This window comes from Xenorhabdus vietnamensis, from assembly GCF_002127535.1.
Classification (GTDB): Bacteria; Pseudomonadota; Gammaproteobacteria; order Enterobacterales; family Enterobacteriaceae; genus Xenorhabdus; species Xenorhabdus vietnamensis.
Window position 1 is genome coordinate 1 of record NZ_MUBJ01000026.1, and the last position, 46,961, is coordinate 46,961.

Consider the following 46,961-nt stretch of genomic DNA (forward strand, 5'->3'; position numbering starts at 1 on the left):
GGGGCGGAGCAAAAGCGATAAGGAGGCAAAAAAGATGTTCAGTTGATGAGTTGTTTACGGAGCATATTGAATATGTCAGGTTATGTTGATTCTGCTATATAACCCGCTGCCTGATAGCTCCCTTTCGGTTGAAAACGAGTATCCGATTCTTCTTTACTGTAGCCATAGCCTGCTGGCGTGTAATTTCCCAAAGGTTGGAAACGTTGATTGGACTCTTCTTTGCTATAGGCACCCACCTCATCAGCAGTCAGATCAGCTTTCAGTTCGATCCAGCTATTACTTGCTGCGGGTTCTTCCTTGTTATTTTCAATGCGGGATTGCCAGATTTTTTTGCTTATGATAGACCAACGCCCGCAGAGGATAGGGCTGTGCCTCAGCATTCCATTGCGCCGCACCGAAAGTCTGCATTTCTCCCACCGCTTCGGTGATATCGTGAAAAATGCCGTTCATCTTTTCACGTTCAATATTCATTGCGGTGGGATCTTCGTTTGGATCAAGTCCATATCCACTACCATAACCTTGTGCATAGGAAACAGCACCATCAGCTTGAACTTCATCAGGAATAGAAAATCTATCTCCCTGAGCTGCAAAGGGCATTTTAAATGTTTTTGTCATGGTATTAGGCTCCGAAGTGGCTGTTGAAAAAATTGGCATGTGAGTAACCAAAGCCAAAGATATTACTGACACCATTTTCGGCTTGGTGTAGCGTGACAGTTTGTTTTTCCCTGATTGGAGTATCAGGAAGCACATTATCTTTTTCCGTCGTCTTATCTGGTTTATTATCTTGAGTATTCATGTAGGTCCCTCATCTAATCAACAAAATACATTGCTAAATAATATGAAAGCGGTAGATACATCTCCGCCGGTAAACATCAAATTAGGTTTATCAATACGGAAAAGTCTATTTAAGTGTATTTCAATCAGTGCTTGAGGAATTTATTACATTGTATCTTTATACATAAGAATGTCACATAAGGTAGTAATAAAATTTATTGCATAAATAATGTTCAATGAAACATTGATTAATACTTTGAGGTAATGAACACGGTTAAGAGGAATTGTTGTGATCGGTTTGGAGCTAATATTAACGTTGGCATAAAAAACATGGCCTGAATAAACAAGCCATCATTAAAATGTCCATATAGACAAAGCACTACTAATCCCAAATATCTATACGATATAGTCGAGTATCTTTTCTCGTATAAATAACTTTGACAGTTCTACCGCCATTAATTAGCGTTAGATCAATCGAACCTTGATAACCAAAATGCACGCTTACTATATAATTATCTGTGGGTATAATAGTCTGAGCTGGCGCTATTTGATTGGATTCCGTACACCATACCCACATAATTTTCCCTCTACAATCCTGAGAGAGATTTGCGGTATCATTATCATTCAAACTAACATTAAATAAAACCGTTTTTGGCTGTCTATTTTGAAATGACAGATATCTGCTATCAGATTCCCTTCTGGTATAACATTCCCCTCTCACCGCATAGTTCCCCGCAGGCTGATAATCCCCGGCAGGTTGGTAGTTTCCACGGGATTGATATCTGCTATCAGACTCCCCTCTCGTATAACTTTCTCCTTGCGGGGCGTAGCTGCCTGCAGGGGCATAGTTGCCTCTCGGTTGGTATTTGCCATCACTTTCATTCTTTGAATAACTATAGCCCGATTCTAAATAGCTCCCCTTGGGTTGATATTTATCATCTGATTCCGATTTAATGTAGCTCTCCCCCTTAAGCGCATAATTCCCTGCGGGCTGGTAGTTCCCTTTCGGCTGAAAACGATTATCCGACTCTTCCTTACTGTAACTGTGCCCCGCAGGCGTATAATTCCCCAACGGTTGGAATCGCTGATTGGCTTCTTCTTTGTTATAAGCTCCCACATCAGCGGCAGTCAGGTCAGCTTTTAACTCCACCCATGCATGACTAGCCTTTGGCTCTTCCTTGTTATTTTCAATGCGAGACTGCCAGAGTTTTTGATTGTGGTAGACCAGTGCACGCAGGGGATAAGGCCGGGCCTCGACTGTCCACTGCGCTGCACCAAAGGTCTGCATTTCCCCTACCGCTTCCGTGATATCGTGAAAAATCCCGTTCATCTTTTCACGTTCAATATCCCTTGCCGTCGGATCGACATTCTGATCACGCTCGTAATCATAGCCGTAGCCCTGAGTATACGAGACAGCACCGTCTGGCTGGACTTCATTAGGAATAGACACCCTGTCCCCTTGCGCCGCAAAGGGAACTTTAAAGATTTTTGTCATGACATTAAGCTCCGAAATGACTGTTTGAGAAATTAGCGCGGTAGTAACCGAAGCCAAAGACATTGCTCCCGCTATTCGCCGTATTGTTCAGCGTATCAGTCTGTTCTTCCCTGAAGGTTGTTTTAGGAAGCGCATCGTCTTTAGCCGTGGTTTTATCTGGCTTATTATTTTGAGTATTCATCTATAACCCCTCATTTCATCAACAACGTACATTGCTAATTAATATGAAGGCGGTAGGACTTCTCCGCCCGTAAACATCAAAAATCGGGTTTATCAACACGGAAAAAGAGTTTTCTGGTCTGTCGTGGTGAGTGGTTTATTAATACATCTTGTTGCATTTTTGTACCCTGAGAATGGCATGTAACAAGATGTCTTGCAGTAATAAAATTTATTTTGTCAGTGGGCAATAATGAAACACAAACTCAGGGAGTTAAGCGCCGAAGTTACTGCTTAAGTAGTTGGTGTGTTTTTTGCCAAAGCCAAAGGCTTTTTTGGTGACAACGCGGTATTTCACGCCCACGCCAGAGGGACGCGGCATCAGGTCAAAGTTTTCGAGTAACACCCGGAGATGCTCATCAGGGTTGAAGTTGAAAACGTAATACAGGTAGGTCATGTCGAGCGGGTCGAGCACAAACACCTTGCTGCCATCACGCCAGAAGAAGCGTTCTAAAAAGGTGTTGATGTTAACCACCGTCGGGCTTTGAGTCAGATTGAAATAGCGCATACGGATAATCAAGCGCTTCTGTTCAGCGGTGAGCATCAGGGTATAATCGGCATTGCGCCGGAAGTTACCCTTGAAGTTGCGTTTCTTGCTGAAGCCAAAACCCATTTTGGTTTTGTCACTGGGGGCAACATCAATGCCCAAAGACACATCCAGAATCCGCGCCCAGACCGCCAGCCCGAAATCGTTGGCGGTATCGATATTGAACACATCGCGATGCCAGTTCTGCCAGAACGCCACCGTGCTGCGGTTAAAATAATCCGCCTTACGATGGGCCAGTGTGTTCAGCTTCGGGGCGTTCTCATACTGCCAGAGAATGGCCCGCAGCAGGTCAGAATGAAAAGCCAGCGTCTGTATTTTCATACCATCACCACCTGCACCGAGCCCCGGTGTAACCGGGCCACTTCATTGAGTTTGACCGGAATAGTCCCTATTTCCCACGACTGACCATCCAAAGACAGTTCGACTTTGGTGATAAAAAGCCGGGGTTCAAGGCTGTTGATCGCCGCAGAAATTTCAAACGGCGAAACTTCACGCCCGACCACCAGCCCGTTATCGCCTTCCTACTCACCCCGTACCCATTGCTCAATCGCCGCCGGAATGAGGCTTTGTGCATCCATCGTGGACTTTTTCACCGTGACCCGGCAGAAGGTGATTTTTTCCGTGGGGCGGTCAAAGCGGATCTCATATTCCTGCCCGCTCACCCGCTCCGTCACGGTCACCACTTCTTTCCCGTTATACGCTGCCCCGATGGTTTTGGTACGAAGAAGCGCACGGGCGATTTCCTCGCGGTCGCCGCCTTCCACGCAAACATAGACGCTATGGGGCAGCAGTTTAATGCCATCAACCGTGATAATCTGCGTGCATAGTTCTCACGGAACGACAGCGAATTCACCCCTTCCAGTGCATATAACGAAGACGTGATCGCTTCACCCACGCTGACGGTGTTCTTGGCCAGCGTCTGCTTGCGTCTTCGCCGGGCGCTGATATCCGATTCCGATTCACGCCCGACAACCGCATGCGTGGGATTATTCACCGTTTCCCAGCCCAGCACGGAACTGGCTACCCGCTCAAGGTGTCCGGCCTTGCATTCCACCGCACCGAACAGTACCGCCCGCATGTCCCCCGTAGTTTTACCGTTCTTGCCGATAATCAGGGTGCTGATAGTTTCAAACAGCGCTCCGGTGACCGATTCCGCCTGTGCGCCTTTGGGAATAATCGTCTCCGGCACGCCGCCGAATTCGACATTGGACAGGTAAGAACGGGTGGCCACAAAACGGCTGCCGCCCATCAGCGCCCAAATCGCATCCAGAAACACCCCACCCGCGATATCGGGATTAATCTGGTTCGCCAGTTCGGCATTGTTACGCACCATCGCGTCGCGGTTTTCGGTTTCCATCGTCACCAGTACGCCTTGCGGGGTCTCCGGTGACAAGTCGATGTCCTGCCCGAATGCGGCGTAAAAGTCATTTTCCACCTCACGACGCAAATCGGCCGTGTCCGGCACCATCACACCCTGCCGGGTTATATAGTGATAATCAGCCATTGAGGGTAAAACTCCCGTAAATAGAGCGGATCACCGCGATATAGTGCAGTGTGTTATCCGCAATCGTGGCCTCAAACGAAACCACCTCTTCGATCCCCGCCACTTCACGCATGCGTTCGCGGAACGCCGCTTCAAACATCGGAGTATCAGCCTGGCGACCAAACACGGTTTTCCAGTACGGCAGACCCTTATCCACTTTGTGCAGCATTTCACCCCTTAAGGCACGGGCATAATGGACGCACAGGTTTCTGACTGCCTGCACGTTTTTGCACAGTGACAGGTTGCCATCATCGCCCAGCACCAAATCGTTATTGGTATCGACGGCAAAGCTGATCATAATGGTTCTCCTGTGTGGCCATCGCCCGTGTGAACACCGCTGTGTTGATGGGTATCACCGATATTGCGCCCGTTATGGCGCATCGTGCCGCCATGGGAGTCACTGTTACCATTCACCGCATGATTGCCATTGATGGTGACATTGCCCGTGAAAACAGTCTCAGGAGCGTTCACCTCAAAACGGGGCGTTTCCAGCACGGCTTTGTTGTTGTGTAACGACAAACAGACTGAGCCCTCCATCGACTGGATAACCAAGGCATCCAGATTGTTGCCGTCAATCGCCCAACCCTTAATCGTGTCGGGAAAGAACATCGCATCACTGAACGAATGCAGCCGTGCGGTGTTGGGCTGATCTTCCTGTCCGCCACGCTGGAATATCAGACTGATATCGCGATCATTGGCTTTCAGCCAGCCAAAATCACCGGGCTTGACAGGCACACGCAGAAAGAAGCCCCCGCCGCCAAAACGAAACACCGGGATGTTATGCACCGGTGCACGGGAAATGGTCTGCCCCTCGGTAGAAGCCATCATCACCAGCGGCTTGATGACCGCGCGGTTGGTCTGGTCGTCATAACTCACTACAGTAGCGGGTAACATGTCTTCGACGTTTAACATCAGATTGCGAAAGGCCGCCATAAACTGCCCCGCGAGGCTGCCCTCGCTGGCAATATCACTATTGGGTTGATTCATGGTTACGCTCGCTTACAGGTTGCCGTATAGAAAAAGGCGTCATCGTGGGAGGCAATATCAAACTTGAGTTGCTCAATGATGTAATCGCCGTTGAGGGATTGATTCAGTTTGCTGTCCAGCCGCAGCATGCCGCCGAGGAAAGATTCGCCGTCAATCAGGAAGCTGACGTCAAGACCCTTTTCAGTCGCTTTGGGAATGCCGGCCATGCCCGATTTCATATTCAGGATACGCAGGCGGTTTTTGAGCGATTTATCACTGTCTTTAACATACAGCACTTCGTCATCAATAAAGGCTTTCACGCCACCGGATTCCTGTAAACGGGCAATTTGTGACAGCGCCGCGCCGCAGTAGTACCAGTTGGCAATGTTTTTATCCGTGGCCTGAAAGTCCAGTTTAACCTTACAGTCATTGGCAATGCCCTGTGCAATCTCAGACAGTTTTTTGATGGCCCCGCCAGACGAAGAAACAATGGCACCGCTGCTGCTGTTCCCCGTCTTCGCTTTCAGGGTTAAGGTCACATCGGGCGGTGAGGCAATTTCTGCACTGACAATATCGCCGACAAACACCCGGAACAACCCCGTATTCACCCGGCCCGCTTCCAGTATCAGGCGGCGGGGCTGTTTGTTTTTGGTGTACGGGCTGGTTTGGGTCAGAAGAAAATCGCAGGTGTCACTGCTCAGGCCATCAATATTGACGGAACATTCATTTTGCAGGGGATTGGCATACTTGGTGCCGGAGGCCGTAATACGCATGCCTTCATACCAGTTCAGCCGCCCGCTGACCTCAATCCCCAGCCGGATACGTCGCAGATCGATCATCATGATTCCAGTAAATTAACGTTTGGGTCGATTCGAACTGTTCCCACCAGGGCAGTTCGTGATTTTCGGTCAACAAGGCAAAATTGCCGGTGCTGAGGTACGTATAAGGAATTAGCGGCGTATTGGGGATTAAGCGGCTGCCCTGAACCACTATCACATCATCGCGCTGGATATCGCATACCATCATGGTACGTGCAGCTTTAATCGTGAGTACCCAGTTGGCCTCGTCCAATGTCACTGACAACCGCTGGTTAGGAATGGCGCGTAACGAGATTTCGTGCATCATTTGCCTCCGCTATGACTTTTTCCGAATAGACTTTCACCATCCATGATTTTGGTGGCAACGGATTTTTTCTTGCCCTCAACGCCCTTGGTCTGGACATTGCCCCGGTTGACCGTGCCGGACTGGTTTTTTTTCGCCACTTTCCGGGGCGGCAGTTCACCGTATTCCGGCTCGACCGTGCGCCACTCTCTGAACCGTAAAGATAGCTTGATCGCGTCCGCCATCTCCGAGATTTCATCATGGTAGAAGTTGACGAGGATCATCGGCTGGTAGGTTTTGACCCGTGTCTGGATACCCACCAGTTGATGCGTATCGTAGGCTTGCTGCATGGCCGAAAAACTGTTTTTCAGTTCGCCGGTGAGCAACAGTTCCATGCCAATTTCTACCGCCTCCACCACAATGTGGTCACTGCGGGTTTCGCCGTTCTCCACCTGAAACTTCGTCACCTTATGCTCATCCCGCACACTGATTTGTATCGGGCTGGCACTGTCGAACACGGTGGCGAAGCTGTCCACGTTAAAGATTTTCACTTCGGTGATCATTTTTCCACTCCCGTGGCAGTTTGCTGACCCAAGTCTTTTAACTGATTATTCAGCTCGCCTTTCATGTCTTTGGCAATGCCCTGTGCGTCAGTCGCTTCCGTTTTAATGTTAACTTCCCCAATTTGGTTGTATGTCTCATTGGTCTGGTGCGACTGGTTGCTGATGGCCTGACTGGTTATCGGATTAAGCGGGTTCTGGGCAGCGATAGCCAGCTGTCGGTTGAGTTTTTCTACATCGGCGCGAACAGCCTGTTTATCGTCTTCCTTATGAGCCAACTTCGGCGGCTTCGCGTCTATCTGTCCGTCTTCATTGACTGAGCGCTGCACCACTTCCACTTTGCTATCGTCGCCAAAACCGAACCAGCCTTTCACTGTGCTAATGCCTTTGGAAACGGCATCCAACCCGTTGCTGATCCAACCGATGACTTTCTTGACCTGTTCCCACATCCATTTAAACGCGCCCACCATCGCATCCGAGACCGTGTCAAAGACCCCGCTGAACTGACTGCCCCATTCGGTCAGGGAAGCCACCGAACCCAGCAGCCAGTTGATAAATGCCGTGATCTTCTGATCCATGTAACTGAACGCCCCTACCACCCCATCAGCAACAAATTTTACCGCCGTCTTAAGGTAGCCAAACAGCACCTTCCATGCTTCCCATAGCATCATGATGACTTTCTTCACCATCGGGTGCTTGTCCATGATGCGCCCGATCATCGAATCATTGCCGTCGATAAAGTTCATAATATCGTCGTAAACAATAGCGAACGCGGCAGCCAGTAATGCAATGATGGCGATAATAGCCAGTATTGGCCATGTCGCGGCAAGGGTTGCGGCCGCGGCGGCCAGCATGGGCGGCACATAAAACGTGGCCACTGCAATTCCAACCGCCAAAAAGAAGCCGATAATCAGGTTCTTATTATCCTTACAAAAGTCGATGAATTGGGACAACCATTCCATGCCTTTGGCGAGAACGGGGATCACCATCTCCAGAAAGCTGTTTTTGAGCAAGCCCGATGACTGATTGAACTTATTCATGGCCGCATTGAACTTGATGGACTTTTCGATGCTCTCCTTGGTGATGCCGGCATATTCTTTCTGGATACCCATCACCCGTTCCAACTCCTTACGGCCTTTCATCATCAGCTCGACAGTTTTCTCATCCGAAACCCCCATTCCCGCTAAGGTGGTTTTGGCCTTATCGAATTTCATGCCCTTCACTTTATCGGCGGTGGCCAGAATTTTTTCCATCTTATTGGTGATCTTGCCGAATGCCTGCGACATGGCTTCAAGGTCAGCTTGCGCGGCATCACGCGAGCCGCCCAGTTCCGCCATTGCCCCACCAAACGCATCCACATCGTCGGTGGCCATGCCGATTTTTTTGCTGAGTTTATCCAGTGCCTCGATTTCCTGCGAACGGGACACCGCATCCGCAAAAATCCCGCCGATACTCATGACAATGCCAACCGCACCAAGCGCCTTGGTGGCAAATCCTGCCACCGATTCCCCCGCCGCGTTGTATTTATCCTCTGTCTCGGTCAGCATTCGCTGTAAATGGCTTTGCGCCTTAGCCTCATCAATGGCGGCCTGAATGCCCTTGGTGCGCATAGTTTCAATAAACTGCGCATAGTCAGCATGCAGGGATTCCATAATGGCTTCAACCGACTCTTTCACCTTGGCGTTCTTTTTTTCGGCCTCCGTGAGGTTATTGAGTTCACCATTCAGGAAGGTTAATTCCCCCTGCAACTGTTCATACTGCGCATTCAGTTACGTCACCGTATCTCCGCTGTCCTGCATGCCCTGACTGGCTTGTTCACGCTGGCTATCAAGGGTAGCAATAGCGCTTTCCAGTTCGCTGATTTGGGTACGAACCGACGTGAGTTTTTCATGTGTGTCATGGATATTGACGTCAATGTCAAACGACTCGCCGCCCGATACGTCCTGCAATGTTGCAGCCAGCTCCTGAACAAAATGCCCAAATCCCCCCGCCCCGGCTTCCGCAGCATGTTGCACCCGCCGCATATCCGCAATGATGTCATCGGTTGAGCGGCGGAACTGGTTAAACGCCTCATCCGCCTGACGGGTATCAAATTCAAATACCTACACAAAGGTATCTAACAGAGACATGACTACCTCTCACATTGGAGAAATAAAAAAGCCGCATTTCTGCGGCTTTGGTATGGAGATAATTGTCGTCTTGGATCAAGGCAAGAACAGACTATTTTCTAGCCTATTGAGGAAAATCGAAATATTCATGTGTGACAAGGATAGGAGCGAATTCTCCTTGAGCTAATGCTGCATTGGAAACATCTGACAATCTGAATTTCAATTCCTTCGTAGCAAACCCCATCCACCCTGCTAACATCGGCTCATCTTTAGCTTTTGCACCTGTCAGGAAAGATCCCATATTAATCAGTGGTGGTACAGGTTTCTTCCCTCTTTCGAGAATAACACTCATTCTGATATCAAATTTCTCCATCGCTTCTTTTTGTGCTTTTCTGACTTTGTTAAGTGTATCAGCCGAAATCATTACCCCCGCATAAACATCTTTTGTCGATGCGATATAAATATCTGCATTACCTAATTTAGTGTTATCCGCATGGAACCCCACATCAACAGGGACAGTGAAATGCGCATAGGAATCAAATTTCTTTCGATAACATTCCACGTATTCGGCATTTCTAAAAATAGTGGGAACTTTCTGTTTTAATTCGATTAGTTTTTTTGATTCTTTACGTGAATCTTCATAATCGTTACAGGATGACACTTCAATATCAATATCACCCCTGACCATTTTATGCTCAGGCGACGTCAAATCATCCGTATTCACTTTCGTTTCAATATCAACCTTACAACCAGAAAGAATCAGCGCTGCACTAGCAATAGCTAACCATTTTTTCATTTGAATACCTTTATAAAATTAAAGTATGTCCATATCGTCATCGCATTTAATCATAAATGTTGTATGACTTTCACTATGACTTACACTATTTTTGTGACACCGCCAGCGCTTCGTTATAGCGATTGGTGATGACGATCTCCCACAGGTCAAACGCCTCTTCCAAATCTATTGACGTTTTGAGTTCGGTGAGGGTGGCGTAGCCTGCGCTGACAATGACGGCAATGAACCCATCAGCGTTTTGATAATCGACAGGAGTGAACCGCTGATTTTGTCCAGCAGGAATTGGAGGAAACCGCGGCTCCCGTCGGCCCTGAAAAAACTGGTGTTATACCGCAGCATTTCCAGCTCCAGCCAGATCAACGCTTCGCCGTCCGGGACATGGTTATCAATCAGGGTCTGGGTTTTCAGCAGAATTTCCTGCCCGTCCACTCCGACCGCCACATAGCGCAGCATTTTCAGCATCGCCTCATGGCTGATAGCGCCGCCCGGCAACCACCAGAAAATCGGCTGATCTGCCCCGTTGGATATGGCGGATATAGTGCGAGGTATAAAACTTGCGGTACACTTTCGTGGTATCCAGCCCCATTTCTTTCACATCCTGTGTATCTATGGCCTGCCAGCTACCGCGAATTGTAATAGGATCATGGTAATGACTTTGTTTCTGACCTAACTCGTCTGATTCATTGGACTGAAAGCGATACCACTGCACGGATTGCTGCGGAATATAGCGCGACGCGATGCGCTGTAAATTGCCGAACATGATTATTTATCCTCCACACTGAACGTCACGGCTTGCAGCATCAGCCCGCTGTCCACCAGTGGCTTATTGGTCGCTTTGCCTTTGCTGTGACGCCTTGCCCGTGCTGCCACGGTGCTGTCTTTCAGTGATGGTGCGGTCACAGCTCGAATCGCCATTTGAATATCTCCCGCTGCCACATCGCCAATTTGGGCCAGGCCATCAGATACGGAAATAGTGCCATTAATCGCCGCCTTAGCCGCGCGAATCATCAAATCAGCATACCTGGCCTGATTATCCTGCATGGCCGGACGCATAAAGGGGCGTGGGGGAATATTGCCTGCCGGATGGCCCAGTTCCTGAATCGCGGCCACATACGCAATGGGTGTGCCATCGGGATATTTGCTGTGTTCAAAGAAACCGACCTTAATTTGTTTCTTTCCCAGCTCGTTATACACCCGCTTGAAGTGAGCCAGTTTCGGATTCATCGCCATGTTCGCCCCCCATTGGGGAAACGCCCCCCGACACTGCGAAAGGCCGACCGTTCGCCTCTACCACCGACATACATCGGTGCGCGACCACAACGGTTGAGCAGCGCCAGATATTGCTGGCCAAACGGCGTTAAGTTAAACCAGTGCGAGGTATTCGAGCCGACAGGCGGCGCGGTAAAGCTAACATTGACGCTGCCGATGGTTGCAGCCGTGACAACGCCTGTTGGCGATTCGCCCTGTGCCATTAACCGGCGCAAGTCCAGCATATGGGCCACTACCAATTGCCACAGTTCATGGGTGCAGACACCGCGACAAGGGGAAAAGTAATTCAAGGCGGATTGGGCGATAATTAATACGTCATCATCGGGCACCGCATTGAATTGTGGGCGGAGCACACGGAATGATTTGAGAGGAAATGTGCTCGTATCCATGATTATTTGCCCTTACTATTATTGATTTTCGGTGCGTCGTTACCTTCCGCTTCCAGTGATTCTGGTGTATCTGGCGCAGACTGATCGCTGGCTTCCATATTGGTGGCCACTTTTTCCGGTTCGGTTTTGCGGCTCTCGACTGAGATAAAGCCGTTTTCTTTATGCAGCTTAAAGACATGATTATCTTTGAGCTGAGCGTATTGTTTAGCACTGACTTCGGTCACGCGCCCACGCGGGGTATGCATGGCTTTGGTCATGATATTAGCCCGTCCGTGAATAAACACTGCACCATCACGCACGGCGTAGTTCTGGTCGTTGGACAGGGTGCAATAGATATAGAGTGATTGAGACATGAAGAGACTCCTGCCTTAAATAAACAAATCGGATACCCCCTTACGAGGGCAGAAATTAAATCCCAGTCAGACGGGTGATCGCCCACGGACGGGTCACGAAAATACCGGCAGTCGCGTTGGTGGCATCTTCCAGATAGCCTTTGATGCCATTTTCCGAACCCAACAATTGATATTTGACGGGCACCACCTGCAAGAGTGTGGCATTGGTGGCGGTTGAACCATCATCCACGCTGTCCGCAAACAGGTAGGTGATGTCCGCCCCGCCGTTCGCGACCACAAATTCCGGCGAGAAAATAAACCGCAGGTTCGGGTAGTTTTCCTTCGCCCACTGCCTGACCGTTTCCCCCTGCGCCACCGGGTTAGCCCTGCTCAGTACCTAACGAAAGCCCAGCGGCAAAACCATCGTCATCGGATCGCTGTCCTTGATGCGCCCCCGGACGATTTTTCGAGCCGGTCGAACAGGGTGTTCATATCACCCGTAACCTCAGCAAAGGTTGACTGCAACCACGGTTTTTTCGCCGTCTCATACGCGGGCAGGTTAGGGTCATTCAGCAAACCAAACACCCGCGTTTCTGCACTGTTAAAACCAAAGTAACCGGTGCGCTCACGGGACATTTCCAGCGATTCGGTGGCGGCATTACATTTTTCTGCTGCCGCTTCAAACCCAGCGGCACTCTGGCGGGCTTCTTCCAGCTTACCCACCTGAAAACCCTGCTCGTAACGCACAATGCCCCGGCGTTCGATATCATTTTCATAGCTGGCCAGCGGGATATTGGTATGGTCGCCATACAGCTCCACTTTCGCTGATGGCGTGGCCACATTGAGCACAATCTCTTCGTGATGCCACTCGCCTGCCGTCATCACGCCGGTGATCTCATCCAGAATACGGATGCGGGTCGCAGTACGGATCAGCCCCGGTAACACATGTTGCAGCATATGACGCTGGATAAAGCCGCCCGCTGCTGCCGGGCCGGTTAACGCCGAGTCCATGGCATGCAGGCCACCAAAGCCGATTTGCGCCATTTCGCTATACGTCCACTTCTGGTCAGCCGTCACATTCAACGGGCCACGTTGACGGATCTCTCTTCCTGACAGATAAAATTTCTCTTGACTGACAGCCATGTTATTCACCTTTTGCTGTGATTGGGTACGGAATTTCAGTCAGGCGAATGACACACAAATGTGGGTCTTCCGCTGACTCCAGATGACGGGACACAAAGCCGATAACCCGGTCTTCTGCCGCAATATTCTCTTTGGCGGACAATTCCCCCTCTGCATTGAATATCACCGGGGCATTAATGCGCTTGATACCGGATTTCAGCCGCACGTTGACTTCCCCCATGGTGAGAAACTCGCCTGTCGTGCCGTTCAGGGCATAGTTTTCCCCGATACGGTAGGCTTTCGGGTTGATCATAATCCCCGCAAAAGGCCCCGTTCCCCCCACCTGCACCGACTCCACCTCAAAATCCTTGTAGGTATAGGCCAGCCCGAACAGGTTCTTTTTCTCATCCACTGAGGACAGCACCGCGCTGATTGCACGAATAGGGCCAGTGTGAGAGGTTTCCCCCACGACACCGCTGACCAGACCGCTGAGAATATTTTTCGGTATTGCCATTATTGCTTACTCCACTTGTCTTTAATGGATTGTTGGCTGGTTGTGCCATCCATTGTAGTTGTTGGTTTTTGTGCATCCGGTACACGCCCGTGCATCCACGCGTCCAGTGCAACAGTTTCCTGTCCCTTCTGGCAAGGAATACCGAGCTGTTTCACCCCGTATTCCGCGACTCCCTGTTTAGTCATGCTGCTGTGGTCAAAGACGCCGACAAACGGGGTCAGCTTCTGCGCCAGCGTGTCACGGCCTGCCAGTTGCTTAATCATTTCGCCCGTATCTAGTGTGGGCTTGGATTTCTCCAGCCGGTTAACCTTGCGTTTCAGGCTGGAAATATCATCCATTGCCTGAATGCCCCGACGAATGCGTTTGATGCGACGGTTCAGGCTGTCAGTGGTGGCCTGATCCAGATGTTTCTTGGCTTCTTCAATCGCCTGCTCTGCGGCTTCAATCGCAATCTCAGCATTTTCCACCGCTTCAGGTTCACCCGTTTCGGCGGCTTCGGCGGCGGTTTCCGCTTCCTCTACCGCGTCTTCGGCTTTCTCCTCGGCCTCGTCCTGTTGCTTCTGTTCAGGATCACCGTTATTGGTCTCTTTCTTCTCCGAGTCTTCGTCACTGGCAGGAGGCTGCCCCAAACCCGCTATTGCAGCCGCAATCATTGCCTGCAATGCCTCGGTCTGTTCTGGCGTGAAACCGTTGTCGGTGGTGTTCCCTTTGTCTTTCTCTTCAGTAGGCATGCTGACTAACTCCTTAGTATCGATGGTAATAATGCGTTGATCTTGCACGGCGACATCCGGGCCAGTTCGCCCCTCTTCCACCAGTGCAAGATGATTGGCGCGGATATCGCGCTGAATGGCGTCATAGTGCTCGCCGTCAAACGTGCCCGGCGTGAAATCGTAGCGGCAGCTATAACCCGGTGAGAGTTCAATCTTGCCGCTGTGGATTTGGTTTAAGGCTGAGTTGGATAAGATCTTGATATTGCCCTTGAGGTAGGGATAGTCGAAATAGACGCTCTCCCCAATGACACCCTCAATGCCTTTTTTCTCGGCAGGGGTGGCCTCTTTGCCTAACATCTCGTGTTCATCCACAAACGGCATCAGTTTGAATGAGTTGATCGTGGCGATATTTTCCAACTCTTCCTGTGGTCGCAGTACCTTGTAAATCTGATCGGCCACCGGTGCGCCAATTTCTGACCCCAGATAATCAAACACCCCCACTTTAGTGATGGGGTTATCTTTGACTTCCAGCCAGCCGTTGAGGTCGTAAGTGCGTTTACTCATGTCATGGGTTCTCTCCAAAATCGACGACAGGCGTCCAGAAACATTTGCAGTTCGGCAATTCACCCGGTAACCCGCGCTGACCTGTCCGGTCATCAATAATCGGCGGGTTATCCAGTTCGAACACCTGACCGTCGAGTTTTTGATGTAAGGCTCGCGGTTCAGCACTGCCGCCGGAATGATGCCAGACCGCCTTGCGAATGCCCGCCGACTTCATCCGCTCATAGTTCGCCGCCGTGGTGATCTTGCGGGTCTGGTCTACGGCAATAAACTGCGCCCGTTTTTCGGTGACACCGCCAATGTGTTTAATTTCCTCCAGCAGTGTTTTCGCCCCCTCACCCGCCTGACTGATCGAACGCAGTGCCGCCCCTTCAATACGAAAGTGGAACTGTTCAGGTAGGGATTTAATCAAGCCGACATTTTCCGCTGTGGCGGCCGTGATGCGGTCCTTCATGGCCTCCGGCATAGCGGGGGTTTTGATGGTCAGCCCGCCGGAGAGTTGTTTAAGGGAATCATCCAGATTGCGTTTGGCGTTTAAATCGACCTGACTGACAAATTTATCCGCCATCTCATTGGCTCGCTGATTAAAGATACTGTCCCAGCGGCGCTTTAATTTGTTGAGCCAGATACGGGTCTGGCTGGCAAAACTGGCATCCATCGCCACGGGGCCTAAGTCATCCTGTAAGTGGGTTAATGCCTGCTGGTATTCCCTTATCATCCGTTTTATCAGTTGTGACAGGTCACGCTGATAACGGTCGGTTGAAGCCGCCGAGTAATGCAGCGGTTTGCCCTTCATGACCGCCTGTCGTTGTACCGCCCAGCGTTCCCGCTTCGCTCGCAAGCGGATCTGCTTCTCCATAGTCTTCCTCATTCACTTTTAAGCCGAAATACGATGACTCTTTGTCAGCCGCCAGCTTCTTACGGATATCCAGCCCGTCCACCGCCCCGACGTTGGCGTAGTTCACTGCCGTCTGGGAGTCTTTCAGTTCAATGTCGGCATATTCAGCCGCAGTCGGGCTGTCGAGAGGTCGCCATGAGATACTGATATCCACAATTGGCAGTCCTTCGCTGCGCAACAGAATGTCATAATGACGCTGTAGCAAATCTTCTAAATCATTGGCCTGAATGCTCTCCAGTTCTTCACGGTAGGCGGCTTCTTCATACTCGCCACTGGAATTAAAGCCTTTGGGCGTGGTACCCAATAATTTAGTGGCAGGCACATTAGCCGCCGCGGCGACCAGTTGATATTGCGTCATAATGGTGGCGTCCAAATCGGCGAGCGACGTATCAAACTGCTGGACGGTATCTTCATTGCTCGTCATCTGAACACCGTAGTTATCGCGCATGGAAACAAAATACTCGATGTTTTCCGCGATCACTTTCTTGTCAGCGTTTTCCCCGTCCGCCATGCCAATGGTCAATAATCGCTTGGTCATCGCCAGTTGCGGGGCTTCATTGGCGGTACGCTCGGAGGCATAGACCCGTTCATACACCCGCTCGGGTACAGAAACGCCAAAATAGTTGTACATCGGCTTGAGCACATTCGGCACCGGGAACGGCACAAACTTCACCAGATGCGATTTGTGATAACGCCGTCCGCCTATCCGGTAATAGGTTGGCTCGTAGAAGTTCAGCGACGCCGGATCTTGCACATTATCGACGGTCAGTTCGGGTGTCACCCATTGTGGGTCGATTTGTTTGATGCCCTTATACGAACCCGGGGGAATGCCATCAGGATTGAACGGGTTTTCGTAGAATTCCTTCGGATTAGGCGTTTCCACCACAAACAACGCAATCCTGCCCCCGTACACACGCCCGAAATGCACCAGCTCTTTCATGGCATTGTTGATACGGTATTTCTTATCGCGCTTCTTGAGACGGTCGATAACGGCGCTATCTTCACAGTCGATTTCATACCCCTGCCGGATAGCATCACGGGCGGGCATGTTACACGCCTTGTCCACCAGCCAGTGTTTGGCAATCACCGCACACAAATTGTTGCCGATAAACATCTGATTGGCGTACCACGCCGCTTGCGCTTCGGGAACACCGTAGACGCTCCCCGCTTTGAATTGAGGGACTGAGCCATCAATCGAATCCATCGCCACGCCGGAAATGGCAGGTTGGGGTAAATCCAGCCCCTTAAAGCCGTTCTCTTTTGCCAGTGCCGGATACAAATCAGTCGAGAATGCCGAGCGTTGAACAGGGGGTGCTGTAGGTTTTCGTTTTGAAAACGGCCACATAAACATTACCTCTTGGTTGTAAAGAAACTGCCTTTTTTCTGGTACAGGTCACGCAGTGCCTGTGTCATGGCATCCACCACGTCATCATGGGCACCGACAGGGAACGTAGTAATTTCACTCACGGTATCCGTGACCCACGGGGCAGTGTCTTTATGGGGTAGCCAAATATTACCCGCCTCCCATTCTGCTGTGACTGCGTGGGCGCGGGCGGCCTTGCTTCCATCAGGTTCAATTGGAATTAATCCCGATACGGTACTTTTGAGTGAATCAATTACCGCCGGGCCATTGGCTTTATCTTCCACCAGCTTACGGCGGCCTTGCGGAAATTTGTCCGCCAGCATCTTCACGGCTTTCAGGGTTTCGGTAAAACCCATGCGTTTGCGTATCTGATACAACAGATAGGCATTGGCCCCCTTTTTGCCCCAGACCTGACCGACCACGTAATCCGTGCCTTCACTGTCCTTAAAGGTCATATCCCAGCTATGGATAACCTTGTCGAATTTCTCAGGTAAGTCTTTCGGCAAATAGTAGTTGACCCAGTCTTCCTTGAAGATAGTGCCACCCGATGGCTTCGGTGACTGTTGGTACATCGCCGACCAGAAGTAATCACCAAAAAGCGCTTTTTTCTCCAGCAAGGCATCAATAGGATGCAGTGCCGGTACCAGTGCCTCGCCATGCTCATTAATGGCAGGAAAGGCCAGTACCCGTGCCTTACCACTGGCTTCAATCACCTTGCCGGATAGATCATCTGTCGCCCAGCGAGTCGCCATGATGATTTCGCCACTGTTTTTTGATAATCGCGTTTTGAAGGTCGAAACGTACCAGTTCCAGATGCCACTTTTAGTTGCCGGACTCAGGGCTTCTTTCGCATTTTTGATCGGGTCGTCAATAATGCCCAAATCCACTTTCTTGCCGGTTAAGGGACCGCCGCCCCCCTGACTGATATAAACCCCTTTACGCCCGACGATTTCGAACGTTTCAGAGTTACGCTTGGCTTCAACCTCAATCGTTATCACCCGACGTGAATTCAGTGCCGAGCCGGGGAACAGTTCCTTATATTCCTCCCCCATCATGATGCGCTGCACATCGCGGTTCATTTCCGAGGCCAGATCCTTACCGTACGATAGCCCCGCCACACGCATATCGGGATACCGGCCAAAGAAGTACGCAGGCAAATAACGAGAAACGATATCTGACTTACCGTGCTGAGGCGGTGCACCCAATATCAGGATAGGACGCTGACCCGCCATCATATCGAGCAGAAACGCATCCAGTGCCGCACAGACCTGTCGGGAAAAATCGGAAACAATGTAATCCGCGTTGATATAACGAATAAACGCATGGAGGTCGCTTCTTGCCTCCCGTCGTCTAAGCAGTTCCGCCGCGGCTGCTTCCACGCTTACCGGATATGATTGCTGCCAGTTCATCATCAGTCAGTTCCTCCGCCGTCATGTTAGCCACCTCGATTGGGCCGCCGTCTGCGCCGGTGTGTTCGTTCTTCACGTTGTCGCGGAATGCCTGCACGCTGACGTGTTTACCCAACAATTCGAGGTTCTTGACCTTGTCCGGCCATTTGATTTTTTTGAGAATGCCGACCATATCGCGTTCATCACCCCGGCCCTCGAACATCTCAGCCAAATTGAATCCACTGAGATAACGGCGCCATGATTCCGGCCATTGGCTCAGCGGCTTGATGCTCAGGTCTTCTTCCAGAATATCAGCCACGTCCATCTGGTCGATTTCAACGAGGCGCATGAGTACATAGTTGGCATCAATACCCAACTGTTTGTTGCGCGCCTGTTTCAGCTCATCGATCAGCGCAACAACATAGGGTTTTTGCATCAACTGATAGCCCAGTTCGCTGGCGCGTCGTGGACTATAACCGGCTCTAATTGCCGCCTGCGTTGCGTTTAAATCGACCAGATATTCACGACAAAACGTTTTTTGTTTTGTCGTCATTTTTTGTCTGGTCATTGGTATAGTTCCTTAAAAATAAAAAGCCCCTTAATTACTAGGGGCTTTGACACTGTATTTTGATATATTCCTGTAACCCCAGAATCATTTGTTCTGAGGTGGCAATCAGAATGTGGTTGGTTTAGCCACGGCACGAACCCAGCACATAATCCCTTTTTGTAGGTCAGTACGGCCTTCGAGCAACCAACGCATATCAACATCAGTATTGGGTTTTACAAGGTGCTCATAAAGCTGATCTATTTCCTCACCCAGTGCCTTAATCTTGTTCATACAATCAATTTCATCTTGGGTTAATTCACGGTAGCCCGTGATTTTACGGTGTTGGTTTTCCATTATTTCCTCTGCATTCAATATTCGCCCAATCCCTCAGCCCGAGGAACTGGGCTTCGAGTTCTTTTCGATTTCCCGTATCGCCCGTTTATCCAAATTGCATTGCTCAATGACTGTCAGTAACTGCTCATTCAATATGAGACTGTCACCCCATGTCATTGTGTCCGGTATCACCGGAGACAGACAGTCAGCGAGCAGATGCGCCGGAATGGGTATCGGTGGTACCGGAACGTATTCGGTTCGTGTGTTGCTGCAACCGGATAACAACCCCATCAGGCACAGTACGATTGGCACACTCATGATTGACAACCACCGTTTTGATGGCGGCCTGCGTTTTCTCAGAATCCACGGCTGACTGCTGTCGGTTTTCGCTATTAATTCGTGAGATGTCATTGAATAACCTGATAGAGTGGTAGGCGTTGTCGGTAATGGCGACCTGTCTGTCATACACTAGCTTTAACCTAGCGTATTCTTCGGCCTTGTCCTGATACTCACGGTAATAGAACCAGAGCAGGCCAGAGACAATCACCAAAGCTCCGAGGGTGAAATGCTGGCTGTTGAGTTTCATAGCATCTCAAATGCCCGTGTGAAAACATCATCGGAATAGGGCTGCTGGCCGTTCTCGTGCAGAATGATCGACTTAGCCAGCGCAATCAGCGTGGGTTTATCAATATCGAGCACGTGATGCGGGTTGACGTTCAGTGCCCCAGCAACCCCCTTGATGTAGATTGAGGTGTTGTTTTCCACATTTGGGGCCCAGCGGTCTATCATCCGGTACACCGTCTGGTAACCGTTTTTGTGGTAGTTGGACAGCAGCTTCATGAGTGCCCGAATGCCATACTCTGGTGACTCGAACCGACAGAACCGAGGTTTTTTTACCCCCGTTTCAATTCCAATTTGACCTTGCCATTTATTCTTTGGGTTGTAATCGATATTGCCCGGATTGTGGTTATCAATGCCTCTGGCCATTATTTATCTCCCAACCGTTTATTGATGGCACGGATAGCAAACTCGCGTATCTTTTCAACGCCAATAAAGCCAACAGCACCGCCGAGTGCGGGTGAAACACTGCTTGGAATGCCAAATAGTTCTAGTCCACTGGAGAACCCCCACGACAGCGCCCCGCACAGTAGCGGTTCGACCCAGCGGTTCTTGCGTTCCACGCCGTCATAAATCAGGCGACCGTAACAAATGGCTATTGCCAAAACCGAGCCGGATATCTGCGGCCACGAGTTCTTCAGGCCGTTTAATAGTTCAGCCCATAAATCAGGGTTTTCTTTCATCTTCATATTCCACCCCATCTGAACAATGGGCGTCCGTGGGGTGAAATAGGTTCGCCCCTGTGAGTCGGTTAAAAGTAATGGGTTAATAGTTAAGATAAGCTGTTAGGTCAGCCAAATATTAATCAACCCATAGAGGGATGGCTGATTACCTCTGAAAAGGATAAGAAATGTCACACTATTCAATATCGGGTATTCATGATTTGAGCTCTGCTTATACAGCCAACATGATACCAAATGTTATATATCAAGTTTCAGTTTATCTTCATGTTGATGGGCTTTCTATTATGATTCATATTGATGCTGCTAAACATGACTTAAGAAACATGACAATTAATCAAATAGCCGATTTAGCTTATGCAGAGTACAAAAAGAAATCATCTTGCTAGCGTAAGTCTGATTTCATCAATCGCTATTTGATGAATGGCGTGATAGTGACTAACAGCTCCTTGCTGTTCAGTGAGCTGTTTTTCCAAAACTTCAATTTTTTTCTCTAACTCTTCAATACGCTTTTCCATCATTCACCTCGCTAGTGAGTTAATAATTAATCATGATTTCATCACAAATAATGATTCAATTGATGTCGTTTTTGTTCCAGAAATACCGCTAGTAATTTCACGCGACCAGATGCAATCAAAATCATCCGGCGCGGTGTATTCGCTAACAAACACCGTGCAGCGGTTCGATAATTCACGCACCCAATCCCAGAACTCAGCCGTATTAAATGCATCACGGTATTGCCGGGTGTTCGCATAGGGTGGGTCGCAGTAGACGACTGCACCATCCGGCATGTTCAGTTCTTTATAATCAGTGCACAACAATTGCACCCCATCCAGATTAATTATCTGTCGCTGGATATTGTTGATAGCCTCCAATTGGTAATCACGAACGCGCCCGGATTTGACCCGCCCGGCTCCCACATACCCATCGAACCACTTACCCGCGTAACTACAGTTAAACCCCACCCAGCCTGTTAGATGTGGGATTTCATCCTGGTTGTTCTTTACCGCGTAGTACTGCTCTCGCGATATTTGCCCCGGAGGTTGCCAGCCAGATAACAACGCTCTCCACATTTCAATCAAATATTCGTGGCTGTCGGCAGCAATAATGGGGCCATTGTGTTTGGTATTAATGTAACTCACCATGTTCATACCACCTGCAAACGGCTCAACATAAACCGTCTCTGTCGTCATGCGTTCCAGAATGAATGGCGCAACATATTTTGCGATACGGGATTTACTTCCCATGTATTTCACTGCTCCGCCTCCCTCTCTGTTGGTGCAGCCAGAAAGCAAAAAGGCCGCCTGAGCGACCTTGTAGTTAATAGGGTGCCCTCAGAGTTGAGGGCGTAGATACGCAATATGCGTAGCTTGTAGCAGGTCTAGCCTGCCTGTTTTCAGATGTTAAATTGTGGTCCTGCCAATATGAGCGTTTGCGGTCGGCTGGAACATGTAAATCCGCAACGCACCCAACACTTTCTCGGTAGTTGGCGACCAAAAACAAAAAAGGCCACACCGAAGTGTGACCTATACTGTGTCATTTGCTGACCGCTCACCCCTGTTTGCGCCTCAATACACCCCCGTGTAGCAAGATTTTAACGTTTGTGAACGGTCAGCGAATGGCATAGATAATTGTCGAAAATAAAGCCCTATTTAACATAATGGATGTTACCCGACCCATCGTTTTTCAACTCAGCTAAAAACACATGCCTAAGCTCTAAAAGTAGCAATCTTCCTACTCATATTAGCCATATTTTTGATATAACATTTTGTTAACAAATCGCCACTATTGGAGTTCAGGCAAATCACGATGCCTACGCTCTGTTTTCCCCAGTTTTCGATTTTCGCCCAAAAAGAAAGGCGCTCAATTTAGAGCACCTTTTCTCAGGGTATAAAAAACCATTTTTAACACAATAGCATAGTTTTTGCGCTGCGCACTAGTTTTTAGCATCTGATTGTTTGTTTTTTAACCGAATTATCCATATCTAATTGAATTCCCAGCATATCTAGGCAACCAGCGATAAAACTCTCTGCGACCTGCATTCTATGCCGTACCAGGCTCTCTGATACCTGCGAGTCGCGGGCTATTTCCCGTTTAGAACGCCCGTACATGTAATGTTGTTGGAGGTATTCCAGCTCCTCGCCCTGCCCTATCGCCTGCAATCGTGCTACGCATAAATCGACGATCAGCCCGTCCTCGTCGCTGCATGTCAGCCGATTGTCACCGTTCGCTGGCAGTAGTCCACTAAAACCGGCAGCGATAGGTGACCAGCCAACAGACGTAGCATTGCTAGACCACCCACCCCATCGCACCAAAACTTGTTGAATATCACGCATGGAATTTTGTCCTGTAGTTTCGTGTAGCACAAAATTTTTTATTGGAAGCCGTCTCGCTTGCTTGCCGTTGTGCTCAATAACGCGCGAATGCTAATCACGTTGAGCCTCTTACTTCGCCTTTCTTGCCTTCGGGTTGCAGATAGGTTGCACGTAAATGTCTATCTGCAACCCCATCAAACCCGCATGTTTTCTGGTTAGTTGTGTTTTAGGTTGTAGGTTGCAGTTGTTTAAAACATATATATACGTGAGATATGTATATAGGTGTGTATTTATAGTTCTCTCGCGTATATATGTTATTTATATCTGCAACCTGCAACCTTTCGCACGTAACATTTTGTTTCATAATCATTTTAAAGGGTTGCAGTTCTCTTTTTATCTGCAACCTATCTGCAACCTTTTTACAGTTCAGTTAGTAATTTTTCACACACTTCCAATTCAGTACGAATTTCATCATTACTTTTGAGCTTGCGATTTTTTACCAATATCCAAGGCCGTTCGGTTTTACCATTAAACTTAATAGCCCCTGTCTGCCCTAACCCCTTACTTCGCAAAATGCCGCTTACTCGCTTTGGATTGATGTCAGTATCAAGGCCTAACTCAGCAACGATATAACTAACTATTTGTTGATAAGTCATAACGGCAACAGGAGGATCTGCCAGTAAATCGAATAACACCTTGTCAGCATCTGTTCGGCTACTGTCTATCATTAAGCACCGTTCTTCGGTCTCAGGCGCGCGCTGCCAGTCAAACTCATCTAAGTTTATACCCATCAAGTACCAATAAACTTGTGCAATAAACTCAGGGTCTTTCAGGGTCTGATACAACTGTTTGAAATAATTATCGTCCTGTAAAAAGTCAGGGCCACCAAACACGGCAATACGGCGGTCTTCTTCAGGTATAAAAATTGCGTCGATATGGTTAGAGAAAAACAAAAAGCTGGTGAAGATATCCATTGTCATTTTCTTACCGTACTTATTGTTAACCTCAAACCGGGGTTCAGTCAGCAAATCACGTAACTGATCGTTGACTGAATAGCGCTTTTCGATGTTCTCTTTCACCTCATCGACCGTACACAACAGCGAATGGTAAAGATAATCGTGATATTGGTTCTTACAGATCACATCCATCTTGGCGCGGGTACAATTCCAGTGACCCAATATCGCTTCCATTAGCTGGATAACCCAACCACGACCCGTACCATGAAGTACTGAGATATGAAGCACTGTGATTGGGCAACGACGTTCAGGCCGCTGTACTACCCACGCAAGGCGAGCGATAAAGAACAGACGTTGCGCCTTATTAGGTACCAGGTATTCCATATGCTTAAGGAAAATGCTTTCTGCTTTAGCAAAATTGGTTACTTTTTGATGTTCAGGTAGATAGAATTCATTGACCTCAAGCCAGTTATCCAACCCCTTAATTAGTCGCCCTTTGCCTGGGTGATATCCCGTACCTTCTGCAACCAGTTTTTTAGGGTGCTCTAACCAACGTCGAGTTGCGGGTGTAGGCTGGCCTTTACCTACAGCAGGGAACTGATAAGGAGCCATCAGGTTTTTAAAGGATTTCATATCCATAATGCTACGATACGGAGGCCGGGAAAGATCGTAGACCTGATCCCCTTTCACCACATAGATAAACCGCTCCAGAAAATGGCTGGTCATATCAGTATCGATATCAGTAAATTCAGGCTTATCTTCTTCTTGCGCGGTCAAATCTTCAAAATCATCCACCCCAAACCCAACAGCGATATTGAAATCGCCATCATCACGATGCGCACAGGAAGCGTGTTGACACTTGTAATGACCGAGCTGAAAACCCGATGTACCAGCCGGAAAATAAGTTGTACTGGTGATATCACTCTCGATACTGTGACCATCGGCAAATGGGCACTTTATATGCCGCTCACCATTCCGGCCCGCTGACAATGTCCAGCCGTTCGCGTCCAGATAGTCGGCAGTCTCATCAGTGGCATTAGGTGTAGATACACTGCGATCACGTACCTTACCCACGGCATCAGCTACAGTAGAACCCGCAACAGGCAGGTATTCCGCCAGAGCAGACCACAGCATTTCTAATTGTTCGGGGGTTATTTCGAGCGGATCATTGGGTAAACCGCCATCCCATTGAATACGGGCACCGCTGGGATGTGTACCCGCTGCTACGAATTGCTGACCATCAGCCAGCATTTCAATAATACCCAAATCCCCCTCTAGACGGTGTATGCGCTTACGGTATTCACCCTCGACAGACAGCAGGTACAAGCACTTATTGGAGTTATTGCGGTAACGGCGCGGTGGCAGTTTGCCGAACATTTTGGTTAATAGTGCTTGGATTTGAGCCTGAACTTCTTCGTCTTCACTGTCACAATCCAAAGCGATATCACCATAGCCGGTACGCATACAAATACCGTAGTCTGGTTCTTTCGCCCATGTGGTAATATCAGAATCAGAGGCTTTCTTCTCTGTCCATCTAGGGATACCCACCACCCGCCGTAAAAGGTTGTAACGGCTGGGGGTCTTACCAATGCTTTTCAATGATGAATCAGGGGAAACTTTGGCATCAGGATTACATACGACAGGCAATAATTTCTCAGTAAAGCCGCATATCAGATCAAGATGAAACCATTCATCAGCCGTTGCCCCCCAGTATTTTAGTTTTGGCATGTAGTCATGTCCTATTCTTTTTTGTCCGCAAATTCCATATAGAAACGTTCAACCGCACGGACATTCGATAGTCGGGGGTCACAAGTACCGTTTAATATTCGGCTCAATGAGGACTGACTAACACCAGTACGTTCGGCCAACTGTGCCTGCGTAAATCCTGATTCAATTAATTTTTTAACCAACTCTTGAGGTGAAAATTCGTGCATATATAGTTCCTCCTTAATAATATAAGAATAGGTTACCCAATAATGAATTAAACAACAACCCAACAATTGACTAAAAAAATGGCTAAAATATGCAAATATGAATAAAGTAGGCAATAACAAACTATTTTAGAGGTGAAAAAATGGCGTTGGATTTCGACATTCTTGTCAAAAATATCAGGTACTTAATGTACAAACACAACATTAGCAGTGTAACTGAGCTGTCTAAACGCTTAAAAATACCGCAATCAACACTACAACGGATATCAGTAGGAGATAATAAAGACCCAAAGTACGCAACCATGCGGCAACTGGCTGATTTTTTTGGGGTATCACCGATAGATTTGGTTGAATGTGATTTACAGCACCACGAATCCATAACAGTTGTTGAAGCTGCTGGCGAGTTTTCTACTCAGAATTTCACTAACATACCTGTACGCAACGATATAGCTATTAGCGATACCCCAGTTAGCCGTAGCGAGGGTAACCAATACTTACGCTGGCCGTCCTATGATACAGAGGCATACGCGGTAAAATGTACCAGCACTGCACTCATGCCACGCATAAAGGATGGGGAATTCGTAGTGATTGAGCCTAACCACGAGATATCATCAGGAGATGAAGTATTAATCACACCGACTGAGGGTAACCCTACAGTTAAAACATTCCTATTTGAACGCGATGGGTACTACCATTTGTTGCCGGTCAACGAGGATCACGCCCCTATACGCACCCTCAAAAACAAAATTGAATCCCTACACTACGTGGCAGGGGTTGCAAAACCCAACCTAATAAAGAAATAAATTCAAATAAATTATAAAGATAGAAAGGTCGCTAAGTGCGACTTTTCTTTTTGTTAAAAATAATTCATTTATGGGTTGACATAGCAATTCAATTTAGACTATAAATTCATTATTGAATTTTTAATTCATTTATTGGTTTTTAAGTGCCGCTCTTTAACAATTTGGAAAGTCGGAACAACATACTACCCCTGTTCAGTCCCCTACGCATCAATGCGGTGTATCAATGGGTACGATCTGCCTACTTGAGAAGACTAAGCCCCGCACGAGAGTGAGCACGGGCGCGAACGGGTAACACTGACAGCAGGGAGTGTGCGAGCGCAAAACTCAACCAAAAGGAGAAAAAATAATCATGCGTTAGCAACGCGGATAGACCGCAAGCGCATAGCTAATGCTGTGGTAATGACACAGCCCCCGAATCACATTGCGGTGAGCCTGTGTAGCAACGGGTTAGGGTTAATGATGAAAAGTAGCTCCGATAAGCCGCAAGAAAGCCAGTCTTGCATCGGTTATAACTGAAAGAAGGCACTCAAGGGCATGAGCGCGACCACTGCGAGAGTGTGGTTGATTGACTGTAGGTCATTCGATAAATGGCCTATGGTGAGTTAACTTAACAAAAACAAGGTGGAACATAAAAATGCTAATCAGAAATATATTTTATTTAATGAGTATACACGGGATAAAAAGCGTAGCTAAACTGGCTGAGAGGTTAGAAATAAACCAACCCACATTGCATCGGACTCTGTCTGGCGAAATCAAAGATCCTAAGTACTCTACTTTGAAAACTATTGCTGAGTTCTTTGGACGCACACCCGGCGAACTTATGGATTGTGATTTATCAGTAATCGACGGTGACAGCCCGCATATCTACCCCATCGATGGGCCAGAGCCGAAATATCAGAATTTCCCACCAGAAATAAAAACAGCAGTGATTAATGTTTATAAAGAAATAGTGACACGTGAGGCTAAATTATTTCCCGATCCAACAATGATATCGCACCAAACAACCAGACTGGAAAATCTGGCCGAAACTTTAGTGAGCGGTTTTTCGAAACTTATTGAGAGCTAATCGAATTAACAAACCGAGTCATAGTCTGATATATTCCGAGGATCTATAATAAGATTCATAAGGGAATATGTATGGAAGATATATTAACAGTAATAAAAACCATTCACTTGTTTTACGTTGTATTAGCTGGAAGTATATTAGGTTGGCCGTCCACTATTGTTGGGCTTATTTTAGTTATAGCAGCATGTACAGTAGTAAAAAAGATAGGTGGTAAAATATTGTGTCTAATATTAGCTGCATTTGTTTTATATCCACCAATAGTATGTATCTATGATGGGATTCCATTTTATAAATGAAAGCTAGCGCAACCAAATAACCGCCTCGCCAATGCGAGGTTTTTTATTAGTTAAGTATAAGAAAGATGATGATGTTATTTATTCATAACCGCTAAGAAATAACACCTCCTTAAAGGGCGTACTCCTTACGCCCATATCAAAAAGCACATCCGTTTTGTCTAACGCACCCGCCCGCTAATTTCAGTGGGTGTGCTTTTTGATATGAGCAATAAGGAGCTTGTGGCATGAAACCAAAAGTAGTTCCCGTTGATAAGTATCCAATAAGCAACACCGTTCGTCGCCTGCGCTGGCTACGGAAATGTGAAGAACTCAAGCGCAACCCCGCAACCCAATTCCCGATTACGCTGTACTCATAATAAAAGGCTAGGAAAATGAGCTTAGAAACATCTATAGATAAAAATAATGAGCTGTTAGAGCGGAAAACCGCACTGTTGGAGCAGCAAAACATACTGTATATCCAAAACAATTCGCTACTTGGGCAATTGTTATCAATATGGGCGGATAGAGGCTTCACCCACTCCGCCGAAATAGAATCAGCTATTACAGTATCGGCTGATCCCATCGAACAACCCGCTGAAAAGAAAAAATCCAGCACCAAAAAGAAAACCGATAACACACCTGTTGATATCGAAACGCTGGATTTGGAAACCGTCGTTGCCGTTACCGTATTGTTCAAAAATGACGCCTATAACCTGACCGCCGATAAACTGGCGCAGGCTCGCGCTGTGATTGAGGCGGTTGGTGCAGACCGTAACGGACAGGTAGACGCCCTAGACTGTGCGCTACAGGGTTTGCAGGAACTCAAGCCACTGACGAAAGCCGTTATTTTAGATTTGTGTCTGGAAATGTTAGAAAACTGGGACGATATCCCCGGTATCACCGAACGCCGCGAATTTGCTGTGTCACTATTAAATGAGGGTAAACAAACAGCCGATACCTCAGAGCCAGAGCCAGAGCCAGAGCCAGAGCCAGAGCCAGAGCTTGATTATGCAGTCCTTTATGATAAGGCCCAACAAGCACTTTTGCGGCTGGCAAAAGGCGGTTACCGCAGCGAGGCTGTAGGTATCGTGTCTAAATTCGGGGCTAAAAAGCTGGGTGATATTCCTCAAGAGAAATTAGCTGAGGTACTCAAATTGGCGGAAAATGCTTGGGTGGAGGAATAAACATGCCGGAGGCACATGCAAAACTATCACCCTCAGCAGCACATCGTTGGCTACGCTGTCACGGTAGCCTAGCAATGGAAGTGGGATTTCCAAACACCGAATCACCGTTCGCACTGGAGGGAACAGCCGCCCATGCCCTCGCTGAAAATGTCCTGCATAATCGCCAAGACCCAACACTGGCGGGCGAGCCATTCACTATGGGGCAAACTACCGCCGAATATTTGGGGCAAAACGTCCTGCTTAAACCTGACACACCGTGCGTTAATGAGGAAATGGTGGAGGCAGTTGGCGAATATGTCGAAACGGTGTGGTCACTGGCTCAGGGCAATGAATTGCTGATTGAACAGCGCGTCGATTTTTCCGAGGTGATCGGCGTCGAAAACTCTTTCGGTACTGCCGACGCTATCATTATCAAGGGTAGTGAGCTGCAAATTCACGACCTGAAATACGGTAAAGGTGTGAAAGTCTATTCCGAAGAAAACGAGCAGTTGATGTTATATGCGCTCGGTGCCCTGAATCAGTTCGATATGTTGTACGAATTCGACACAGTACGGCTGTTTATCCACCAGCCCCGACTGAACCACGTTTCAGAATGGTCGGTCAGTGTTGATGCGTTACGTCAATTTGGAGAACGCGCCAGAAACGCCGCCGCATCGGTTATTGTCACATTTAATATCGCCCAATGTGAAGGCGTAGACACGCCACCTCCTGATTCATTTACTCCGGGGGATAAACAGTGCCGTTTTTGCAAAGCCAAGGCGGATTGCCCAGCACTGGCAGCGCACGTATGGAGCACTATCGCTGAAGATTTTGTCGATCTGACGCAACCATTAGAGCCACAGATAGAGAACGCAACCGAACAAGTCCCAAAGTACGACAACCAGACACTAGCCGCCAAATACGCACAGGTGGACTTTGTTGAAAGCTGGTGCAAAGCGGTTCGAGTCCGTGTCAGTGATGAACTGAATGCCGGTCATCCCATCCCCGGATATAAACTGGTAGAGGGCAAGCTAGGTAACCGTTCGTGGGGTGCCGAAGCGGACGCCGAGGCGATGTTAAAAACGTTCAAGCTCAAGCAAGACCAGATGTATACCAAAAAAATCATTAGTCCCACCCAAGCGGAAAAGGTTTTGAAAAAAGAGTTTCCGAAGAAATGGGATAAATTGGAATCACTCATTGTTCGACCTGACGGTAAACCCACCGTCGTACCTGAATCCGATCCCCGTCCAGCACTGGACGTTAACCCTATCAACGATTTTGAAGACGTATCTGACGTATCTGACGATATGTTCGTTTAATTACATTTAACCAATAAAGAGACATAAACAATGAAAATTAAATTACCCAATGTACGTTTGGCATTCCCTGATTTATTTGAAGCAACCCAAGTTAATGGTCAGGGTGATTATAAGTTTCGCTCGACTTTCCTTATTTCAAAAGAACGCAAAGATTTAATTGCTGAAATAGAAGCAGCAATTTTAAAAGTGGCTACCGATAAATGGGGTGCTAAAGCTGAGGGTATTATTAAAAGTATCCGGGGTAATAATATGCGGTTTAATTTCCGCGATGGCGACGATAAACCCGATTATGATGGTTACGCAGGTTGTATGTTTATTTCTGCCAGTAATAAAGCGCGCCCTTTGGTTATTGACCGTGACCGCACTCCACTTACCGCACAAGATGGCCGCCCGTATTCCGGCTGTTACGTGAACGCGACTATCAGTATTTTCGCCTACGAAAACAACGGCAAAGGCATATCCGCTTCACTGTCTGGCGTTCAGTTCCTGAGAGACGGTGACGCATTCGCGGGCGGCGGTGTTGCCTCTGTAGATGATTTTGACGATATCAGCGAAGGGGCTGACGCTGAAGCGGACGTTTTTAGTTAAACCATGAGTTGGGCAGAAGTGACAGAATATCTTCGCCAGCAAGAAAGGCGTCGAAAAATTTGGCAAATAGCCACGCCCGAAGATTTCGAAGACCTAAGCGAAAACGACGGCTAATAACTATTGCCCCGTTATTATGCGGGGCTTTTCTTAAGGTAAAAAAAACCATGACACAGAAAACACTAACCAAAGATATAAAAAGTGAAATTGTTAAAAATGCACTGACAAAAGCAGGTATCTTCGAAAAAGAAGAGCAACTTTATAAAGACCGTGCGGATTGGGCTGAAAAAGTAAGAATAGAAGCCATCGGCGGCGCAAATATGGATTCGGGAATAAACGACATTATTTCTGAAATAAAAAAACTGGCTAATAAAATACCTGAGTCTATGCGATTAGACGAATTCCCAGTTCGTGAATACAGTTTTATAGAAATTAATTTAGCAGGTAGCCGTGTTATTGCGTACTTTAACGGGGACAGACAACGATATACTTTTAAAGAGCGCATCTATAAAATAACGCCCAGCACGACCACATTATTAGCCGATAATCCTTTGGTTAATGAATTCTATGATCTGGAAAAACGTCACGAAGAATTAAATAACCAGCGGGAAGATATCACCAATAATGTAGAATCTGCATTATTAAAAGTCCGCTCGGTGAAACGCCTATTAACAGAATGGCCGGAAGCCGCTGAGCTATTACCTAAAGACACGGCGAAAGCTGCACCTGTTCCCGCCGTTCGCCGTGAGGCACTTAATGAGATGATTGGCTTGCCATCTGAGGTAGCTTGAAAATGCATAGCCCCTTAAATACGGAGGGGCTATGCCAAATTTATAATCTAGTTTTTAAATTCGATTTAGAAGAATATTGATAGGTAACACCATATATTGATTTATAAATGAGCATGATATCCACGTCTAAATTTTTATCCAACAACACATTATGAAGTTGGAAATGCTCAACGGCGCAATCAAATTTATCACCCGACGCAGCCCATAAAGGCGACATATAATTAAGAATAACAGGATCACCTTTCCTTGGCATACCGTATTTAAAACAGCTATTAGTATTAAGAACTCTTAAACGCTTGGCTAAAGTATGAAATACCCCATGACCACTAGAGTTATCACTTATTATTTCGTTATTTATTTTTATCTTGACGCTTTCAATATATCCAGTTCCTAATCCCCCATTAAATAAATAAAAACCCTTATAACCGTTTTCAGGATCAACGGTGGGTACAACTGTGATATGTGGCTCTGTGGATTTCTCGTAGTTTAATTCTTGCATTCTTGTTTGTTCTTTAACTTGCCACCAAGCCATCCCTGAAACAACCACTGAAACAATAGAAATAATAACAGGGATATTTAATTTCCATGCACTATCACTCATGTATTCCTCACCAATTTAAAACTAACGACTATGAATAATACGATTCTCTGGCTCGACCTCGAAACCTATAGTGAAGTACCTATTAGAAACGGTACTCATATTTACGCCGAACATGCCGAAATTATGTTATTTGCATGGGCGATAAACAATAACCCTGTTCAGGTATGGGATGTGACAAGCGGCGCTCCCATGTCCGCCGAATTACGTAAAATTTTACTCGATCCAACCGTTATTTTATTCGCCCATAACAGCCACTTTGACCGCACTGTTTTACGCCATTACATGCCGAAGCTGCATCTGGATATTTCCCGTTGGCGCGACACGATGGTTCAGGCACTGGCACACGGTTTACCAGGTGCGTTAGGCGCACTATGTGAAGTGCTAGGTATTCCGTCAGATAAAGCAAAAGACAAGGAAGGCAAGGCATTGATCCAGCTATTCTGTAAGCCCCGCCCGAAAAACGTCGCCATTCGCCGTGCTACCAGTAAAACCCACCCCGAAGAATGGCGGCGTTTTGCGACGTACGCAGGACTGGATATTGAGGCCATGCGCGAAGTACATAAACGCCTGCCCAAATGGAATTATCAGGGTACTGAGCTGACACTCTGGCACCGTGACCAACAAATTAACGATCGTGGTGTGCGCATGGATATTGAATTAGCCAAATCCGCGATTGATGCGGTGGAGCAGGAACAAAAGTTATTGGCAAAACGCACGCAGGAAATGACCGACGGCGATGTACAGGCCGCGACGCAACGTGATGCCATGTTATGGCACATCACAACGGCGTTCGGGGTTGAATTGCCCGATATGCAAAAAAGCACATTGGAACGACGGATAGCAGACCCGGATCTTCCTATTGCGTTACGGGAATTACTGACCATCCGGTTACAAGCCAGTACCACCAGCACCAGTAAGTATAAGGCGTTGATGAACGGAATTAGTACCGATAACCGATTACGTGGCACTTTGCAATTTTGTGGTGCATCACGCACCGGACGTTGGGCAGGCCGCCTATTCCAGCCGCAAAATTTACCAAGACCTACACTGAAGCAGAACATTATTGATATTGGCATCGAGGCACTGAAAGCGGACTGTGCCGATCTGCTGTTCGATAACATCATGGAACTGACCAGCTCAGCGATACGCGGCGTTATTATTCCCCCGAACGGTAAAAAACTGGTCATTACTGACCTGTCCAATATCGAGGGGCGAATGCTGGCGTGGCTGGCAGGTGAAGAATGGAAGTTACAGGCATTTCGGGATAATGACAACGGCACAGGCGCAGACCTCTACAAACTGGCCTATGCCCGTGCATTCAACATTGAACCGGATGATGTCACAAAAGACCAGCGCCAGATAGGTAAAGTGATGGAGCTGGGGCTAGGGTACGGTGGTGGAGTCGCCGCTTTCGTCACATTCGCTCTGACCTATGCCCTTGACCTTGAAGAACTGGCGACCGCTGCACTGCCAAATATTCCGGTAAAAGTTCAGCGGGATGCAATGAGCTGGTACAAGAAATCAGTTGAACAGAACCAGACCTACGGCCTGAGCGAACGTGTCTTTATTACCTGCGACTCACTCAAGCGTATGTGGCGTAACGCCCACATCGCAACGGTACCGTTCTGGTACGAGCTGGAGGAGGCAGTCAAGCGCGCGATCAGTTCACCCAATGTCACTATCCCCTGCCGTAAGTTACGTGTCCGCCGTGACGGGGCGTGGCTCCGTGTGGTCTTACCGTCCGGGCGTGCGGTGTGCTATCCCTCACCCCGTCTCGACGACGGGCAGATCAGTTACATGGGTACTAATCCGTACAGCCGCAAATGGCAAAGACTCAAAACCTACGGCGGAAAACTGGTCGAAAACGTCACTCAGGCCGCCGCGCGTGATGTGTTGGCGGGTAACATGCCCCACATAGAGACCGCAGGCTATGACATCGTGCTGACCGTACACGACGAGGTACTGACGGAAGCCTCGGACACTCCCGATTACTCTCACGAACATCTCAGTACCCTACTCGCAACGAATCCCGATTGGGCACCGGATTTACCCCTGAGTGCTGGCGGATTTGAAGCATATCGATATCGTAAGGAATAAATTATGGAACGTTGTAAAGAATGCCACGGCTATTATGGCGAGCCGAAACCTGTCGCTGTTGGTGAAAAATGTTGTTTTACCATTATCACCAGCGATGGTCGCTCATTTAACCACCGCGCAGTAATTGGGAAATTGTTACTAATCAAAAATGACGGTTACTCCGTTATCTACCGTAAAAAAGTATATCACGCTGACCTCATCGCTCACCCCGATGATCCATCACCAATAACATTGGTATTTAGTGGCCGTTGTACCTGCCCCGCTGAATAAAGGAAGCTCTATGTCATATAAATACCGAGACAGTCCGTTATATTTTCGAACTGCACGCGAGGCTGCACAAATTGAACGCGAGGGCGATTATTTACGGGCTGCAAAAGTGTGGAATAAAGCGGCGCGCCATTCACGCAATGCGTTAAATATTGCATGGGCAGAAATCCGATCCGAATTTTGTTTAAAGCAATATCACAGGGATAAATTAAATGAAAATACGTGAGGGTGTAATCGAAAGGCATTTAGTTAATGAAGTGAAAAAAGCTGGAGGAATTGCCTATAAATTTGTTTCCCCCGGTCGCCGTTCTGTCCCTGACCGAATTTGTATATTACCCGGTGGCCGCGTGATTTTTGTCGAATGCAAAGCCCCTGGCGAAAAGCCCCGACCTGAGCAATTACGCGAGCATGAAAAATTACGCGCATTAAGTTGTGAGGTTGTGGTTTTGGATAGTAAGGATTTGGAGGGGATATTGTTATGATTATTGCATCGCATTTATTACGTGCAGCACAGATGTGTGTCGCTAAGAACCATATTAAGTATTGCCTGAATGGAATTCACATCACGCCTAAATATCTGGAAGCAACCAATGGACACGTAGCTTTAAGGTTGGAACACGGTATAAAAACGAAAAATAATATCATTGTCCAATTTAATGAAAAAATTCCGGCCAAAGCAGAAACTACAGAATTCGTACTTGCCAAAGACCCGTACACCATACACCGTGACAAATACGAACACCGTATCGGTATTACGACTCTGTCACTATTAAATGCGCAATTTCCTAACCTGAGCCGAATTATACCTACAGAAAACACCCAAGACATTCCCTACATTGATGCAAAATATTTGAGCTTACCCGACAAGATGTTTTCTGCTGAAAACATTGCTGTACAACTTGCTCCTGCGGGAATGACCTCAGCCTGCTGTTTCAAATTCAATAAAGAGGTGAATAAAAAATACGGTAATCCCGAATTTGTTGTGATGCCAGTTAGGGTTAAGGAGTAGCAACAATGATGCATTTCGGCTCTGTCTGTTCCGGTATTGAAGCAGCGAGTGTGGCATGGGAATCCCTCGGTATGTTTCCGACATGGTTTAGTGAAATCGACCAATTCCCCAGTGAAGTCCTGCGCTATCACTGGCCCCATGTACGAAACCTGGGGGATATGACCAAAATTCCTACTATGATTGCAGAGAATTTGGTGGATGCACCAGATATTTTGGTCGGCGGAACACCTTGTCAGGCGTTCAGTATTGCGGGTTTGCGTAATGGCCTGGGCGATGAGCGGGGACAATTAACACTATCATTTATGGAGTTAGCAAATGTCATTGACTCAGTCAGGGCAGCAAACGGCGAACAGCCATCAATTATCGTCTGGGAAAACGTCCCCGGTGTCCTGTCCAGCAAAGACAATGCATTTGGGTGTTTTCTTGCTGGACTTGCTGGAGAAGATGAGCCGTTGCAGCCGTCAGGGAAGAAATGGACAAACGCAGGTTATGTGTCTGGACCACAAAGAAACATCGCATGGCGAGTGCTCGACGCTCAATATTTCGGAGTGGCCCAGCGACGCCGTCGTGTGTTTGTTGTCGCAAGTGCTCGAAAAGACTTCTGTCCCGCAACGGTACTTTTTGAGCCAGACAGCCTGTCTCGGAATACTGAACCGCGCGGAACGACGGGGAAAGCAGCTACCGAAAACGCTGGAAGCCGCGCTGTTATCGGCAGTCACTGGGACTCAGGATTAAATCCGCACCCGACATTAAACCAGAGCCACAATGTCGGTGGTATCGGGATGAGTAATCAGGAAATATTTTCGCAGCGTGGTAGTGGGCTGGTATCAACTTATCGGCAAATTTCATTTAGTGAATATCGAACAGATGATATCTCATCAACTTTGAAAGCTCGTGACTGTAAAGGAGCTACTGATTTGGTGACGATTGCACTTGCCGGCAACACGATTAACCGGGCACCTGAAAATGGCGGTAATGGTAGAGGTTATCAACCTGAGATTTCTTACACACTAACAACATCAGATGTTCATTGTGTGAATTATGGCTATACCGTGCGCCGTTTAACGCCTGTGGAGTGCGAGAGACTACAGGGTTTTCCCGATAATCACACCCAAATACCGTGGAAGGGAAAGGCTGCGGCGGATTGTCCCGATGGTCATCGCTACCGGGCGATTGGGAATTCTATGGCCGTGCCAGTGATGGCATGGATAGGTGAAAGAATTTTAATACAAGTGGAGAAATAATATGAACAATGAATTTAACGAAGAATCATCATTTGCTGCATATCTTAATAACCGCTCACCACGACACACCGCAGAAATAGAATTAACCGATTTTGCGCAGAGTACGGATGGTAAAGCGGTCGCATTTGGAAAAATATTTAATGATAGTAAAAAACGTTTTAACAATGGCGATGAAATAATTACATCTCTGGTGCTAAATGCTGAAACCTATAAAACCGATGGGTATATAAAGACTCAAAATTCCATTTATAAAATAAAGGAACCAAGACAGATAGAGACAAAGGAAAGCGATATAAATAAAAGAACAATAGTAATAAATCTTATGAGGGTACTTAAAGAAACATGTAACTTAGTAAAAGAACACAATATAAATGAAATCCCCATTGAGGTAGATATCTTAGTGAAAATATTTACCGAAATAGAAACGCTCACCTCTAAGTTAGCTGAATATGAAAATAATAATTGAAGCGTCTAATGATGCCAACATTAGTGTTATTTTGGATGTAGTAAAAGGTTTCATAGAAAAGACTGATAAAACCAAAAACGATCTCTATTTCGTTCAGACGAACGAAATGGTAATAACACTCAAAGAAACGAGCGCTGGTAATATTAAAGCTCGTGCAAGTTAAGGGCAAAGTATGAAGCCATTCACCCCCCGCCCATATCAAAACCTCATTATCAACCACCAGCTCGATATCCCCCGCTCAAATATTTGGGCGGGGATGGGTATGGGCAAAACGGTAGCAACATTAACCACAATGGAAGATTTGTACATGGTGGGTATGGAAACCCAACCGACACTGGTATTAGCGCCGTTACGTGTTGCTCGGTCAACGTGGCCGGATGAGGCGGATAAGTGGAGTCACTTAAATAATATCGAAGTACAAGCGATTGTCGGTTCAGCCAAAGAACGGGCATTAGCCTTACAAAATACCAACGCCAGTGTCTTCACTACCAACTACGATAACCTCGTCTGGCTGGTGGAAACGTTAGGGGATAAATGGCCGTTCGCCACCGTCATTGCCGATGAGAGCACACGGCTCAAATCGTTCAGGTTACGCAAAGGCGGTAAGCGCGCAGCGGCATTAGCCAAGGTTGCTCACAAGCATATACACCGCTGGGTCAACTTAACCGGCACACCTGCCCCTAATGGCTTACTGGATTTATGGGGCCAAGCGTGGTTCGTCGATCAGGGTGAACGTCTAGGCCGGACGTACAGTGCCTTTACTTCGCGCTGGTTTAACAATTTCCAACGACCGGGGCAACACTGGCCCGATTTGAAACCGAAGGACTTCGCCCAGGAGCAAATTCAAACTGCACTTAACGATGTGACTATCTCACTCGATGCGGCGGACTGGTTCGATATTGAAGAACCCATTCACAACGTTATTCATATCGATCTGCCGTCCAAAGTCCATCAGCAGTATAAGGCGATGGAAAAGGAAATGTTCGTGGAGTTGGAGGGGGTTGGCATTGAAGCCCCGAACGCAGCAGCCAAGACCGTTAAATGTCTGCAAATTGCCAGCGGTGCTATCTATACCGACGAGAACGGCACTTGGCAGGAACTGCACGACGCCAAACTACAGGCATTAGACAGCATCATCTATGAATCTGCCGGAATGCCGGTACTCGTTGCCTACCATTGGAAACACGATTTAGCGCGGCTGTTAAAAGCATTCCCGAAAGGGAAGCACTTAGACGACAACCCACAAACTCTACGTGACTGGAACGCGGGAAAGATCCCTGTCATGTTCGCCCACCCCGCCAGCGCCGGACACGGGTTAAACCTGCAAGACGGCGGTAACATTCTGGTATTTTTCTCGCACTGGTGGGACTTGGAGCAGTACCAGCAAATTATTGAGCGTATCGGCCCTACCCGACAGATACAAGCCGGACACAACCGACCTGTGTTTGTTCACCATATTATCGCTGCCCGTACGATGGATGAATTGGTGATGGAGCGACGTAATTCTAAACGGGAAGTACAGGATATTTTACTGGAAGCTATGAAGAAGAGGTAAATATAGTAACAATCCGCAACAAAATTTCTGCAACACCGTTTACATAACGGTGATGTTCAATCCGAACGGTTAATAGATAATCGAGGTCAATATGGATATGAAAACCGGCATCATTAGCGATGCAGATATGGCTGAAATCACTGGCTACCAAATCCCATCTAAGCAGTGTGCAGCACTAAAAGAAGCCGGCATATTTTTTATTGTTCGCCGGGACGGGAAACCCCGAACCACATGGGAGCATTTTAATAACCCGATATCACAACGGATTAGAAATCATGCTCCTGCCCCTCAAGAACCAAACTTTGGAGCGTTAGACTAATGGGCAGAAAACGCAAAAACCCCGCAGATAACTGGATGCCCCCGCGCGTTCGACGGGGGCGATCAGCGTTTGAGTTTCAGACCTATGACAGCCGGACAATCCGCCTGTGTGAATTCTCTGCGACTCAGGCCGAAGTTTGGGTGGCATACGAAAAATTAATCGCCGATCAGAAAAATGACGAAACGCTGAACGGTCTGATTAAGGCGTTTTTCCTCTCGCCTGATTTTTCCGCACTGGCTACCGAAACCAAAAAAGATTATCGAAAATATGCAGGTAAGCTGTTACCTGTATTTGGGAACATGTTACCGGACAATATCAAACCAGAGCATATTCGCAAGTACATGGATAAGCGCGGATTAAAAGCCAAGACACAGCCTAATCGCGAGAAAAATTTTTTGTCCCGTGTATATGGCTGGGGATATGAAAGGGGAATTGTACGGAGTAACCCGTGTAAAGGTGTTCGACAATTCAAGGAAATTCCGAGGGATCGGTATATCACCGATGACGAGTACAACGCTATCTACTCCGTTGCCCCACCAGTAGTTCAGGTTGCAATGGAACTGGCCTATCTGTGTTGCGCCCGACAGGCTGACGTTCTGGCACTGACCTATGCACAGGTACGGGAAGACGGTATCTTCATTCGCCAGGGTAAAACGGGTGTTGCCCAAATCAAAGCCTGGACAGAACGGTTAGACAATGTCGTCGCGATGAGCAAAATGTTACCACTAGATAACGGGGTTAGCAGCATCTATGTACTCCACCAGCGCAAAGGCTCAAAATATACGCGTGATGGGTTTAACAGCCGCTGGAAAAAAGCCAGAGCCACCGCTATTGAAAAATTTCCAAAATTAGACTTTAACTTCACATTCCATGATCTGAAGGCGAAAGGGGTATCTGACCTTGAAGGCCCGTTGTCAGAAAAACAAAAAATCACTGGACATAAAAACATCACTCAAACGGCAAGGTACGATCGAAAAGTGAATGTTGTGCCTGTCGTTGGGGGGCAAAAAAAGTAAATGGAAGGTCAAAAAATATAGTGAAAGAATATAGTGAACGAATAGTGAAAGGTGATTTGCGTCATAAAAAAAGCCACCTGAAAAGGTGGCTTCTTCTTACCCTAACTTACTGTTTACCAGCAAGTTTTTATTTGGTGCAGGGCGGGACTAGCAAATAAATATAAGATATTGAATATATTTAATTTATTTTGATTATATTATTTTATGCCCCCTTTTATGCCCCGGATTGTTTTTGCTTCTTGAATCTGTATATTTAAATGACTTTACTTTTCTATGTATTTTTTTGCTCGCTTTAGGGCAAAAATATGCCATGATCTCAGGGCGTAATGTTTAGAGGAAGTAGTATCAACTCTAAATGAGTGTATTACAGTCAGGGACATGGGTTTTCAATTTATAACAGATTGTGGCTAATTTTGAACGCGCTTGCAAAGCACTATACGGATATTGATGTATCCGTATAGTGGAATAGTGAGACATTAAGTTTATTTTTGAAATTTTGATGCAAGGTCTATAGCTGCAAGAAGACTTGATAAGAGAGTTTCAGGATCGTCTGTTGTGCTGTTTAATTGTTCAATATACTCCAAGAATGCTGCATCAGCTTGGGGATAGTATTTTGTGTAATCAGCTTTAATAGACTTAAATATATCTTGTGCAGCGTGACCACTTGCTCCAACTGGAATTACAACAAGACCGAGATTATGTGCAATTTCAAATTCCTTGATGCATCCATCGGCTACAACGACCTTATCACCTTCGCTTTTGTTACCCATGAAGAAAATTGCAATACCAGCATAACCAATAACTTCTTGACGGTATTGTCTCCATATCCTTTGCCGTTCATCTACCTCTTTGATGTATTGCGGAAATGGTCTCATTATTAGATGATCAGCAATACTATCACCGTGATTTTGATATACCTTCTGAATAGCCCCTGTAATCAAAGCATTTCCAATGCCTAAACCGATTCCTGATGAAATACGATATCCTTTTTCAATCAGGATATGCCCTAATCTACACAAAAATCCTTCAACTTTAGTTCGTGTCCAAGGTTCAAATACATGAGCACTCCCGGACAGAAAAATGGTATTACATCGATAAGTCATTTCGATTCGCCTCAAGATCGTAGCTATCTGGTCGTAGCTGTCGATTAAGAGAACTTTGACTTGGAACCGCTTCAGATCGTTAATGACTAGTTGTTGTTTAATCTCTGCATGGTTAAAGTCTTCGTCATTGTCGTAGTCTGTTCGACTACATGTTTTAAATATGCAGTAATGCTGCCGTTGATGTTCATTAAAATGAATTCGAATTCGACTCATAACATAATCGAGATTCGGGTCAGTAAAACTAAAGCCAAGGAAAAGAAATGTTTTTGATATTAGATCACCACTTAATGCATTGATGAAAGGCCCAAATGACATTTGGTAACGTTCATAATCATCTTTCGTTATTACAGCTTTATCTGGATGGTCGATATCACCGTGCATTTTGTAGACAACTGCATCTCGCTTTTTTTTAGTTATCGCAAGTTGGTTGGTTGTGTATTTAACATCTGGGATTTTCCCTGCCTGCTCTAGTGCTTTTTCAATAAGCTTGTCATAATTAGTCGTCCAATATGTTGAAATCGGCAATCGAGCGAGAATGTTATGGTTGATTGTTGGTTCTCGGCTTACCCCTATTTCATCCATCAATTGCTGATTAAGTTTTCCCCTACCATTCGCATTATTGTGATATTGAGCAAGACTCACTAGGTCATGTTCGCGTTCAATATCGATTCCCAGTTCTTCAGCTAATGGGGTTAACAATCGCTTCCAGTTTACATAACCAGCAGGTACGGATAGACCTGCCCCAGCAAATATTGCGGTGTTATTCTCGTTAAGCTCTTTAACGAAGTCTCTTATAAAGAGATCTATAGGTTGGTTATTTAAACTTGCCATTAACCTTCCATCCAATCAGAGAAATTGTTGTAACCATCATTTTCCACCCAGTCGTATACAGCTTTAAGCTTAGATAGCTGAATGAATTTGCCTCGATATTCAACAGGTGCTAGATTTTCCAATCCGTAGCTTGCCGAACCATCAATTTGAGTATACGGATTCCATTTGCCATTTTTCAATTCAAACATTGTGACTATTTTACCTGACTCACTCCACTCCACAGCAAGATAATCAAAAGGGTTTTTTCCAAGCTCTTTAGTGGCACTGTCTTTGCCTTTGATGCTATTGATGTGAACGCCTAGTAGATGGTTTTCTCGTTTAAAGCTTTTAAATATTTCATAACGAACCCATGGGCGGAGGTAAGTCTGAGATCCAATCAAAACGCACGTGGTACTGGTATTTGTTAGCCCTCCATTGATAAGACGTTTTAATCCAATATCACCTTTTTTCCTTGCTTCTTCCCAGATAGATGCATCGAAGTAACCTGCTTGCTCTCTATTTGGTTTCATTCTCCAGTGGTTGCGCACGACATTTGCTCGAAAATCGATTACATCTTGGTAGTGAAAACTGAAAAATACTCGCTTCTCCATAGTTAGTCTCATGATTTTATTACACTTATATAAGCCATGTTAGGCTGTAAAGTCTTAAAAACAAGTATTAATGTTAGATTTATTTGAAGATTGAGACGTTGTATCCATTAACAAAACACGATGCGCTTATTGTTTCAGATAGACTTCATTAAGTAAGGCAGAAAGAAGTGAAAACCGCATGGTTACTGTTAGTATACAAAGCTAGTGGATAGCCTAACTGTATTAGGGAGGGTCATGCACCCAATAGTTAGATTTTCTTTGGAAAATAGTATTCACGTTCAATGAACGTCCCTATCACTTTGTCGTGCATTTCTTCGAATTTGGAATAGCCGATCATTTTCCGATTCAATCTTTTGATACGAGTATGTAGGATGAGATTGGTTCTTTCGATACGCTGGGTAAATTCTTTCCTCTAAGGTGTTTTTCCTCAGGAAGGCAGTCGTAAACAGCATAATCATCTGTGCAGTAAAATTGAATCTTGAAAGGGGCCAGAAGTGCCAGCAGCGTTTCTAGTGTTTTCCCGCTGCGGTCACCAAATACATGTGCCACGATCCGCTTCTCATTCGGTTCCCAGGCATACTAAAGCCAGCGCTGATTCTTCTTGTTACCGACAAATGACCCTTGTTGGTGAGTAGACCTACCCAGTCACCCGGGCAGATCCCTCCTCAGAACCGGACATGCAGAACTACCGCATCCGGCTCCCGACAGACCCCGGTCGTCACACCTATTCAGCAAGAATTGAACATTGAATGGACTTTCCAGCTTGAAGGATAACCCAGCACTTTCAGGATCAGAGTCAGCTTTTCCCACGTTAGCCCCCGACGTCCTCCCTTCCGGTTGAACCATCTGTAGAGTACCCGCTTGCTTTGGTAGATAAATTGCCCGACTCGTCTCGGGTTATCAGAAATACCGTGATAATTTATCCAGCCTTTGATAACCCTGATGACGATGGTCAGAACACGCCTTTTGTCAGGTGTATTCAGGTTCTTCCAGAGGAAGTCCCTGAGTCCCTTCAATTTGGCGGCAAAACGGTCTTTTCGACTGGTCAACTTCAGTCGCCAGAAACCCTTTCGCGATATCCCCCAATAGCAGGTAAATCCCAGAAAGTTAAACGTAGGTAAGCGTCCGCCAGACTGGTTAGCTCTCATTGCTGCAACGTGACCCGCCGGAATTAATTGCGATTTGTCACTGTGCAACGCCAGACCGTATTTACTCAGTCGTTTCGGTAATATCTTATAAAAGCGTTTTGCCTCACTCAGGAACTCAAAGGTAAACACCATATCATCAGCGTACCTTACCATTTCTGCCCGACCATGAATGTGTGAACGGCTGATTTCATCAAACCATTCATCTATCACATAGTGCAGGTAGATATTGGCAAGTACTGGCGATACGATTGACCCTTGGGGACATCCGCACACATTGTCGGATATCTGTTTACCCTCGATAACGGGTGCCGTTATTAAGACCTTAATGAGTCTGAGGAAACGGCGATCTGATATCTTCTTCCGCAGTAAATTCATCAACTCAATATGAGGTATCGTGTTAAAGGACTGTCGGATGTCAATTTCCACAACCGCCCCATTCCAGTTACGGTATGTTTGCTGTTGTAGTGCCTTCAATGCCGCATGACAATTTAATCCCGGCCGAAACCCGTATGAATACGGCAGAAACAGCGGCTCATAAATTCGGCTGAGAATATCACTGACCGCAAGTTGCACCAGTTTGTCCTCTATGCACGAAATCGCCAGTGGCCGTTTACTACCATCCTCTTTCGGGATCTGCGTGATTCTGGCGGCTTTCGGGCGATACGTCCCTCTGCGTATTCGCAGGATGAGATTGTGAATATTCCCATCAAGATGTTCACCGTAAGCGGATTTTGTCATGCGATCAATACCTACCGCTTTATTCCCGTCAAGCCGTAGGAATTGTCCTTTCAGCATGTCACTGTTCAGCAAATGCCCTAAGTTATTGAACACCTGCTGTTTGTTACAGGCTGATTTCTTGCCTATACGCTCAAGTTTTGTTAACCATGATTGTCCGTCGTTGCTGTGTACGGTCATTGTTTCCCTCTCACGTTCGATCTGTCTGCCAGCCCTTCGCTCCGCGATCATTACTCGTTTCATCACTACTATGGCTGACTCCGACTTCCTGATACCCATCTCTCAGGCCTTGTGTTTTGGCACTTGTGCCCGATATACTCATTCCCTTGAGAGGTGTCAGGATCTCCTGGGTTCCGCACTGTTCTCTACAAACTCGCCGACGCCTGAGACTCCGGTGTGTGCTTCTGACTGGAAAAAAAATCACCAGTGTGCCCATTCAGAAACTATTGCCTGCTGGTTCGACGATACCATCGGCACAACACAATCAGCGAATTTCGGAGTTATCACGTTCACCTATTGGTTTCGGCTCGAATGTTTCACTGTCTACGCTTCATCTCCTTTGTTACCGCCGGAGATGCAAGACTCGCTACGTAGTGATCTGGCTAATCTTCTACGACGGGGCTTTCACCCGCAAGAAACAGTGCAGCTTTTCCCAGCGCACCATCAATTTCACAGATAATTTGGCTTTCACTTCCCGCTAGAGGCCTTGTAGTCACTTGTTTTTGTTCAAATTTTTAACGTGAGGAGCACTGTGTTGATGCCCACCTTCAGGACACGAACGGTGTCTCTGATACCGCCGTTATTCACTGCCATACTTCAATCTGGTCTTTCATTCCGGGTTTGCAGGTTTGGTAGGTGTAGTTCAGTTGAAAGGTTTTACGGCAGGCATAACAGTGATAACGCTAGGCTGTGTCCCTTAATTATATGACCGCTTGTAAAAGAGTCGAATACAGCCTAATTTCACCATGGACAAATAGTTTCGTGCGGTTTTTTCGTAACGGGTTGCAATACGCCGATTTCCTTTCAGAAAACCGAAACAGCGTTCGACAACATTGTGATCACGATAAGCCTGTTCATCAAATTGCGTGCGACCATCGGTACTGCCTTTTTCATTGATTTTATACGGAATAATGCTCTTGATCCTCAATTTACGCAGATAACCGCGGAGTTTTCCGCCCGAATAACCTTTATCTGCCAGCACCGCTTTACCGCGCCGTTTCATGAAACCCTTTTTGCGCTGTATGCCAATGCCGTCGAGCAAAGGGATGGCGGATCGACTTTCGTGGGCTTGCCCCGCCGTCAAAAGCAGGTTGAGGGGAAAACCCCGTCTGTCGGTTGCCAGGTGGATTTTGGTGCCATAACCACCGCGTGAGCGACCCAGCGCATGATCGTCAGCGATATCGGGAGGTTTTTTTTCGCCCCTGCGGCATCTTTACTGGCGCGAATATTACTGCCATCCAGACAAATTTCAGACCAGTCAATCAAGCCTTTTTCATCAAGAATGAGCAGTAACCGGTTAAATATCTTGTTGATAATGCCTGACTTTGACCCGCGGTTAAATCGGTTATAAACGGTTTTCCAGGAACCGTAACGTTCAGGTAAATCGCGCCACGGAGCCCCTGAGCACAATACCCAGAACATCCCATTCATCACACGGCGGTGTTCAACATGTGGACGTCCTGCTCGCTCTGAATGGACCGGGGGCAAACAAGGTTCTATCAATATCCATGCATCATCAGGAATGTCGTAGCGTGCCATCATCTTTTTCCCGTATTGAAAACAGTTTAGATGAGAATACTATCAATTTACATTAAGGGACACAGCCTAGTACTACAGCCGTAATTGCTCTGTAAGCCGATGATCTCCCCGGCGGCGATAGTGACATAGTTGCGCCCGGTATTGATGCCGCCGTCTCCAGTCTGACCAATGTAAAATCTGTTCTATTG

General features: G+C 47.1%; 62 protein-coding genes and 4 pseudogenes. 20 read left to right on the forward strand and 46 right to left on the reverse strand.

The genetic code is table 11. The annotated features are described in order from the left end of the window. Positions 1-80 precede the first annotated feature (80 nt). From Xvie_RS21130 to Xvie_RS17500, 33 genes and pseudogenes are all read right to left on the reverse strand, one after another. Positions 81-380, reverse strand: a complete 300-nt coding sequence (locus tag Xvie_RS21130) for a hypothetical protein (protein WP_139838874.1) — start codon at positions 378-380, stop codon at positions 81-83. Then, positions 307-615 carry a hypothetical protein gene (locus Xvie_RS17365; RefSeq protein ID WP_086110436.1) on the reverse strand — a complete coding sequence of 103 codons (309 nt, stop codon included), beginning with the start codon at positions 613-615 and terminating at the stop codon, positions 307-309. The genes Xvie_RS21130 and Xvie_RS17365 overlap by 74 nt, the downstream gene beginning before the upstream one ends. 4 nt (positions 616-619) lie before the next feature. Further along, positions 620-796, reverse strand: coding sequence for a hypothetical protein (locus tag Xvie_RS21700; protein WP_167376297.1), 177 nt, complete (start codon positions 794-796; stop codon positions 620-622). A 360-nt stretch (positions 797-1,156) separates the two neighbouring features. After that, positions 1,157-2,269, reverse strand: a complete 1,113-nt coding sequence (locus Xvie_RS17370; protein WP_086110437.1) for a hypothetical protein — start codon at positions 2,267-2,269, stop codon at positions 1,157-1,159. A 4-nt stretch (positions 2,270-2,273) separates the two neighbouring features. Then, complete coding sequence (locus Xvie_RS21705) at positions 2,274-2,450, reverse strand: hypothetical protein (protein WP_167376298.1); 177 nt, start codon at positions 2,448-2,450, stop codon at positions 2,274-2,276. Between the two features lie 249 nt (positions 2,451-2,699). Continuing rightward, a complete protein-coding gene (locus tag Xvie_RS17375) occupies positions 2,700-3,353 on the reverse strand; it encodes a DUF2612 domain-containing protein (RefSeq protein ID WP_086110438.1) in 654 nt (217 codons plus the stop codon). Continuing rightward, positions 3,350-4,536, reverse strand: a pseudogene (locus Xvie_RS17380) (baseplate J/gp47 family protein). Before Xvie_RS17380 ends, Xvie_RS17375 begins: the two are co-directional and overlap by 4 nt. Then, on the reverse strand, positions 4,529-4,873 hold the full coding sequence (locus Xvie_RS17385; RefSeq protein ID WP_086110439.1) for a contractile injection system sheath initiator: 345 nt from the start codon (positions 4,871-4,873) through the stop codon (positions 4,529-4,531). The pseudogene Xvie_RS17380 and the gene Xvie_RS17385 overlap by 8 nt, the downstream one beginning before the upstream one ends. Next, entirely contained in the window at positions 4,870-5,562 is a 693-nt protein-coding gene (locus Xvie_RS17390; protein WP_086110440.1) for a Gp138 family membrane-puncturing spike protein, read from the reverse strand. Before Xvie_RS17390 ends, Xvie_RS17385 begins: the two co-directional genes overlap by 4 nt. Positions 5,563-5,564: 2 nt before the next feature. Then, positions 5,565-6,380 carry a baseplate hub protein gene (locus Xvie_RS17395; RefSeq protein ID WP_086110441.1) on the reverse strand — a complete coding sequence of 272 codons (816 nt, stop codon included), beginning with the start codon at positions 6,378-6,380 and terminating at the stop codon, positions 5,565-5,567. Continuing rightward, positions 6,346-6,663 (reverse strand): phage baseplate plug family protein, encoded by a 318-nt coding sequence (locus tag Xvie_RS17400; protein WP_086110442.1) that lies wholly within the window; start codon positions 6,661-6,663, stop codon positions 6,346-6,348. Before Xvie_RS17400 ends, Xvie_RS17395 begins: the two co-directional genes overlap by 35 nt. Beyond that, positions 6,663-7,205, reverse strand: coding sequence for a phage baseplate protein (locus tag Xvie_RS17405; RefSeq protein ID WP_086110443.1), 543 nt, complete (start codon positions 7,203-7,205; stop codon positions 6,663-6,665). Before Xvie_RS17405 ends, Xvie_RS17400 begins: the two co-directional genes overlap by 1 nt. Continuing rightward, on the reverse strand, positions 7,202-8,950 hold the full coding sequence (locus Xvie_RS17410) for a hypothetical protein (protein WP_244175707.1): 1,749 nt from the start codon (positions 8,948-8,950) through the stop codon (positions 7,202-7,204). Before Xvie_RS17410 ends, Xvie_RS17405 begins: the two co-directional genes overlap by 4 nt. Positions 8,951-8,971: 21 nt before the next feature. Next, positions 8,972-9,226 (reverse strand): hypothetical protein, encoded by a 255-nt coding sequence (locus Xvie_RS23380; RefSeq protein ID WP_244175708.1) that lies wholly within the window; start codon positions 9,224-9,226, stop codon positions 8,972-8,974. Between the two features lie 208 nt (positions 9,227-9,434). After that, positions 9,435-10,106, reverse strand: coding sequence for a DUF7424 family protein (locus Xvie_RS17415; RefSeq protein ID WP_086110444.1), 672 nt, complete (start codon positions 10,104-10,106; stop codon positions 9,435-9,437). Between the two features lie 165 nt (positions 10,107-10,271). After that, a pseudogene (locus Xvie_RS17420) lies at positions 10,272-10,583 on the reverse strand (hypothetical protein); the annotation flags it as partial. Continuing rightward, positions 10,573-10,866 (reverse strand): phage collar protein, encoded by a 294-nt coding sequence (locus tag Xvie_RS17425; RefSeq protein ID WP_086110445.1) that lies wholly within the window; start codon positions 10,864-10,866, stop codon positions 10,573-10,575. The pseudogene Xvie_RS17420 and the gene Xvie_RS17425, both read right to left, overlap by 11 nt. 2 nt (positions 10,867-10,868) lie before the next feature. Then, complete coding sequence (locus Xvie_RS17430) at positions 10,869-11,336, reverse strand: hypothetical protein (RefSeq protein ID WP_244175709.1); 468 nt, start codon at positions 11,334-11,336, stop codon at positions 10,869-10,871. Next, the gene (locus Xvie_RS17435; RefSeq protein ID WP_208612612.1) at positions 11,327-11,764 is read right to left on the reverse strand and encodes a DUF4054 domain-containing protein; all 438 of its coding nucleotides are present in this window, start codon (positions 11,762-11,764) and stop codon (positions 11,327-11,329) included. Before Xvie_RS17435 ends, Xvie_RS17430 begins: the two co-directional genes overlap by 10 nt. A 2-nt stretch (positions 11,765-11,766) precedes the next feature. Further along, positions 11,767-12,117 (reverse strand): hypothetical protein, encoded by a 351-nt coding sequence (locus Xvie_RS17440; RefSeq protein ID WP_086110447.1) that lies wholly within the window; start codon positions 12,115-12,117, stop codon positions 11,767-11,769. 55 nt (positions 12,118-12,172) lie between these two features. Further along, a complete protein-coding gene (locus Xvie_RS23385) occupies positions 12,173-12,472 on the reverse strand; it encodes a hypothetical protein (RefSeq protein WP_244175710.1) in 300 nt (99 codons plus the stop codon). Between the two features lie 50 nt (positions 12,473-12,522). Beyond that, positions 12,523-13,239, reverse strand: a complete 717-nt coding sequence (locus Xvie_RS17445) for a DUF1068 domain-containing protein (protein ID WP_244175711.1) — start codon at positions 13,237-13,239, stop codon at positions 12,523-12,525. A 1-nt stretch (position 13,240) separates the two neighbouring features. Beyond that, a complete protein-coding gene (locus tag Xvie_RS17450; RefSeq protein WP_244175712.1) occupies positions 13,241-13,687 on the reverse strand; it encodes a structural cement protein Gp24 in 447 nt (148 codons plus the stop codon). Positions 13,688-13,731: 44 nt separating this feature from the next. Continuing rightward, the gene (locus tag Xvie_RS17455) at positions 13,732-15,006 is read right to left on the reverse strand and encodes a DUF2213 domain-containing protein (RefSeq protein WP_086110449.1); all 1,275 of its coding nucleotides are present in this window, start codon (positions 15,004-15,006) and stop codon (positions 13,732-13,734) included. A gap of 1 nt (position 15,007) precedes the next feature. Further along, positions 15,008-15,721 carry a phage minor head protein gene (locus tag Xvie_RS17460; RefSeq protein ID WP_086110486.1) on the reverse strand — a complete coding sequence of 238 codons (714 nt, stop codon included), beginning with the start codon at positions 15,719-15,721 and terminating at the stop codon, positions 15,008-15,010. Between the two features lie 22 nt (positions 15,722-15,743). Next, a complete protein-coding gene (locus tag Xvie_RS17465) occupies positions 15,744-17,246 on the reverse strand; it encodes a phage portal protein (protein ID WP_086110450.1) in 1,503 nt (500 codons plus the stop codon). 5 nt (positions 17,247-17,251) lie between these two features. Beyond that, a complete protein-coding gene (terL, locus tag Xvie_RS17470; RefSeq protein WP_422645949.1) occupies positions 17,252-18,673 on the reverse strand; it encodes a phage terminase large subunit in 1,422 nt (473 codons plus the stop codon). Next, on the reverse strand, positions 18,615-19,220 hold the full coding sequence (locus tag Xvie_RS17475) for a terminase small subunit (RefSeq protein WP_086110452.1): 606 nt from the start codon (positions 19,218-19,220) through the stop codon (positions 18,615-18,617). The genes terL and Xvie_RS17475 overlap by 59 nt, the downstream gene beginning before the upstream one ends. Before the next feature lie 105 nt (positions 19,221-19,325). Beyond that, on the reverse strand, positions 19,326-19,553 hold the full coding sequence (locus Xvie_RS17480) for an Acb2/Tad1 domain-containing protein (protein WP_086110453.1): 228 nt from the start codon (positions 19,551-19,553) through the stop codon (positions 19,326-19,328). 33 nt (positions 19,554-19,586) lie between these two features. Further along, positions 19,587-19,850, reverse strand: coding sequence for an Rz1-like lysis system protein LysC (gene lysC, locus Xvie_RS25900; protein WP_086110454.1), 264 nt, complete (start codon positions 19,848-19,850; stop codon positions 19,587-19,589). Beyond that, on the reverse strand, positions 19,738-20,118 hold the full coding sequence (locus tag Xvie_RS17490) for a hypothetical protein (RefSeq protein WP_086110455.1): 381 nt from the start codon (positions 20,116-20,118) through the stop codon (positions 19,738-19,740). The genes lysC and Xvie_RS17490 overlap by 113 nt, the downstream gene beginning before the upstream one ends. Next, entirely contained in the window at positions 20,115-20,519 is a 405-nt protein-coding gene (locus tag Xvie_RS17495; RefSeq protein ID WP_086110456.1) for a structural protein, read from the reverse strand. Before Xvie_RS17495 ends, Xvie_RS17490 begins: the two co-directional genes overlap by 4 nt. Further along, positions 20,519-20,833: a phage holin, lambda family gene (locus Xvie_RS17500; RefSeq protein WP_086110487.1), complete on the reverse strand. Its 315-nt coding sequence runs from the start codon at positions 20,831-20,833 to the stop codon at positions 20,519-20,521. Before Xvie_RS17500 ends, Xvie_RS17495 begins: the two co-directional genes overlap by 1 nt. A gap of 167 nt (positions 20,834-21,000) precedes the next feature. Between Xvie_RS17500 and Xvie_RS17505 the strand changes: the two genes are divergently transcribed. Then, positions 21,001-21,219 carry a hypothetical protein gene (locus Xvie_RS17505; RefSeq protein WP_086110457.1) on the forward strand — a complete coding sequence of 73 codons (219 nt, stop codon included), beginning with the start codon at positions 21,001-21,003 and terminating at the stop codon, positions 21,217-21,219. Here Xvie_RS17505 and Xvie_RS21710 read toward each other — a convergent pair. From Xvie_RS21710 to Xvie_RS17525, 5 genes are all read right to left on the reverse strand, one after another. Beyond that, complete coding sequence (locus Xvie_RS21710) at positions 21,208-21,348, reverse strand: hypothetical protein (protein WP_167376299.1); 141 nt, start codon at positions 21,346-21,348, stop codon at positions 21,208-21,210. The two genes, Xvie_RS17505 and Xvie_RS21710, sit on opposite strands and share 12 nt — an antisense overlap. A gap of 30 nt (positions 21,349-21,378) precedes the next feature. Then, positions 21,379-22,077: a DNA adenine methylase gene (locus Xvie_RS17510; RefSeq protein ID WP_086110458.1), complete on the reverse strand. Its 699-nt coding sequence runs from the start codon at positions 22,075-22,077 to the stop codon at positions 21,379-21,381. 696 nt (positions 22,078-22,773) lie between these two features. Next, the gene (locus Xvie_RS17515; protein WP_339373929.1) at positions 22,774-23,196 is read right to left on the reverse strand and encodes an antiterminator Q family protein; all 423 of its coding nucleotides are present in this window, start codon (positions 23,194-23,196) and stop codon (positions 22,774-22,776) included. Positions 23,197-23,564: 368 nt separating this feature from the next. Further along, entirely contained in the window at positions 23,565-25,829 is a 2,265-nt protein-coding gene (locus Xvie_RS17520; RefSeq protein WP_086110460.1) for a DUF5906 domain-containing protein, read from the reverse strand. 11 nt (positions 25,830-25,840) lie between these two features. Then, the gene (locus tag Xvie_RS17525; protein ID WP_086110461.1) at positions 25,841-26,035 is read right to left on the reverse strand and encodes a helix-turn-helix transcriptional regulator; all 195 of its coding nucleotides are present in this window, start codon (positions 26,033-26,035) and stop codon (positions 25,841-25,843) included. A 140-nt stretch (positions 26,036-26,175) separates the two neighbouring features. On the opposite strand from Xvie_RS17525, the gene Xvie_RS17530 reads away from it, so the two are divergent. The 8 genes from Xvie_RS17530 to Xvie_RS17560 all read left to right on the forward strand — a co-directional run bounded on the left by Xvie_RS17530 (position 26,176) and on the right by Xvie_RS17560 (position 32,034). Then, complete coding sequence (locus Xvie_RS17530) at positions 26,176-26,835, forward strand: S24 family peptidase (RefSeq protein WP_086110462.1); 660 nt, start codon at positions 26,176-26,178, stop codon at positions 26,833-26,835. 309 nt (positions 26,836-27,144) lie between these two features. Continuing rightward, positions 27,145-27,351 carry a hypothetical protein gene (locus Xvie_RS21135; protein ID WP_139838875.1) on the forward strand — a complete coding sequence of 69 codons (207 nt, stop codon included), beginning with the start codon at positions 27,145-27,147 and terminating at the stop codon, positions 27,349-27,351. 118 nt (positions 27,352-27,469) lie between these two features. Next, positions 27,470-27,901: a helix-turn-helix domain-containing protein gene (locus tag Xvie_RS17535; RefSeq protein WP_086110463.1), complete on the forward strand. Its 432-nt coding sequence runs from the start codon at positions 27,470-27,472 to the stop codon at positions 27,899-27,901. A gap of 71 nt (positions 27,902-27,972) precedes the next feature. Beyond that, positions 27,973-28,197, forward strand: coding sequence for a hypothetical protein (locus Xvie_RS17540; RefSeq protein WP_086110464.1), 225 nt, complete (start codon positions 27,973-27,975; stop codon positions 28,195-28,197). 371 nt (positions 28,198-28,568) lie between these two features. Next, positions 28,569-29,360, forward strand: a complete 792-nt coding sequence (locus Xvie_RS17545) for a hypothetical protein (protein WP_086110465.1) — start codon at positions 28,569-28,571, stop codon at positions 29,358-29,360. 2 nt (positions 29,361-29,362) lie between these two features. Then, the gene (locus tag Xvie_RS17550; protein WP_086110466.1) at positions 29,363-30,658 is read left to right on the forward strand and encodes a DUF2800 domain-containing protein; all 1,296 of its coding nucleotides are present in this window, start codon (positions 29,363-29,365) and stop codon (positions 30,656-30,658) included. Between the two features lie 30 nt (positions 30,659-30,688). Continuing rightward, a complete protein-coding gene (locus Xvie_RS17555; protein WP_086110467.1) occupies positions 30,689-31,246 on the forward strand; it encodes a DUF2815 family protein in 558 nt (185 codons plus the stop codon). A 164-nt stretch (positions 31,247-31,410) separates the two neighbouring features. Next, on the forward strand, positions 31,411-32,034 hold the full coding sequence (locus Xvie_RS17560) for an Nmad5 family putative nucleotide modification protein (protein ID WP_086110468.1): 624 nt from the start codon (positions 31,411-31,413) through the stop codon (positions 32,032-32,034). A gap of 40 nt (positions 32,035-32,074) precedes the next feature. On the opposite strand, the gene Xvie_RS17565 is transcribed toward Xvie_RS17560, so the two are convergent. Beyond that, positions 32,075-32,635, reverse strand: coding sequence for a hypothetical protein (locus tag Xvie_RS17565; RefSeq protein ID WP_086110469.1), 561 nt, complete (start codon positions 32,633-32,635; stop codon positions 32,075-32,077). Between the two features lie 30 nt (positions 32,636-32,665). Here Xvie_RS17565 and Xvie_RS17570 point away from each other — a divergent pair, with 30 nt between their 5' ends. The 10 genes from Xvie_RS17570 (at position 32,666) to Xvie_RS17620 (ending at position 40,608) form a co-directional block, all read left to right on the forward strand. Then, positions 32,666-34,732, forward strand: coding sequence for a DNA polymerase (locus tag Xvie_RS17570; protein ID WP_086110470.1), 2,067 nt, complete (start codon positions 32,666-32,668; stop codon positions 34,730-34,732). Between the two features lie 3 nt (positions 34,733-34,735). Beyond that, positions 34,736-35,002 carry a hypothetical protein gene (locus Xvie_RS17575; RefSeq protein ID WP_086110471.1) on the forward strand — a complete coding sequence of 89 codons (267 nt, stop codon included), beginning with the start codon at positions 34,736-34,738 and terminating at the stop codon, positions 35,000-35,002. 10 nt (positions 35,003-35,012) lie between these two features. Beyond that, positions 35,013-35,225 (forward strand): ANR family transcriptional regulator, encoded by a 213-nt coding sequence (locus tag Xvie_RS17580; protein ID WP_086110472.1) that lies wholly within the window; start codon positions 35,013-35,015, stop codon positions 35,223-35,225. Then, on the forward strand, positions 35,212-35,481 hold the full coding sequence (locus Xvie_RS17585; protein ID WP_086110473.1) for a PDDEXK family nuclease: 270 nt from the start codon (positions 35,212-35,214) through the stop codon (positions 35,479-35,481). Before Xvie_RS17580 ends, Xvie_RS17585 begins: the two co-directional genes overlap by 14 nt. Next, a complete protein-coding gene (locus Xvie_RS17590; protein WP_086110474.1) occupies positions 35,478-36,008 on the forward strand; it encodes a beta clamp domain-containing protein in 531 nt (176 codons plus the stop codon). The genes Xvie_RS17585 and Xvie_RS17590 overlap by 4 nt, the downstream gene beginning before the upstream one ends. A gap of 5 nt (positions 36,009-36,013) precedes the next feature. Beyond that, positions 36,014-37,252: a DNA cytosine methyltransferase gene (locus tag Xvie_RS17595; protein WP_086110475.1), complete on the forward strand. Its 1,239-nt coding sequence runs from the start codon at positions 36,014-36,016 to the stop codon at positions 37,250-37,252. A 1-nt stretch (position 37,253) separates the two neighbouring features. Next, the gene (locus Xvie_RS17600; RefSeq protein ID WP_086110476.1) at positions 37,254-37,718 is read left to right on the forward strand and encodes a hypothetical protein; all 465 of its coding nucleotides are present in this window, start codon (positions 37,254-37,256) and stop codon (positions 37,716-37,718) included. Positions 37,719-37,890: 172 nt separating this feature from the next. Beyond that, positions 37,891-39,273: an SNF2-related protein gene (locus tag Xvie_RS17610; protein WP_086110478.1), complete on the forward strand. Its 1,383-nt coding sequence runs from the start codon at positions 37,891-37,893 to the stop codon at positions 39,271-39,273. A 91-nt stretch (positions 39,274-39,364) separates the two neighbouring features. Beyond that, positions 39,365-39,592: a DUF4224 domain-containing protein gene (locus tag Xvie_RS17615; protein WP_086110479.1), complete on the forward strand. Its 228-nt coding sequence runs from the start codon at positions 39,365-39,367 to the stop codon at positions 39,590-39,592. Next, entirely contained in the window at positions 39,592-40,608 is a 1,017-nt protein-coding gene (locus Xvie_RS17620; RefSeq protein ID WP_086110480.1) for a tyrosine-type recombinase/integrase, read from the forward strand. The genes Xvie_RS17615 and Xvie_RS17620 overlap by 1 nt, the downstream gene beginning before the upstream one ends. Positions 40,609-41,090: 482 nt before the next feature. On the opposite strand, the gene Xvie_RS17625 is transcribed toward Xvie_RS17620, so the two are convergent. From Xvie_RS17625 to Xvie_RS24220, 5 genes and pseudogenes are all read right to left on the reverse strand, one after another. Continuing rightward, positions 41,091-42,542, reverse strand: a complete 1,452-nt coding sequence (locus tag Xvie_RS17625) for an SIR2 family protein (protein WP_086110481.1) — start codon at positions 42,540-42,542, stop codon at positions 41,091-41,093. Continuing rightward, positions 42,542-43,132, reverse strand: coding sequence for a TIR domain-containing protein (locus Xvie_RS17630; protein WP_086110482.1), 591 nt, complete (start codon positions 43,130-43,132; stop codon positions 42,542-42,544). Before Xvie_RS17630 ends, Xvie_RS17625 begins: the two co-directional genes overlap by 1 nt. 247 nt (positions 43,133-43,379) lie before the next feature. Beyond that, positions 43,380-43,759 (reverse strand): annotated as a pseudogene (locus Xvie_RS23395) (IS1 family transposase); the annotation flags it as partial. Positions 43,760-43,860: 101 nt separating this feature from the next. Further along, on the reverse strand, positions 43,861-45,195 hold the full coding sequence (locus Xvie_RS17645; RefSeq protein WP_086110488.1) for a reverse transcriptase domain-containing protein: 1,335 nt from the start codon (positions 45,193-45,195) through the stop codon (positions 43,861-43,863). A gap of 10 nt (positions 45,196-45,205) precedes the next feature. Then, complete coding sequence (locus tag Xvie_RS24220; RefSeq protein WP_258087083.1) at positions 45,206-45,337, reverse strand: hypothetical protein; 132 nt, start codon at positions 45,335-45,337, stop codon at positions 45,206-45,208. Positions 45,338-45,413: 76 nt separating this feature from the next. On the opposite strand from Xvie_RS24220, the gene Xvie_RS21715 reads away from it, so the two are divergent. Further along, on the forward strand, positions 45,414-45,716 hold the full coding sequence (locus Xvie_RS21715; RefSeq protein ID WP_167376301.1) for a hypothetical protein: 303 nt from the start codon (positions 45,414-45,416) through the stop codon (positions 45,714-45,716). Here Xvie_RS21715 and Xvie_RS25905 read toward each other — a convergent pair. Together Xvie_RS25905 and Xvie_RS17665 are read right to left on the reverse strand one after the other, a co-directional pair. After that, positions 45,678-45,917, reverse strand: a pseudogene (locus Xvie_RS25905) (IS1-like element transposase); the annotation flags it as partial. The gene Xvie_RS21715 and the pseudogene Xvie_RS25905 sit on opposite strands and share 39 nt — an antisense overlap. A gap of 14 nt (positions 45,918-45,931) precedes the next feature. Beyond that, positions 45,932-46,773 (reverse strand): IS5 family transposase gene (locus Xvie_RS17665; protein WP_139838876.1). Its coding sequence is split into 2 segments (ribosomal slippage): positions 45,932-46,431 and positions 46,431-46,773, totalling 843 coding nucleotides; the frame shifts between segments, so codons are not numbered across the junction. Positions 46,774-46,961: the final 188 nt, after the last annotated feature.

Bases quoted from the DNA above. Each gene is read 5' to 3' on its own strand.
- Xvie_RS17430 (WP_244175709.1), bottom strand. From the start codon at position 11,336: ATGGCGATGAATCCGAAACTGGCTCACTTCAAGCGGGTGTATAACGAG.
- terL (WP_422645949.1), bottom strand. From the start codon at position 18,673: ATGAACTGGCAGCAATCATATCCGGTAAGCGTGGAAGCAGCCGCGGCG.
- Xvie_RS17480 (WP_086110453.1), bottom strand. From the start codon at position 19,553: ATGGAAAACCAACACCGTAAAATCACGGGCTACCGTGAATTAACCCAA.
- Xvie_RS17585 (WP_086110473.1), top strand. From the start codon at position 35,212: ATGAAAATACGTGAGGGTGTAATCGAAAGGCATTTAGTTAATGAAGTG.
- Xvie_RS17405 (WP_086110443.1), bottom strand. From the start codon at position 7,205: ATGATCACCGAAGTGAAAATCTTTAACGTGGACAGCTTCGCCACCGTG.
- Xvie_RS21130 (WP_139838874.1), bottom strand. From the start codon at position 380: ATGCTGAGGCACAGCCCTATCCTCTGCGGGCGTTGGTCTATCATAAGC.
- Xvie_RS17435 (WP_208612612.1), bottom strand. From the start codon at position 11,764: ATGGATACGAGCACATTTCCTCTCAAATCATTCCGTGTGCTCCGCCCA.
- Xvie_RS17535 (WP_086110463.1), top strand. From the start codon at position 27,470: ATGCTAATCAGAAATATATTTTATTTAATGAGTATACACGGGATAAAA.
- Xvie_RS17390 (WP_086110440.1), bottom strand. From the start codon at position 5,562: ATGAATCAACCCAATAGTGATATTGCCAGCGAGGGCAGCCTCGCGGGG.
- Xvie_RS17565 (WP_086110469.1), bottom strand. From the start codon at position 32,635: ATGAGTGATAGTGCATGGAAATTAAATATCCCTGTTATTATTTCTATT.
- Xvie_RS17540 (WP_086110464.1), top strand. From the start codon at position 27,973: ATGGAAGATATATTAACAGTAATAAAAACCATTCACTTGTTTTACGTT.
- Xvie_RS17400 (WP_086110442.1), bottom strand. From the start codon at position 6,663: ATGCACGAAATCTCGTTACGCGCCATTCCTAACCAGCGGTTGTCAGTG.
- Xvie_RS17455 (WP_086110449.1), bottom strand. From the start codon at position 15,006: ATGAGTAAACGCACTTACGACCTCAACGGCTGGCTGGAAGTCAAAGAT.
- Xvie_RS17570 (WP_086110470.1), top strand. From the start codon at position 32,666: ATGAATAATACGATTCTCTGGCTCGACCTCGAAACCTATAGTGAAGTA.
- Xvie_RS17595 (WP_086110475.1), top strand. From the start codon at position 36,014: ATGATGCATTTCGGCTCTGTCTGTTCCGGTATTGAAGCAGCGAGTGTG.
- Xvie_RS17520 (WP_086110460.1), bottom strand. From the start codon at position 25,829: ATGCCAAAACTAAAATACTGGGGGGCAACGGCTGATGAATGGTTTCAT.
- Xvie_RS17525 (WP_086110461.1), bottom strand. From the start codon at position 26,035: ATGCACGAATTTTCACCTCAAGAGTTGGTTAAAAAATTAATTGAATCA.
- Xvie_RS17365 (WP_086110436.1), bottom strand. From the start codon at position 615: ATGACAAAAACATTTAAAATGCCCTTTGCAGCTCAGGGAGATAGATTT.
- lysC (WP_086110454.1), bottom strand. From the start codon at position 19,850: ATGAGTGTGCCAATCGTACTGTGCCTGATGGGGTTGTTATCCGGTTGC.
- Xvie_RS24220 (WP_258087083.1), bottom strand. From the start codon at position 45,337: ATGAGTATATCGGGCACAAGTGCCAAAACACAAGGCCTGAGAGATGGG.
- Xvie_RS17370 (WP_086110437.1), bottom strand. From the start codon at position 2,269: ATGACAAAAATCTTTAAAGTTCCCTTTGCGGCGCAAGGGGACAGGGTG.
- Xvie_RS17445 (WP_244175711.1), bottom strand. From the start codon at position 13,239: ATGGCTGTCAGTCAAGAGAAATTTTATCTGTCAGGAAGAGAGATCCGT.
- Xvie_RS17590 (WP_086110474.1), top strand. From the start codon at position 35,478: ATGATTATTGCATCGCATTTATTACGTGCAGCACAGATGTGTGTCGCT.
- Xvie_RS17425 (WP_086110445.1), bottom strand. From the start codon at position 10,866: ATGTTCGGCAATTTACAGCGCATCGCGTCGCGCTATATTCCGCAGCAA.
- Xvie_RS17620 (WP_086110480.1), top strand. From the start codon at position 39,592: ATGGGCAGAAAACGCAAAAACCCCGCAGATAACTGGATGCCCCCGCGC.
- Xvie_RS17615 (WP_086110479.1), top strand. From the start codon at position 39,365: ATGGATATGAAAACCGGCATCATTAGCGATGCAGATATGGCTGAAATC.
- Xvie_RS17375 (WP_086110438.1), bottom strand. From the start codon at position 3,353: ATGAAAATACAGACGCTGGCTTTTCATTCTGACCTGCTGCGGGCCATT.
- Xvie_RS17610 (WP_086110478.1), top strand. From the start codon at position 37,891: ATGAAGCCATTCACCCCCCGCCCATATCAAAACCTCATTATCAACCAC.
- Xvie_RS17440 (WP_086110447.1), bottom strand. From the start codon at position 12,117: ATGTCTCAATCACTCTATATCTATTGCACCCTGTCCAACGACCAGAAC.
- Xvie_RS17500 (WP_086110487.1), bottom strand. From the start codon at position 20,833: ATGAAAGAAAACCCTGATTTATGGGCTGAACTATTAAACGGCCTGAAG.
- Xvie_RS21705 (WP_167376298.1), bottom strand. From the start codon at position 2,450: ATGAATACTCAAAATAATAAGCCAGATAAAACCACGGCTAAAGACGAT.
- Xvie_RS17460 (WP_086110486.1), bottom strand. From the start codon at position 15,721: ATGATAAGGGAATACCAGCAGGCATTAACCCACTTACAGGATGACTTA.
- Xvie_RS17560 (WP_086110468.1), top strand. From the start codon at position 31,411: ATGACACAGAAAACACTAACCAAAGATATAAAAAGTGAAATTGTTAAA.
- Xvie_RS17580 (WP_086110472.1), top strand. From the start codon at position 35,013: ATGTCATATAAATACCGAGACAGTCCGTTATATTTTCGAACTGCACGC.
- Xvie_RS17600 (WP_086110476.1), top strand. From the start codon at position 37,254: ATGAACAATGAATTTAACGAAGAATCATCATTTGCTGCATATCTTAAT.
- Xvie_RS23380 (WP_244175708.1), bottom strand. From the start codon at position 9,226: ATGCGGCGGGTGCAACATGCTGCGGAAGCCGGGGCGGGGGGATTTGGG.
- Xvie_RS17465 (WP_086110450.1), bottom strand. From the start codon at position 17,246: ATGTGGCCGTTTTCAAAACGAAAACCTACAGCACCCCCTGTTCAACGC.
- Xvie_RS17575 (WP_086110471.1), top strand. From the start codon at position 34,736: ATGGAACGTTGTAAAGAATGCCACGGCTATTATGGCGAGCCGAAACCT.
- Xvie_RS17510 (WP_086110458.1), bottom strand. From the start codon at position 22,077: ATGGGAAGTAAATCCCGTATCGCAAAATATGTTGCGCCATTCATTCTG.
- Xvie_RS17490 (WP_086110455.1), bottom strand. From the start codon at position 20,118: ATGAAACTCAACAGCCAGCATTTCACCCTCGGAGCTTTGGTGATTGTC.
- Xvie_RS17495 (WP_086110456.1), bottom strand. From the start codon at position 20,519: ATGGCCAGAGGCATTGATAACCACAATCCGGGCAATATCGATTACAAC.
- Xvie_RS17395 (WP_086110441.1), bottom strand. From the start codon at position 6,380: ATGATCGATCTGCGACGTATCCGGCTGGGGATTGAGGTCAGCGGGCGG.
- Xvie_RS17505 (WP_086110457.1), top strand. From the start codon at position 21,001: ATGTCACACTATTCAATATCGGGTATTCATGATTTGAGCTCTGCTTAT.
- Xvie_RS17550 (WP_086110466.1), top strand. From the start codon at position 29,363: ATGCCGGAGGCACATGCAAAACTATCACCCTCAGCAGCACATCGTTGG.
- Xvie_RS17385 (WP_086110439.1), bottom strand. From the start codon at position 4,873: ATGATCAGCTTTGCCGTCGATACCAATAACGATTTGGTGCTGGGCGAT.
- Xvie_RS17415 (WP_086110444.1), bottom strand. From the start codon at position 10,106: ATGAAAAAATGGTTAGCTATTGCTAGTGCAGCGCTGATTCTTTCTGGT.
- Xvie_RS17630 (WP_086110482.1), bottom strand. From the start codon at position 43,132: ATGGAGAAGCGAGTATTTTTCAGTTTTCACTACCAAGATGTAATCGAT.
- Xvie_RS21710 (WP_167376299.1), bottom strand. From the start codon at position 21,348: ATGGAAAAGCGTATTGAAGAGTTAGAGAAAAAAATTGAAGTTTTGGAA.
- Xvie_RS17475 (WP_086110452.1), bottom strand. From the start codon at position 19,220: ATGACCAGACAAAAAATGACGACAAAACAAAAAACGTTTTGTCGTGAA.
- Xvie_RS21700 (WP_167376297.1), bottom strand. From the start codon at position 796: ATGAATACTCAAGATAATAAACCAGATAAGACGACGGAAAAAGATAAT.
- Xvie_RS17645 (WP_086110488.1), bottom strand. From the start codon at position 45,195: ATGACCGTACACAGCAACGACGGACAATCATGGTTAACAAAACTTGAG.
- Xvie_RS17555 (WP_086110467.1), top strand. From the start codon at position 30,689: ATGAAAATTAAATTACCCAATGTACGTTTGGCATTCCCTGATTTATTT.
- Xvie_RS17545 (WP_086110465.1), top strand. From the start codon at position 28,569: ATGAGCTTAGAAACATCTATAGATAAAAATAATGAGCTGTTAGAGCGG.
- Xvie_RS17625 (WP_086110481.1), bottom strand. From the start codon at position 42,542: ATGGCAAGTTTAAATAACCAACCTATAGATCTCTTTATAAGAGACTTC.
- Xvie_RS17530 (WP_086110462.1), top strand. From the start codon at position 26,176: ATGGCGTTGGATTTCGACATTCTTGTCAAAAATATCAGGTACTTAATG.